The 56,623-nt window shown below is 60.8% G+C and carries 51 protein-coding genes and 4 tRNA genes (1 of these 55 only partly in view); 25 read left to right on the forward strand and 30 right to left on the reverse strand.

The features are described from left to right. Window positions 1–13 precede the first annotated feature (13 nt). A complete protein-coding gene (locus tag J3P92_RS18360) occupies window positions 14–946 on the reverse strand; it encodes a lipid A biosynthesis lauroyl acyltransferase (protein ID WP_420766979.1) in 933 nt (310 codons plus the stop codon). A 118-nt stretch (window positions 947–1,064) separates the two neighbouring features. On the opposite strand from J3P92_RS18360, the gene minC reads away from it, so the two are divergent. The 7 genes from minC (at window position 1,065) to J3P92_RS18395 (ending at window position 6,539) form a co-directional block, all read left to right on the forward strand. Beyond that, window positions 1,065–1,799 (forward strand): septum site-determining protein MinC, encoded by a 735-nt coding sequence (minC, locus tag J3P92_RS18365; RefSeq protein ID WP_420766980.1) that lies wholly within the window; start codon window positions 1,065–1,067, stop codon window positions 1,797–1,799. A gap of 200 nt (window positions 1,800–1,999) precedes the next feature. Then, window positions 2,000–2,812, forward strand: coding sequence for a septum site-determining protein MinD (minD, locus tag J3P92_RS18370; protein WP_025214989.1), 813 nt, complete (start codon window positions 2,000–2,002; stop codon window positions 2,810–2,812). After that, window positions 2,812–3,066, forward strand: a complete 255-nt coding sequence (gene minE, locus J3P92_RS18375) for a cell division topological specificity factor MinE (RefSeq protein WP_039594520.1) — start codon at window positions 2,812–2,814, stop codon at window positions 3,064–3,066. Before minD ends, minE begins: the two co-directional genes overlap by 1 nt. A 99-nt stretch (window positions 3,067–3,165) precedes the next feature. Continuing rightward, window positions 3,166–3,801, forward strand: coding sequence for an RluA family pseudouridine synthase (locus tag J3P92_RS18380; RefSeq protein ID WP_420766981.1), 636 nt, complete (start codon window positions 3,166–3,168; stop codon window positions 3,799–3,801). Between the two features lie 136 nt (window positions 3,802–3,937). Then, window positions 3,938–4,780, forward strand: a complete 843-nt coding sequence (locus J3P92_RS18385; protein WP_434607221.1) for a lipopolysaccharide kinase InaA family protein — start codon at window positions 3,938–3,940, stop codon at window positions 4,778–4,780. Window positions 4,781–4,861: 81 nt separating this feature from the next. Continuing rightward, window positions 4,862–6,151, forward strand: coding sequence for a M18 family aminopeptidase (locus tag J3P92_RS18390; protein ID WP_420766983.1), 1,290 nt, complete (start codon window positions 4,862–4,864; stop codon window positions 6,149–6,151). A 205-nt stretch (window positions 6,152–6,356) separates the two neighbouring features. Further along, window positions 6,357–6,539 (forward strand): hypothetical protein, encoded by a 183-nt coding sequence (locus J3P92_RS18395; protein WP_420766984.1) that lies wholly within the window; start codon window positions 6,357–6,359, stop codon window positions 6,537–6,539. A 7-nt stretch (window positions 6,540–6,546) separates the two neighbouring features. Here the strand turns inward: J3P92_RS18395 and J3P92_RS18400 are convergent, their stop codons facing one another. After that, a complete protein-coding gene (locus J3P92_RS18400) occupies window positions 6,547–7,272 on the reverse strand; it encodes a UTRA domain-containing protein (protein WP_420766985.1) in 726 nt (241 codons plus the stop codon). 349 nt (window positions 7,273–7,621) lie between these two features. Here J3P92_RS18400 and J3P92_RS18405 point away from each other — a divergent pair, with 349 nt between their 5' ends. The 6 genes from J3P92_RS18405 to J3P92_RS18430 all read left to right on the forward strand — a co-directional run bounded on the left by J3P92_RS18405 (window position 7,622) and on the right by J3P92_RS18430 (window position 12,991). Then, window positions 7,622–8,689 (forward strand): ABC transporter substrate-binding protein, encoded by a 1,068-nt coding sequence (locus tag J3P92_RS18405; protein ID WP_420766986.1) that lies wholly within the window; start codon window positions 7,622–7,624, stop codon window positions 8,687–8,689. A 179-nt stretch (window positions 8,690–8,868) separates the two neighbouring features. Next, window positions 8,869–9,675, forward strand: a complete 807-nt coding sequence (locus tag J3P92_RS18410; protein WP_434648630.1) for an alkaline phosphatase family protein — start codon at window positions 8,869–8,871, stop codon at window positions 9,673–9,675. 5 nt (window positions 9,676–9,680) lie between these two features. Beyond that, window positions 9,681–10,517: an ABC transporter permease gene (locus tag J3P92_RS18415; protein WP_420766999.1), complete on the forward strand. Its 837-nt coding sequence runs from the start codon at window positions 9,681–9,683 to the stop codon at window positions 10,515–10,517. Beyond that, window positions 10,504–11,304, forward strand: a complete 801-nt coding sequence (locus J3P92_RS18420) for an ABC transporter permease (protein ID WP_420766988.1) — start codon at window positions 10,504–10,506, stop codon at window positions 11,302–11,304. Before J3P92_RS18415 ends, J3P92_RS18420 begins: the two co-directional genes overlap by 14 nt. Then, entirely contained in the window at window positions 11,301–12,290 is a 990-nt protein-coding gene (locus J3P92_RS18425; RefSeq protein WP_420766989.1) for an ABC transporter ATP-binding protein, read from the forward strand. The genes J3P92_RS18420 and J3P92_RS18425 overlap by 4 nt, the downstream gene beginning before the upstream one ends. Window positions 12,291–12,337: 47 nt before the next feature. Then, on the forward strand, window positions 12,338–12,991 hold the full coding sequence (locus tag J3P92_RS18430; RefSeq protein WP_434607229.1) for an HAD family hydrolase: 654 nt from the start codon (window positions 12,338–12,340) through the stop codon (window positions 12,989–12,991). Between the two features lie 104 nt (window positions 12,992–13,095). Here J3P92_RS18430 and J3P92_RS18435 read toward each other — a convergent pair whose 3' ends face one another. Beyond that, the gene (locus tag J3P92_RS18435) at window positions 13,096–14,058 is read right to left on the reverse strand and encodes a zinc-binding dehydrogenase (protein ID WP_434607232.1); all 963 of its coding nucleotides are present in this window, start codon (window positions 14,056–14,058) and stop codon (window positions 13,096–13,098) included. Between the two features lie 139 nt (window positions 14,059–14,197). Here J3P92_RS18435 and J3P92_RS18440 point away from each other — a divergent pair, with 139 nt between their 5' ends. Both J3P92_RS18440 and J3P92_RS18445 read left to right on the forward strand, forming a co-directional pair. Next, on the forward strand, window positions 14,198–16,276 hold the full coding sequence (locus tag J3P92_RS18440) for a carboxy terminal-processing peptidase (RefSeq protein WP_434564134.1): 2,079 nt from the start codon (window positions 14,198–14,200) through the stop codon (window positions 16,274–16,276). A gap of 130 nt (window positions 16,277–16,406) precedes the next feature. Then, window positions 16,407–18,194: a bifunctional diguanylate cyclase/phosphodiesterase gene (locus J3P92_RS18445; RefSeq protein WP_434648632.1), complete on the forward strand. Its 1,788-nt coding sequence runs from the start codon at window positions 16,407–16,409 to the stop codon at window positions 18,192–18,194. 72 nt (window positions 18,195–18,266) lie between these two features. On the opposite strand, the gene J3P92_RS18450 is transcribed toward J3P92_RS18445, so the two are convergent. From J3P92_RS18450 to J3P92_RS18480, 7 genes are all read right to left on the reverse strand, one after another. After that, window positions 18,267–18,686 carry a hypothetical protein gene (locus J3P92_RS18450; protein ID WP_434648634.1) on the reverse strand — a complete coding sequence of 140 codons (420 nt, stop codon included), beginning with the start codon at window positions 18,684–18,686 and terminating at the stop codon, window positions 18,267–18,269. 8 nt (window positions 18,687–18,694) lie between these two features. Then, on the reverse strand, window positions 18,695–23,461 hold the full coding sequence (locus J3P92_RS18455; RefSeq protein WP_434648636.1) for an RHS repeat-associated core domain-containing protein: 4,767 nt from the start codon (window positions 23,459–23,461) through the stop codon (window positions 18,695–18,697). Window positions 23,462–23,660: 199 nt separating this feature from the next. After that, on the reverse strand, window positions 23,661–24,062 hold the full coding sequence (locus J3P92_RS18460; protein WP_434560141.1) for a sel1 repeat family protein: 402 nt from the start codon (window positions 24,060–24,062) through the stop codon (window positions 23,661–23,663). Beyond that, window positions 24,062–24,433, reverse strand: coding sequence for a hypothetical protein (locus J3P92_RS18465; RefSeq protein WP_003179080.1), 372 nt, complete (start codon window positions 24,431–24,433; stop codon window positions 24,062–24,064). Before J3P92_RS18465 ends, J3P92_RS18460 begins: the two co-directional genes overlap by 1 nt. Then, complete coding sequence (locus J3P92_RS18470) at window positions 24,430–24,771, reverse strand: helix-turn-helix domain-containing protein (protein WP_434560143.1); 342 nt, start codon at window positions 24,769–24,771, stop codon at window positions 24,430–24,432. Before J3P92_RS18470 ends, J3P92_RS18465 begins: the two co-directional genes overlap by 4 nt. 114 nt (window positions 24,772–24,885) lie before the next feature. Then, window positions 24,886–25,341, reverse strand: a complete 456-nt coding sequence (locus J3P92_RS18475; protein WP_420767871.1) for a YkvA family protein — start codon at window positions 25,339–25,341, stop codon at window positions 24,886–24,888. A 294-nt stretch (window positions 25,342–25,635) separates the two neighbouring features. Further along, window positions 25,636–26,349, reverse strand: a complete 714-nt coding sequence (locus J3P92_RS18480) for an FKBP-type peptidyl-prolyl cis-trans isomerase (protein ID WP_030142016.1) — start codon at window positions 26,347–26,349, stop codon at window positions 25,636–25,638. 270 nt (window positions 26,350–26,619) lie between these two features. Here J3P92_RS18480 and J3P92_RS18485 point away from each other — a divergent pair, with 270 nt between their 5' ends. Both J3P92_RS18485 and J3P92_RS18490 read left to right on the forward strand, forming a co-directional pair. Next, window positions 26,620–28,425 (forward strand): di-heme-cytochrome C peroxidase, encoded by a 1,806-nt coding sequence (locus tag J3P92_RS18485; RefSeq protein ID WP_434648638.1) that lies wholly within the window; start codon window positions 26,620–26,622, stop codon window positions 28,423–28,425. 31 nt (window positions 28,426–28,456) lie between these two features. Beyond that, window positions 28,457–29,593, forward strand: coding sequence for a catalase family protein (locus tag J3P92_RS18490; protein WP_434648639.1), 1,137 nt, complete (start codon window positions 28,457–28,459; stop codon window positions 29,591–29,593). A gap of 90 nt (window positions 29,594–29,683) precedes the next feature. Here the strand turns inward: J3P92_RS18490 and J3P92_RS18495 are convergent. The 4 genes from J3P92_RS18495 to J3P92_RS18510 form a co-directional block, all read right to left on the reverse strand. Then, window positions 29,684–29,760 (reverse strand) — tRNA-Asp (locus J3P92_RS18495). A 17-nt stretch (window positions 29,761–29,777) separates the two neighbouring features. Continuing rightward, window positions 29,778–29,853 (reverse strand) — tRNA-Val (locus tag J3P92_RS18500). Between the two features lie 182 nt (window positions 29,854–30,035). Further along, window positions 30,036–30,112: transfer RNA gene (locus tag J3P92_RS18505), tRNA-Asp, on the reverse strand. 19 nt (window positions 30,113–30,131) lie between these two features. Then, window positions 30,132–30,207 (reverse strand) — tRNA-Val (locus J3P92_RS18510). A gap of 160 nt (window positions 30,208–30,367) precedes the next feature. Between J3P92_RS18510 and rdgC the strand changes: the two genes are divergently transcribed. From rdgC to sugE, 3 genes are all read left to right on the forward strand, one after another. Then, window positions 30,368–31,288, forward strand: coding sequence for a recombination-associated protein RdgC (gene rdgC / locus J3P92_RS18515; protein ID WP_434648640.1), 921 nt, complete (start codon window positions 30,368–30,370; stop codon window positions 31,286–31,288). A 141-nt stretch (window positions 31,289–31,429) separates the two neighbouring features. Next, window positions 31,430–32,395: a bile acid:sodium symporter family protein gene (locus tag J3P92_RS18520; RefSeq protein ID WP_420767875.1), complete on the forward strand. Its 966-nt coding sequence runs from the start codon at window positions 31,430–31,432 to the stop codon at window positions 32,393–32,395. A 116-nt stretch (window positions 32,396–32,511) separates the two neighbouring features. Beyond that, window positions 32,512–32,826 (forward strand): quaternary ammonium compound efflux SMR transporter SugE, encoded by a 315-nt coding sequence (gene sugE, locus J3P92_RS18525; protein ID WP_420767876.1) that lies wholly within the window; start codon window positions 32,512–32,514, stop codon window positions 32,824–32,826. A 106-nt stretch (window positions 32,827–32,932) separates the two neighbouring features. Here sugE and J3P92_RS18530 read toward each other — a convergent pair whose 3' ends face one another. From J3P92_RS18530 to J3P92_RS18540, 3 genes are all read right to left on the reverse strand, one after another. Next, window positions 32,933–34,807 (reverse strand): MFS transporter, encoded by a 1,875-nt coding sequence (locus J3P92_RS18530; protein WP_434607249.1) that lies wholly within the window; start codon window positions 34,805–34,807, stop codon window positions 32,933–32,935. 225 nt (window positions 34,808–35,032) lie between these two features. After that, window positions 35,033–36,193 carry a TDT family transporter gene (locus J3P92_RS18535; protein WP_434648641.1) on the reverse strand — a complete coding sequence of 387 codons (1,161 nt, stop codon included), beginning with the start codon at window positions 36,191–36,193 and terminating at the stop codon, window positions 35,033–35,035. A gap of 103 nt (window positions 36,194–36,296) precedes the next feature. Beyond that, a complete protein-coding gene (locus J3P92_RS18540) occupies window positions 36,297–37,490 on the reverse strand; it encodes an MFS transporter (RefSeq protein ID WP_434648642.1) in 1,194 nt (397 codons plus the stop codon). Between the two features lie 103 nt (window positions 37,491–37,593). Between J3P92_RS18540 and J3P92_RS18545 the strand changes: the two genes are divergently transcribed. Together J3P92_RS18545 and J3P92_RS18550 are read left to right on the forward strand one after the other, a co-directional pair. Beyond that, window positions 37,594–38,133, forward strand: a complete 540-nt coding sequence (locus J3P92_RS18545; RefSeq protein ID WP_420767880.1) for a TetR/AcrR family transcriptional regulator — start codon at window positions 37,594–37,596, stop codon at window positions 38,131–38,133. A gap of 244 nt (window positions 38,134–38,377) precedes the next feature. Next, window positions 38,378–41,848 (forward strand): hybrid sensor histidine kinase/response regulator, encoded by a 3,471-nt coding sequence (locus J3P92_RS18550; RefSeq protein WP_434648643.1) that lies wholly within the window; start codon window positions 38,378–38,380, stop codon window positions 41,846–41,848. Window positions 41,849–41,922: 74 nt separating this feature from the next. Here J3P92_RS18550 and rmuC read toward each other — a convergent pair whose 3' ends face one another. Both rmuC and J3P92_RS18560 read right to left on the reverse strand, forming a co-directional pair. After that, window positions 41,923–43,305 (reverse strand): DNA recombination protein RmuC, encoded by a 1,383-nt coding sequence (rmuC, locus tag J3P92_RS18555; RefSeq protein ID WP_434651153.1) that lies wholly within the window; start codon window positions 43,303–43,305, stop codon window positions 41,923–41,925. 175 nt (window positions 43,306–43,480) lie between these two features. After that, a complete protein-coding gene (locus tag J3P92_RS18560) occupies window positions 43,481–43,804 on the reverse strand; it encodes a hypothetical protein (RefSeq protein ID WP_080942569.1) in 324 nt (107 codons plus the stop codon). A 901-nt stretch (window positions 43,805–44,705) separates the two neighbouring features. Between J3P92_RS18560 and J3P92_RS18565 the strand changes: the two genes are divergently transcribed. From J3P92_RS18565 to J3P92_RS18575, 3 genes are all read left to right on the forward strand, one after another. Then, a complete protein-coding gene (locus J3P92_RS18565) occupies window positions 44,706–44,930 on the forward strand; it encodes a hypothetical protein (RefSeq protein WP_249875763.1) in 225 nt (74 codons plus the stop codon). A gap of 274 nt (window positions 44,931–45,204) precedes the next feature. Then, window positions 45,205–45,687 (forward strand): hypothetical protein, encoded by a 483-nt coding sequence (locus J3P92_RS18570; protein ID WP_420767882.1) that lies wholly within the window; start codon window positions 45,205–45,207, stop codon window positions 45,685–45,687. A gap of 144 nt (window positions 45,688–45,831) precedes the next feature. Next, entirely contained in the window at window positions 45,832–47,106 is a 1,275-nt protein-coding gene (locus J3P92_RS18575) for an OmpP1/FadL family transporter (protein ID WP_434560167.1), read from the forward strand. 99 nt (window positions 47,107–47,205) lie between these two features. Here J3P92_RS18575 and J3P92_RS18580 read toward each other — a convergent pair whose 3' ends face one another. The 11 genes from J3P92_RS18580 to bluB form a co-directional block, all read right to left on the reverse strand. Then, window positions 47,206–47,754: a glutathione peroxidase gene (locus J3P92_RS18580; RefSeq protein WP_434648644.1), complete on the reverse strand. Its 549-nt coding sequence runs from the start codon at window positions 47,752–47,754 to the stop codon at window positions 47,206–47,208. Between the two features lie 182 nt (window positions 47,755–47,936). Beyond that, on the reverse strand, window positions 47,937–49,145 hold the full coding sequence (locus tag J3P92_RS18585; protein WP_434648645.1) for an MFS transporter: 1,209 nt from the start codon (window positions 49,143–49,145) through the stop codon (window positions 47,937–47,939). A gap of 52 nt (window positions 49,146–49,197) precedes the next feature. Further along, on the reverse strand, window positions 49,198–49,602 hold the full coding sequence (locus tag J3P92_RS18590; RefSeq protein WP_030142382.1) for a MarR family winged helix-turn-helix transcriptional regulator: 405 nt from the start codon (window positions 49,600–49,602) through the stop codon (window positions 49,198–49,200). A 71-nt stretch (window positions 49,603–49,673) separates the two neighbouring features. Then, window positions 49,674–50,405: an adenosylcobinamide-GDP ribazoletransferase gene (locus tag J3P92_RS18595; RefSeq protein ID WP_434607264.1), complete on the reverse strand. Its 732-nt coding sequence runs from the start codon at window positions 50,403–50,405 to the stop codon at window positions 49,674–49,676. Window positions 50,406–50,407: 2 nt separating this feature from the next. Further along, window positions 50,408–50,983, reverse strand: coding sequence for an alpha-ribazole phosphatase family protein (gene cobC / locus J3P92_RS18600; protein WP_434648646.1), 576 nt, complete (start codon window positions 50,981–50,983; stop codon window positions 50,408–50,410). After that, a complete protein-coding gene (cobT, locus tag J3P92_RS18605; RefSeq protein ID WP_434648647.1) occupies window positions 50,980–52,035 on the reverse strand; it encodes a nicotinate-nucleotide--dimethylbenzimidazole phosphoribosyltransferase in 1,056 nt (351 codons plus the stop codon). Before cobT ends, cobC begins: the two co-directional genes overlap by 4 nt. Beyond that, a complete protein-coding gene (gene cobU / locus J3P92_RS18610; protein ID WP_420767519.1) occupies window positions 52,032–52,553 on the reverse strand; it encodes a bifunctional adenosylcobinamide kinase/adenosylcobinamide-phosphate guanylyltransferase in 522 nt (173 codons plus the stop codon). The genes cobT and cobU overlap by 4 nt, the downstream gene beginning before the upstream one ends. 132 nt (window positions 52,554–52,685) lie before the next feature. Then, entirely contained in the window at window positions 52,686–54,137 is a 1,452-nt protein-coding gene (locus J3P92_RS18615; protein WP_434648648.1) for a cobyric acid synthase, read from the reverse strand. Then, complete coding sequence (cobD, locus tag J3P92_RS18620; RefSeq protein ID WP_434648649.1) at window positions 54,134–55,126, reverse strand: threonine-phosphate decarboxylase CobD; 993 nt, start codon at window positions 55,124–55,126, stop codon at window positions 54,134–54,136. The genes J3P92_RS18615 and cobD overlap by 4 nt, the downstream gene beginning before the upstream one ends. Beyond that, window positions 55,119–56,027, reverse strand: coding sequence for an adenosylcobinamide-phosphate synthase CbiB (gene cbiB, locus J3P92_RS18625; RefSeq protein ID WP_434648650.1), 909 nt, complete (start codon window positions 56,025–56,027; stop codon window positions 55,119–55,121). Before cbiB ends, cobD begins: the two co-directional genes overlap by 8 nt. After that, window positions 56,024–56,623, reverse strand: partial view of a 5,6-dimethylbenzimidazole synthase gene (gene bluB, locus J3P92_RS18630; protein ID WP_434607278.1) — the 3' portion only. The gene runs 51 nt beyond the window's last position; 600 of the gene's 651 nt are visible here — the last part of the coding sequence; its start codon lies beyond the right edge, outside the window — the gene reads right to left on this strand; the stop codon is at window positions 56,024–56,026. The genes cbiB and bluB overlap by 4 nt, the downstream gene beginning before the upstream one ends.

The following is a 56,623-nucleotide window of genomic DNA, read 5'->3' on the forward strand; positions in this document are numbered from 1 at the left end:
ATTAGGCTACATTTCAACCGCGTTTTTCGTACAACTTCGGCTCACCCGGCGGACGGGTCTTGAAGCGCCGATGGGCCCAGAGATATTGCCCGGGGCATTGGCTGACCGATTTTTCTACCCACTGGTTGATGCGAATGCAATCGGCTTCCTCGGTCTCCCCCGGAAAATCCTCCAGCGGCGCCTGGATCACCAGTCGATAGCCGCTGCCATCAGCCAGGCGCTCCTGGACGAACGGCACGACCAGTGCCTTGCCCAAGCGCGCAAATTTGCTGGTGGCGGTGACCGTCGCCGCCTGGATGCCGAATAATGGCACGAATACACTTTGCTTGGCGCCGTAGTCCTGGTCCGGTGCATACCAGATCGCCCGGCCCGCGCGCAGCAATTTGAGCATGCCGCGCACATCATCGCGTTCCACCGCGAGGGAATCGAGGTTGTGCCGTTCGCGACCGCGGCGCTGGATATAGTCGAACAACGGGTTCTTGTGCTCGCGGTACATGCCATCGATGGTGTGCTGTTGGCCCAACAACGCCGCGCCGATTTCCAGCGTGGTGAAATGCAGCGCCATCAGGATCACACCCCGGCCCTCGCGCTGGGCCTGCTTGAGATGTTCCAACCCTTCGACATGGGCCAGCTTCGCCAGGCGCGAACGCGACCACCACCAGCTCATGGCCATTTCGAAGAACGCGATGCCGGTGGAGGCGAAGTTTTCCTTGAGCAAGCGCTTGCGCTCAGCGGCGGACTTCTCGGGAAAACACAGTTCCAGGTTGCGACTGGCGATGCGCCGCCGGTCGCCGGCCACCCGGTACATCAGCGCGCCCAGCGCCCGGCCGATCCGCAGCAGCAACGGATACGGCAACTGAACGATCAGCCACAACAGCCCCAGGCCGCACCACAGCAGCCAGAAACGCGGATGAAAAAATGCAGCTCGAAGACGCGGGCGATCCATTACAGCTTCCACAAAGACTTGGGCCGCGCATTCTACATTGTTCGACCCGGGTTGCGGCTGACGGGCGATCTCGTTATAAGTCTCGGCACTTTTAGTGACAAGTCGTTGTACGCCGACCATGAGCCAAACCGAACCGCTAGACCAAGATCCCGTGTTCCAGCTGAAGGGCAGCATGCTCGCCATTACGGTGCTGGAACTGGCCCGTAACGACCTGGAAGGTCTTGACCGGCAGTTGGCGGCGAAAGTCGCCCAGGCCCCGAATTTTTTCAGCAATGCCCCCCTGGTACTGGCACTGGACAAGCTGCCTGCCGGCGAAGGTTCAGTGGACTTGCCTGGCCTGATGCGCGTCTGCCGCCAACATGGCCTGCGCACGCTGGCGATCCGCGCCAGCCGCATCGAAGACATCGCCGCCGCCATCGCCATTGACATCCCGGTGCTACCGCCTTCCGGTGCTCGTGAGCGGGTGCTGGAACTGAGCCCGGCCGAACCGAAGAAACCCGAGAAACCAGCAGAGCCCACCGTCAAGCCAACCCGTGTGATCACCACGCCGGTACGCGGCGGACAGCAGATTTATGCTCAGGGTGGCGATCTGGTCGTCGTGTCCTCGGTCAGTCCGGGCGCGGAACTTCTGGCCGATGGCAACATCCATGTATACGGCCCGATGCGCGGCCGTGCGCTGGCCGGTGTCAAGGGCGACACCAAGGCAAGGATCTTCTGTCAGCAGTTGAGCGCCGAACTGGTCTCCATCGCCGGGCATTACAAGGTTTCCGAGGATTTGCGTCGCGACCCGTTGTGGGGGGCTGGCGTCCAGGTCAGCCTGTCGGGCGACGTGTTGAACATCATTCGGCTTTAACGGATACTGCCGCATTTTCCAAGCATCTCTAAAACGTAGCGAAAACAGCTTAACGACGTAGGAAAAAGGATCAGGCAGTGTTTACCAGAAGTAGACCCGGCCCAATGTCCTATTCCAGCCAAGCCTGTGCAGTTGCAGCAGTTTTCCAGAGATGTTTTTCAGGGGCTGACAAAGTCCTTTTTCCTTAGGGGTGAAACACCTTGGCCAAGATTCTCGTGGTTACATCCGGCAAGGGTGGTGTGGGTAAGACCACCACCAGCGCCGCTATCGGTACCGGCCTCGCCTTGCGCGGCCACAAAACAGTCATCGTCGACTTCGACGTCGGCCTGCGTAACCTCGACCTGATCATGGGTTGCGAGCGTCGCGTGGTCTATGACTTCGTCAACGTGGTCAATGGCGAAGCGAACCTGCAACAAGCCCTGATCAAGGACAAGCGCCTTGAGAACCTGTACGTGCTGGCCGCGAGCCAGACCCGCGACAAAGACGCGCTGACCCAGGAAGGCGTGGAAAAGGTGCTGATGCAGCTCAAGGAAGACTTCGAATTCGTGGTCTGCGACTCCCCGGCCGGTATCGAAAAAGGTGCCCACCTGGCCATGTACTTCGCTGACGAAGCGATCGTCGTGACCAACCCGGAAGTGTCGTCGGTGCGTGACTCCGACCGCATGCTGGGCCTTCTGGCGAGCAAGTCCCGTCGCGCCGAGCAGGGCGAAGAGCCGATCAAGGAACACTTGCTTCTGACCCGCTACAACCCTCAGCGCGTCAGCGACGGCGAAATGCTCGGCGTCGAGGACGTCAAGGAAATCCTGGCGGTCACCCTGCTGGGCGTGATTCCAGAATCCCAAGCGGTACTCAAGGCCTCGAACTCCGGCGTGCCGGTCATTCTTGACGACCAGAGCGACGCTGGCCAGGCGTACAGCGATGCAGTCGATCGTCTACTGGGCAAAACCGTCGAACATCGATTCCTCGACGTCACGAAGAAAGGTTTCTTCGAGCGCCTGTTTGGAGGTAGGTAATGAACCTTTTTGACTTCTTTCGTGCCAACAAAAAGCCAAGTACCGCCTCGGTCGCGAAAGAGCGTCTACAGATCATCGTGGCGCACGAACGCGGCCAGCGCAGCACCCCTGATTACCTGCCGGCCTTGCAGAAGGAACTGGTGGAAGTGATCCGCAAGTACGTCAACATCGGCAACGATGACGTGCATGTGGCGCTCGAAAGCCAGGGCAGCTGCTCGATTCTGGAACTCAATATCACCCTGCCGGATCGCTGATCGACCCTGCGGGAGCCACGGCGGCTCGGGCCCTCTCCTCTCCCCCTGGGATTGGAGAAGGGCCCGAGCCGCCGTTGCCGTTTGTTACGAGACTGTTTAATGCCCCTGTCCAACATCCGCATCCTCCACCAGGACGCCGCCGTACTCGTGGTCGACAAGCCGACCCTGCTCCTGTCCGTGCCTGGCCGGGCGGACGACAATAAAGATTGCCTGATCACTCGCCTGCAGGAAAACGGCTATCCGGAAGCGCGAATCGTGCACCGGCTCGACTGGGAAACCTCCGGCATCATCCTGCTGGCCCGCGATCCGGATACCCATCGCGAACTGTCCCGCCAGTTTCATGACCGCGAAACCGAAAAAGCCTACACCGCGTTGTGCTGGGGCCAGCCCGAGCTGGACAGTGGCAGCATCGATCTGCCCTTGCGCTACGACCCACCGACCAAGCCCCGTCACGTCGTGGACCATGAGCACGGCAAGCATGCCCTGACGTTCTGGCGTGTACTCGAACGTTGCGGCGACTGGTGTCGGGTCGAACTGACGCCCATCACCGGACGCTCACATCAGTTGCGCGTGCACATGCTGTCCATCGGTCATCCGTTGCTGGGCGACGGACTCTATGCCCATCCGCAGGCATTGGCGGCCTGGCCGCGCCTGTGCCTGCACGCCAGCATGCTCAGCTTTACCCATCCGCAAAGCGGCGAGCGCTTGCGTTTCGAGTGCCCGGCACCGTTCTGAACAAGGGATCAAACGAAGTCGGGCCTTCTGGCGATACGCGCCAGAGGCCTCGACCGGGACACCGTGTGTAGGAAAAGTCTTCACATTCAATGGAATATGCTTAAGATGGTGGCATTTAGCCAAGGCCAGGACGCCCGTGCCAGATTCTCCACCGCTTCAGCAAGACTACCGTTATACCTTCCGCTTCTTGAATACGGATTTACATCTACGGGACGAACCTTGTCATCGCACCGAGCAAGCGCTGCGCCAGCTCATCATCAATCGCCGCAAGCGCGCGGTGACCAGGGCGACGGCAATCATTGCGGGCAGCAAACAGGCTTTGTTTGCCAAGGTCCAGCGCCTGGGCAGTTGGCGGAGCAAAGTACGCGTCACATTGGGCACCCCCCAGCGCAACGGGCGCTTTGACTGGCCACTGGAAGAGCTGCAGAACACGCTGCTGGCCCAGCATCGCGGCGTCCGGATGCCGACGCTCCAGGGGTTTGGCTACACCAGGAGTGGATTAGGCCTGGCCCAGGATTACTTCCTGATCACCGAGTTGCTGGAGGATTACACCGACGGCGCAAAATGGCTGGCGGAACATCCCGGACAGATTGAAACATTCACCCACAAAGCCTTCGAACTGCTGGATTCCCTGACAAGCAGGAACATAAGCCACATGGATTTCTGGGCTGGCAATCTCATGCACCCGGCTGATCCACAACGTCCGCTGATGGCGATCGATTTCGAGAACTGTTTTTCCCGGCCGACGCCGTTTCACAGCGAAACACTCGGCTTCCAGCTCGGGTTCCTGTACCACCGTGAAATCTACCGGTACATCACCGAAGCACGGTACGACAGCCTGGTCGAGGAATACCTCGATCGCAAGCCAACGGTCTCGATGGAAAACTTCAACAAGGTGTATCAGGTCAGCAAGCACTGCCACCTGGGCCGCAAGGAGCGCCGAGAAGTGTTCCTGCAAGGCCGGCTCCTGCTTGACTGAGCCATTCGGGGTGCGGCATTGGCCCTGCTATGTCGCTGCCCGATGGGGTAAACTCGCGCCCATTGCTGTCTGGAGTTATTTATGCGCGCAGAGTTGAACCAGGGCCTGATCGACTTCCTCAAGGCCTCCCCTACCCCGTTCCATGCTACCGCCAGCCTTGCCCAGCGCCTGGAGGCGGCGGGTTACCAGCGTCTCGATGAGCGCGAAACCTGGGCCACCGAGGCCAACGGTCGCTATTACGTCACGCGCAACGATTCCTCGATCATCGCTTTCAAACTGGGCCGCAACTCTGCGCTACACGACGGCATCCGTCTGGTCGGCGCCCACACCGACAGTCCTTGCCTGCGGGTCAAGCCCCAGCCGGAACTGCAACGTCAGGGGTTCTGGCAACTGGGCGTGGAAGTGTACGGCGGCGCATTGCTGGCGCCGTGGTTCGACCGCGACTTGTCGCTGGCCGGCCGCGTGACCTTCCGCCGTGACGGCAAGGTCGAGAGTCAGCTGATCGATTTCAAGGCGCCGATCGCCACGATTCCAAACCTGGCCATTCATCTCAACCGTGAAGCCAACCAAGGCTGGGCGATCAATCCGCAGAACGAGCTGCCGCCGATCCTCGCCCAGTTTGCTGGCGACGAACGCGTCGACTTCCGCGCCGTGCTCACTGACCAGTTGGCCCGGGAACACGGCTTGAACGCCGACGTGGTGCTCGATTACGAGCTGAGCTTCTATGACACCCAAAGCGCAGCGGTCATCGGTTTGCATGGTGATTTCATCACTGGCGCGCGACTGGACAACCTGCTCTCCTGCTATGCCGGCCTGCAAGCCTTGCTGACCGCCGACACCGAAGAAACCTGCGTGCTGGTGTGCAACGACCACGAAGAGGTCGGTTCTACTTCGGCGTGTGGCGCGGACGGCCCGATGCTCGAACAGACCCTGCGCCGTCTGCTGCCCGACGGTGAAGATTTCGTACGCACCATTCAGAAATCCCTGCTGGTCTCCGCAGACAACGCCCACGGCGTACACCCCAACTATGCCGACAAGCACGACGCCAATCATGGCCCCAAGCTCAACGCTGGCCCGGTGATCAAGGTCAACACCAACCAGCGCTACGCCACCAACAGCGAAACCGCCGGCTTCTTCCGCCACCTGTGCATGGCCGAAGAAGTACCGGTGCAGAGTTTCGTGGTGCGCAGCGACATGGGTTGCGGCTCGACCATCGGCCCGATCACCGCCAGTCAGCTGGGTGTGCGCACCGTGGACATTGGCCTGCCGACCTTTGCCATGCATTCGATCCGCGAACTGTGCGGTAGCCAAGACCTGGCGCACCTGGTGAAAGTGCTGAGCGCGTTCTACGCTTCTCGCGAGTTGCCATAAAACCTTCGTGGCGAGGGAGCTTGTTCCCGCTGGGTGGCGCAGCCACCCCAAACCGGTTTTGCCAGTGCTGCGCACTGGAGCGGGAGCAAGCTCCCTCGCCACAAGGGTATCCAGCGAAAGGTCTGGATAACTCATGACACACCTCACCACACCCCAAGCAAACCCGAACTAGACTGACCTTATCCCTCCCGACAAGGCCGTCGCAATGATCTCCATGTCCTCGTTCAACGCCATGCTCGTGCCCATCATCGCCGGCATGATCCTGCTGGCCATTGGCTTCAACTTCCGAGACAAAAATGTCGGGGTGTTCGCCATGTGGATCGGCATGTTGCTGATCCTTATCACAGTGCTGTTCAGGATTATGGCGAAGCTCAACGAGTCCTCCTGAATACGCCTCAGGCGGGTTGTTCCGGCACGTCCACGCCAACGTGGATCGCGTCGTGCCGCCAGAATTCCAAGTCACAATCGATCAGCCGTTGGTGCTGGTCATAGTTGACCCGAGCAATCCGCAGCCCGGGGCTGCCGACCGACACTTTCAGCGCTGCCGCGGCCTCGGGTTGCAACGAGGTAGGCACGATGTCGAATTTCACCCGGCCGTAATGCAAGTCGTAATGGCGGGCGTACAGCTCGGTCATGGACTGGTTGAGATCGAACGCGAGAATGTCCGGAAAGTACGACGGGTTCAGATAATGCTCCACATAAAGCACCAGTCGTTCATCGATACGCCGGGTGCGACAGATCTGGATGACGCTGGACAGCGCCGGCAGTTGAAGCCAGGCGCAGATTGCCGCCGAGGCGGGTTGCAAGCGGGCCGATATGACTTCGGTGCGCGGCACGCGGCCTTGAGCGGCAACCATCGCGTGGAAATGGCTGCGCTGCATCAGGTTGTAGGCCAGCCGCGGTGGCGAAACGAACCAGCCCCGACGTTCCTCGCGGTAAATCTGCCCTTGGGCTTCCAACTGCAACAATGCCTCGCGCACGGTAATCCGAGTGGTGCCGAACAATTCGCTGAGTTTGCGCTCGGCTGGCAATTTGTTGCCGGCCGCCAGCAAGCCGTGGTCGATCTGCTCTTGCAGGACTTGTCCGATGGATGTCACCGCTTTGGTTGCCTCAACGCGCATCAACGTTACCTATCTGGACTAGACCAGCACTGTTTCGGGGCGGGATCTTTGCCGCTTCGATCCGTATCGCATGCCTGCAAGCCTAGGCGCTGAGCATGACTGAGAGATGACACAACCGCTGAACGGTCTATTTGCTGGCTTGCAATTAAACGGCCAAGTCCTTGCAGATCAGTTGTTTACTCATGGTCTACGCTTATGACGCAGCGATCCTCCGTGAGCCCGACGATTGCTGGCGCGCTTGCAGTCGACATCAAAATGTCATGGGAGACACCTACATTGGCTCAGGTATTGCTGACCTAGACCAACACAACCGCAATCGCAGCGTTGAAAACGCCCATAGGAGCTTCGGATGAAACAGCTTTTCCTGGCATCACTGTTAGGCTCGACCATCGCCATGTGCACAGCCGCCATGGCCGCTGATACCGATCTGAAAACACTGGAAGCCGCTGCGAAAGCGGAAGGCGCCGTAAACAGCGTCGGCATGCCCGATGACTGGGCGAACTGGAAAGGCACCTGGGACGACCTGGCCAAGCTCTATGGCTTGAAGCACATCGACACCGACATGAGCTCCGCCCAGGAAATCGCCAAATTCGCGGCCGAGAAAGACAACGCCAGCGCCGACATCGGCGACGTCGGTGCCGCTTTCGGCCCGATTGCGGTCAAGCAGGGCGTGGTCCAGCCCTACAAGCCAAGCACCTGGGAGCAAGTGCCGGACTGGGCCAAGGATAAGGACGGCAACTGGGCCCTGGCCTACACCGGCACCATTGCCTTCATCGTCAACAAGAAGCTGCTGCATGGCTCCGACGTCCCGACCAAATGGGCCGACCTGAAAACCGGTAAATACAAAGTCTCGATTGGTGACGTGAGCACCGCTGCCCAGGCGGCGAACGGTGTGCTGGCCGCGGCCCTGGCAAACGGTGGCGACGAGAAGAACATCAAGCCCGCGCTGTTGATGTTCGCCGAGATTGCCAAGCAAGGGCGCCTGTCCATGGCCAACCCGACCATCGCCACGATGGAAAAAGGTGAGGTCGAAGTCGGGGTGGTCTGGGATTTCAACGGCCTGAGCTACAAGGCCAAGATGGCCAACCCGGATGACTACGTCGTGTTGATCCCGTCCGACGGCTCGGTGATCTCCGGCTACACCACCATCATCAACAAATACGCCAAGCACCCGAACGCCGCCAAGCTGACCCGCGAATACATCTTCAGCGACGCCGGCCAGATCAACCTCGCCAAGGGCAACGCCCGCCCGATTCGCGCCGAGCACCTGAAACTGCCGGAAGAGGTCCAGGCCAAGCTGCTGCCGAACGAGCAGTACAAAGGCGTGACCCCGATCAAGGATGCGGATGCGTGGGAGAAGACCTCCAAGGCACTGCCGCAGCAGTGGAACGAAGAAGTCATCGTCGAGATGAAGTGAGGCGCTAGCTTCCACTCCCGGATCACCGCTGATCCATTGTGGGAGCGAGCTTGCTCGCGATGAGGGAGTGTCAGTCGACATGAATATTGGCTGACACACCGCAATCGCGAGCAGGCTCGCTCCCACATTGGACGCTTGGTGAACCGGGTTTTTTGGTTCTTGCCCGGAGTCCCGGTCCCATGAAGCACAACGTCATCCTGGTGGTGCTCGACGGTCTCAACTACGAGGTCGCCCGGCATGCCATGGGACATTTGCAGGCGTATGTCGGCGCAGGACGCGCGGCGCTCTACAAACTGGAATGTGAATTGCCCGCACTGTCCCGCCCGCTCTATGAATGCATACTAACCGGCGTCGTGCCTATCGACAGCGGGATCGTGCACAACAACGTCTCGCGCCTGTCGAACCAGCGCAGCATTTTCCATTACGCCACCGAGGCCGGCCTGAGCACGGCCGCCGCTGCCTACCATTGGGTCAGCGAGCTCTATAACGTTTCGCCCTTCGTCGCCGGTCGCGACCGCCATACACATAACCCCGACCTGCCGATCCAATACGGCCATTTCTACTGGAACGACCACTACCCCGATTCCCACCTGTTCGCTGATGCCGAACACCTGCGGCAGCGCTACTTGCCGAATTTTCTGTTGGTGCATCCGATGAACATCGACGATGCCGGCCACAAGCACGGCCTCGACACTGCGCAATACCGCAACAGTGCCCGCTCGGCCGACATCAACATGGCCGTCTACCTGCAAGCCTGGCTCGACGCCGGTTACCAAGTGCTGGTGACGTCCGACCATGGCATGAACAACGATCGCTCCCACAACGGGCTGCTGGCGGAAGAACGGGAAGTGCCGCTCTTTGTCCTCGGGGATGGTTTCAGCCTGAACGCCGACGCGGCTCCCCTGCAAACCGAACTGTGCGGCACGATTTGCCAATTGCTTGGCATCGCCCACGACAAACCCTTTTGCCAGGAGTTGCTCAAGTGAACGCCATGACGCGCGGCAAATGGCTGGCAGCGTTGTGCCTGGTGCCCTTCGCGATATTCTTCATCGTCTTCCAGATCGCCCCGCTGCTCTGGGTGCTGGTCAACAGCCTGGAATCGGAAGAGTTCGGCTGGGGCCTGGCCAACTTCAGCAAGATCTTCAGTTCGAAGTTTTATCGGCAAGCGATCCAGCACAGCCTGGAAATCAGCTTCTGGTCCAGCGTGTTCGGCATCGTTATCGCCGTGCTCGGCAGCTACTCCCTGCGTCGAGTGGATTCGCGGCTGCGCAACTTCGTCAACGCATTCGCCAACATGACCAGCAACTTCGCCGGCGTGCCCCTGGCGTTCGCCTTCATCATCTTGCTGGGGTTCAACGGCAGTATCACGATCATGCTCAAGCAGGCGGGCATCATCGAGGATTTCAACCTGTACTCGAAAACCGGGTTGATCATTCTCTATACCTATTTCCAGATTCCCCTGGGCGTACTGCTGCTTTACCCGGCGTTCGACGCGCTGCGTGAAGACTGGCGTGAGTCCGCCGCCCTGTTGGGCGCCAGCGGCTGGCAGTTCTGGCGGCACATCGGCTTGCCGGTGCTGACCCCGGCGCTGCTGGGCACGTTCGTGATCCTGCTGGCGAACGCTCTCGGCGCCTACGCGACGGTCTATGCATTGACCACCGGCAACTTCAACGTCCTGCCGATTCGCATCGCCGCCATGGTCTCCGGCGACATTTCCCTTGACCCGAACATGGCCAGTGCATTGGCCGTGGTGCTGGTGGCGCTGATGACTCTGGTAACCATCGTCCATCAATTGCTGCTCAAGAGGAGCTACCATGTCTCGCGCTGAATCGGGCTCCGTCGGGCTCTATCATCGAGCGGTGGTGTACCTGCTGTTCGCCATTCTGTTGCTGCCCCTGGTCGGGACACTGGTCTACTCCATCGCTAGCAGCTGGTCGGCCACCGTGTTACCCAGCGGCTTTACCTTCAAATGGTACGTGCAGTTGTGGAGCGATCCGCGCTTTCTCCATGCTTTCGGCCAATCGCTGGTCGTCTGTGTGGGGGCGCTGGTGCTCTCGGTGGTGCTGATCCTGCCGCTGCTGTTCGTGGTGCATTACCACTTTCCCAAGCTCGATGCGCTGATGAACATCCTCATCCTGCTCCCCTTCGCGGTGCCGCCGGTGGTGTCGTCGGTGGGGCTGTTGCAACTCTATGGTTCCGGCCCTCTGGCGATGGTTGGCACGCCGTGGATCCTGATCGGCTGCTATTTCACCGTCGCCCTGCCGTTCATGTACCGAGCAATCACCAACAACCTGCAAGCCATCAACCTGCGTGACCTGATGGACGCTGCCCAACTGCTCGGCGCCAGTACTTTCCAGGCCGCGCTGCTGGTGGTGCTGCCGAACCTGCGCAAGGGCCTGATGGTGGCGCTGTTGCTGTCCTTCTCGTTCCTGTTCGGGGAGTTCGTGTTCGCCAACATCCTCGTCGGCACCCGCTATGAAACCCTGCAGGTGTACCTGAACAACATGCGCAACAGCAGCGGCCACTTCACCAGTGCGCTGGTGATTTCCTACTTTTTCTTCGTACTGGTCCTGACCTGGGCGGCCAACATCTTGAACAAGGACAAAAGCCAATGAGCTACGTCAGCGTCCAACACCTGCAAAAAAGCTACGCCGGCACGCCGGTGTTCAGCGACATCAACTGCGAAATCCAGAAGGGCGAATTCGTCACCCTTCTCGGCCCCTCGGGCTGCGGCAAGTCCACTTTGTTGCGCTGCATTGCCGGCCTGACGGCGGTGGATGACGGCAAGATCCTGCTGGACGGCCAGGACATCGTCCCGTTGAGCCCGCAGAAGCGTGGGATCGGCATGGTCTTCCAGAGCTACGCCTTGTTCCCGAACATGACCGTGGAACAGAACGTCGCCTTCGGCCTGCGCATGCAAAAGGTTGATGCCTCGGACAGCCGTCAGCGTGTACTGGAGATCCTGCGTCTGGTGGAGCTGCATGATTTTGCAGCGCGCTATCCCCACCAGCTTTCAGGAGGCCAATGCCAGCGTGTCGCCCTTGCCCGCTCCCTGGTGACCCGGCCGCGCCTGTTGCTGCTGGACGAACCCCTCTCGGCCCTCGACGCACGGATTCGCAAACACCTGCGTGAACAGATCCGACAGATCCAGCGCGAACTGGGCTTGACCACGATCTTCGTCACACACGATCAGGAAGAAGCCCTGACCATGTCTGACCGGATTTTCCTAATGAACCAGGGAAAGATCGTACAGAGCGGCGATGCCGAGACCCTTTACACTGCGCCAGTCGATGTCTTTGCCGCCGGCTTCATCGGCAACTACAACCTGCTGGACGCCGACAGCGCCACGAAGCTGCTGCAACGCCCAGTGAACGGCCGCATCGCCATTCGCCCGGAAGCCATCGAACTGAGTCGCAATGGAGAGCCCGATGCACTGATCCGCAGCCACAGCCTGCTGGGCAACGTCATCCGCTACCGGGTCGAGGCCCGTGGCGTGGAGCTGGTGGTCGATGTGCTCAACCGTTCGGCCGCCGACCTGCATCCTGACGGTGCGCGGTTGGCACTTTCCATCGATCCGTCGGCGCTGTGTGAGGTAGCCTGACGGCCTTGTTGATTTTTGAAGCTGATCTTGAGAAGGAAAACGCGCTGATGGCCCTGGCAATTTTTGATCTGGACGAAACCCTGATCCACGGCGACTGCGCCACCCTCTGGAGCGAACAGATGGGGCGCCTGGGTTGGGTCGATCCCGAGTCGTTCATGCGTCGCAACAACGAGCTGATGGATGCCTACAGCCACGGCAAATTGCGCATGGAAGAGTACATGGACTTCAGCCTGGAACCGATGATCGGCCGCACGCCCGAAGAGATCGAGCACCTGGTGACACCGTGGGTGGAAGATTTCATCGAGCCGATCATCTTCAGCGACGCCACCAAGGCCATCGCCGAACACCGCAAGGCCGGCGACCGGATCCTGGTGATCTCGGCTTCGGGCACGCACCTGGTCAAGCCGATTGCCGAGCGCCTGGGCATTGATGAGATCCTGGCGATCGACCTTGAAGTGGCCCATGGGGTGTACAGCGGCAAGACCGTGGGCACCCTGACCTACCGCGAGGGCAAGATTTCCCGCTTGCTGGATTGGCTGGATGCCGAGGAAGAGAACCTCGAAGGCGCCAGTTTTTACTCCGATTCGCGCAATGACCTGCCGTTGCTGCTGCGGGTGGATTACCCGCATGTGGTGAATCCGGACCCGGTATTGAAAGCTCACGCTGAGTTGGCTGGCTGGCCGATTCATACCTGGAAGTGAAGCGGATCAACTCCAGAACACCTGAAGCGTTTATGGCTTTTTGTGGCTTTGTGGCTTTGTGGCTTTGTGGCGAGGGAGCTTGCTCCCTCGCCACAGGGGACCGATCAGCTCAAGCTCTCGTCGATCACCAACACCAACTTCCCGGACACCTGATTGGTCGCCAGCTCCGCAAACGCCGCCTCGGCATCGGTGATTGCAAACGTCCTGGCCAGCTGCGGACTCAGGCGTTTATCGGTAAACAGCGGCCATACGTTCTGCCCCAATTCGCTGATCAAGTCAGCCTTGAACTGATCGTTGCGACTGCGCAGGGTCGAACCCAGCAGTTGGATGCGCTTGCCCAGCACCTGGGCCAGGTCGAGTTCGGTCGTGCGGCCGCCCATGAGGCCGATCAGCACCCAGCGGCCGTCAACTGACAAAAGTTTCACGTTGAGGCCGGCGTAGTTCGCGCCGACCGGATCGAGAATGACGTCGAAGGGCGCGAAGTCGTTCAGGCTGTTGATATCGTCGGTACGAACCACGCCGCCCTGGGCCCCCAATGCTTCGCAATAGGCCAGGCGATCCGCCGAACCGACGCTGACCCAGCACGGGTTGCCAAACGCCTTGCAGAGCTGGATCGCCGCCGAACCGACGCCACTGGCGCCGGCATGCAGCAACACTTTTTCGCCTGGCCGCAGGCCGGCAAGCTGGAACAGATTCAGCCACGCGGTGCCGTAGACCTCAGGCAGCGCGGCCGCTTCGGCCATCGACAGGCCTTCCGGCACGGGCAAGACATGGCGGCCATCGACCACTACTTCTTCGGCCATTCCCCCGCCAGCCAGCAACGCGCAGACCCGGTCACCGACCTGCCAGGAGGAGCCCGGCCCGACTTCACTGATCACTCCCGAACATTCCAGCCCCAACACCTGGCTCGCGCCGGGTGGCGGTGGATAATGCCCGGCTTTTTGCAGCAAATCGGCCCGATTCAGGCCGGCGGCAGCCACGCGGATGCGAACTTGGCCCGCATCGCAGGCCGGACTTGGCTCATCTGCCCATACCACTTGGCCTTCAACGCCTTGCAATGCTTTCACGGTGCCTCCATAGTGAGTCTCGACTGGGCCCGCTGCTATAACGCCGGGCTTTCTTGCATTATGCGCCCGGGCCACATGGAACCGGCGACTTCAAAGACGGCCTAATATGCGTTATCAATTGTCCCTGCGTCGAATCAGCATGAAGCACTTGTTCCCCAGTACTGCACTTGCCCTCTTCATTGGCCTCGGCGTTTCGACGCTTTCGAGCACTGCGCTCGCGGCCAACAGCTGGGACAAGCTTCAGCCCGATCGCGACGAGGTGATCGCCAGCCTTAACGTCGTTGAGTTGCTCAAGCGTCATCACTACAGCAAGCCGCCGCTTGATGACGCGCGCTCTGTCATCATCTATGACAGCTACCTGAAGCTGCTTGATCCGTCGCGCAGCTATTTCCTGGCCAGTGACATTGCCGAATTCGACAAGTGGAAGACTCAATTCGACGACTTCCTCAAAAGCGGCGACCTGAACGCCGGGTTCATTATCTACAAGCGCTACCTGGACCGCGTCAAGGCGCGCCTGGATTACGCCCTTGCCGAATTGAACAAGGGTGTCGACAAAATCGATTTCAATGCCAAGGAAACCTTGCTGGTCGACCGCAAGGACGCGCCTTGGCTCAAAAGCACGGCCGAACTCGACGACCTTTGGCGCAAACGCGTCAAGGACGAAGTGCTGCGCATGAAGATCGCCGGAAAGGATCCCAAGCAGATCCAGGAAACCCTGACCAAGCGCTACAAGAACCAATTGGCGCGTCTGGACCAGACCCGGGCCGAGGATATCTTCCAGGCCTACATCAATACCTTTGCAATGTCCTACGACCCGCACACCAATTATCTGTCGCCGGATAACGCGGAGAACTTCGACATCAACATGAGCTTGTCCCTGGAAGGCATCGGCGCGGTCCTGCAAAGCGACAACGACCAGGTCAAAATCGTGCGCCTGGTGCCGGCGGGCCCGGCGGACAAGACCAAGCAGGTCGGTCCGGCGGACAAGATCATTGGTGTCGCCCAAGGCAACAAGGAAATGGTCGACGTGGTCGGCTGGCGCCTGGATGAAGTGGTCAAGCTGATCCGTGGCCCCAAAGGCTCGGTGGTCCGCCTGGAGGTCATTCCGGCCAGCAATGCGCCAAATGACCAGACCAGCAAAGTCGTGTCCATCACCCGTGAAGCAGTGAAGCTGGAAGAACAGGCCGCGAAGAAATCGGTCCTGAAACTCAAGCAGGACGGCAAGGACTACAAGCTCGGCATCATCGAGATCCCGGCGTTCTACCTGGACTTCAAGGCTTTCCGCGCCGGAGATCCGGACTACAAGAGCACCACGCGCGACGTCAAGAAGCTGCTGACCGAACTGCAAAAGGAAAAGGTCGACGGCGTCGTCATCGATTTGCGCAACAACGGCGGCGGCTCGCTGCAAGAAGCCACCGAATTGACCAGCCTGTTCATCGACAAAGGCCCGACCGTGCTCGTGCGCAATGCCGATGGCCGGGTCGATGTGCTGGAAGATGAGAACCCGGGCGCCTTCTACAAAGGCCCGATGGCCTTGCTGGTCAATCGACTGTCCGCTTCGGCCTCGGAGATTTTCGCCGGTGCCATGCAGGACTACCACCGCGCCTTGATCATCGGCGGCCAGACTTTCGGCAAGGGCACCGTGCAGACCATCCAGCCGTTGAACCACGGCGAACTGAAACTGACCCTGGCGAAGTTCTACCGTGTTTCCGGCCAGAGCACTCAGCATCAGGGCGTGCTGCCTGATATCGATTACCCGTCGATCATCGACACCAAGGAAATCGGTGAAAGCGCCCTGCCCGAAGCCATGCCGTGGGACACCATCCGTCCCGCGATCAAGCCGGCCGTGGACCCATTCAAGCCATTCCTGGCCCAGCTCAAGTCCGAACATGACACCCGCACCGCCCAGGACGCAGAATTCGTGTTCATTCGCGACAAGCTGGCCTTGGCGCAAAAATTGATGACCGAAAAAACGGTCACACTCAACGAAGCCGACCGCCGCGCACAGCACGCCGACATCGAGGCCAAGCAACTGGCGATGGAAAACCTGCGTCGCAAGGCCAAGGGCGAAGAGCCGCTCAAAGAGCTGAAGAAAGAAGACGAAGACCTGATCACCGAGCCGGAAAAGACCAAGCCGGAAGATGATGCCTACCTGAGTGAAACCGGGCGAATCCTTTTGGATTACCTGAAACTCAACACGGCGGTCGCCAAGCACTGAGATGATGGCCATTTAATGGTGATGCTCGTCGGAGTGTCATCAAACTGACATCAGTCTGTCGTGAAATACAGGACCGGGCGCGCCCCAGCAGGGGTTGCGCCCCGTCCTTTTTTTATCGCCAGAGACTGCCATGACCACGATAGAACAGCTGGGTGCCTTGAGCTCGATCCTGAGTCAAAGCGGTTTGCACAGTCTGTTCCAACCCATCGTGTGCCTCTCCGAACGACGCATCCTGGGTTACGAAGCGTTGACTCGCGGCCCGTCCAACAGCCCCTTGCACTCCCCTGTCGCATTGCTGTCGGTGGCTCGCCAGGCCGGGCGACTCAGCGAACTGGAGCTGGCCTGCCGTCGCAGCGCCTGCCAGCGCTTCAATGAGCAAAAACTGCCGGGCAAGCTGTTTCTCAACGTCTCGCCCGAATCCCTGCTTGAATCGGCACACCAGACCGGTCGTACGTTGCAGTTGTTGCAGGACTTCGGCATCCCGCCCAGCCAGGTCGTCATCGAACTGACCGAACAAACCCCGATCGATGATTTCCAGCTCCTGCAAACCGCTCTGCATCATTATCGGGCGATGGGTTTTTCCATTGCGCTGGACGACCTTGGCGCCGGTTATTCAAGCCTGCGGCTCTGGTCGGAACTGCGCCCCGATTACGTGAAGATCGACCGGCACTTCATCGATGGCATTCACCAGGACGCGCTCAAGCGAGAATTCGTGGGTTCCATCCTGAAAATCGCCCAGGCATCACGGGCCCAAGTGATCGCCGAAGGAATAGAACTGCCGGAAGAACTGGCCGTGCTGATCGAGATGGGCGTTGATCTGGTCCAGGGTTATCTGCTTGCCCGGCCCCAGGAACACCCGTGCCAGGATGCCAAAGCGCTGATGCCCCGGCAGGACAGCGGGGTGGTGCCCCTGGGCGATGAAGTGAGCGACCTCGGCGCCCTGCTCAACGAACAACCGGCGGTGGCCCACGATACCCCGACGGCGGCAGTCCTGGATGCGTTCCGCCGCCAGGCCAACCTCAACTCCCTGGCAGTGTTGGATGACCGTGGCCAGCCGTGCGGCATCGTCCATCGCCATTCGCTCTCGGACGCGCTGCTCAAACCCTTCGCCACCGACCTCTTCGCGCGCAAGCCCATCAGCCGCCTGATGAGCGACGACTTCCTCGCGGTGGAACTCAACCAATCCTTGCAACAAGTCAGCCGCCTGATCACCAGCCGCGCCCGACAACGCATCGAAGAAGATTTCATCATCACCCTCAATGGCAGCTACATGGGATTGGGGCGCGTGATCGACGTGCTCAAGCTCATCACCGAACTGAAGATCCAACAGGCCCGCTACGCCAACCCGCTGACCTTGCTGCCCGGCAACGTGCCGATCCAACAATGCCTTACCCGCTTGCTGCAGCAGCGTCAGGAGTCGGTAATCTGCTACGTCGACATCGACAGCTTCAAACCCTTCAACGACATCTACGGCTACGGTCGCGGGGACGAAGTCCTACTGTGCCTGGCGCAATGCCTGAACGAACGCATCGACCCCAGCCGCGACTTCGTCGGCCACATCGGCGGCGACGACTTCCTACTGGTCCTCGGCCCGGATGATTGGCGCAAACGCCTGACCCAATTATTGAAAGACTTCCAGAACCACTGCCGCCGCTTCTACCGGCCCGAGCACTTGGAGGCTGGTTGTTTTACTGCGTTGAACCGACAGGGGGTGCGGCAGGAATTTGCGTTGCTGTCGCTGTCGATTGGGGTGGTGCACCTGCGCTCGGAGGCTTGTGCTGGGCTGGATGCCAGTCAGCTGGCCGAACTCGCTTCCCAGGCTAAGCACCATGCCAAGGAGATTGTTGGGGGGAGTTTGTATTTGATAGATGGCGGGGTTGAACGGGTGACCGAGGTGGAGTTGGGGTTGTTGGTTTGATGGCGGATTACCTGCCCTGGCGATGGCCCCTGTCCGAACATTAGATGAGACAGCAGGAGCCTCCCCATAAATTTAGATGTAATGCCAAGTAGATTGATCTTCAGCTCCAGCCCTATAGAGGTCCTCCTTCCACACCTCACCCGCCAACCTATATATTTCCTCGAAAAACAAGCGAGGATTTTCCATCTCATCCCATCCATCGGGGAGGGACGAGCACTCTTGAGAGTCATGTTCCAAAAGAACTTGAAAATTATATTCCCTGTCCAAGAGCGCAACCTCCAAGCATTTATAAAGCAGATATTTTTCCCTATATGACCGCCTCCCTTTTAAGGCATATTCAACAATTAATTTTTCTCTATCGGCTGGCTCGTTTGGGTCAAACTGTTCCAGCTCACTACCTAGTGTCTCTTCTCTATCATAAATATCAAAGCAGCCCAAAAAGTAAGAAGGCGTTGGCGTGTATGGGAGCCCAGTCCCTGGGTATATAAACATTTTTTCACCTACTTTATTGGAAACATTGTAAATGGCACATCGGTATGAGGATCTACTTTCATTTCAAACCGATTCATATCTACAAGTTTAGGGTTTGACGGATCACTTTTATTGGGCATATACCCCTGCCCAGCTCCAGGAAGCTCCATCCTGATGATATTGTTATTGTTTTTATCTTTCCCTGTAAAGCGTGAAAGGCCATTTTTCTCGCGACCCATCGCTAGGCTATAAGCTTTCAGTTGCATTTCCCAACTGGCAAATCTTGAACTTGGATTTCCCATTTTATTTTTAGGTGTTTTTCCGCTAAGTGGATCTGTGCCATCAACCGCTCGTTGTTTCCATTTTTGGTCGGTAACAGCAGGGCTATGTTTACTAACCATATGCATGCCTTGCTCCCGATCTAGACGCCTGACTTCTTTTTCGGCCAACTTATCAGCGGTTGGCTTGGGTAGTGTAGGCTCCCCTTCATCCACCCCAACCTTATCTGTCGGCTCCTCAACCCCAACCGCCGGCTTACACCCACCGCTCCCAGGACAATCCACCAACCCCAACGGATCCACCCACCCCGTCGGGTTCAGGGTGTACCGGTACCCATTCAACCCACCCGCCAGCTTGCTCGGATCCAGCGTCAAATACCGCCCCGTCTCCGGATTGTAGTACCGGTGCCGGTTGTAATGCAGGCCGCTTTCCCGGTCGTGGTATTGCCCCTGAAAGCGCAGCGGTTGTTCCAGTCGTTTGCCGTCGCCGTGGCGCAGTTCGGTGAGTTTGCCGTAGCCGTTGTAGCGCGCGGCCCAGACGACTTCGCCTTGGTGGCTGGTCAGTTCCTGAGGGGTGCCGAGGTGGTCGAGGTGGTAGTAGAACGGCGTGGCTTTTTCCGGGCCTGCGCCTTCGAGCAGGGCCAGGGGGCGGAAGGTGCCGGGTTCATAGACGTAGCTCTGGTAGTGACGGTCGCTGCTTTCAGCGATGACCTGGTCGCCCTGCCAGATGAATTCCGTGGTGAGACCGTCCACGGTCTTCTCGATGCGTCGGCCGAAGGCGTCGTAGCGGTAGGAGGTTTCGCTCCCGTCGGGGGTGGTGACGCCGATGAGCCGATGTTGGCTGTCGTAGCGGTATTGCGTGACGAAGCACTGGGCATGGCCGCGGCGTTCGCGGACCAGGTTGCCGTAGGCGTCGTAGTCATAGTGACGATCACCCTCCATCAGCAGGCGGTTGCCCTTGAGGGTGGTCGGGCCGGGACGGTCGTTGAACAACACATTGCCGGCCGGGTCGTGGGAAAAGTGTTCCGGGGGTTGGCTGTGGGCGTAGTCGATGCGCACCAGGCGATCCAGCGCGTCGTACTGGTAGCCGCGTCGGTTTCGCGTGTCGGAAAGCGCGGCGAGGTTGCCGTTGGCGCTGTAGGAATAGTCACGCCAGAACAGTTGTTTTTGCTGGCTTTGCCACACGGTCTGGGCCTTGAGGCGACCCTGTTCGTCGTAGCTGTAGTCGCTGAGCAACTGGCCCTGCTGGCGCTGGCGTTCGCGGCCGCCCTTGAAGCGGTGTTCGGTCAGGCACGTGCCGTTGAGGTCGATGGCGATCAGCGCCCCGCCTCGCAGGTGGCGGTAATCCAGGGTGCTGCGATCGGGCAGGCGGCAATGGACCAACCGGCCGACATTGTCGTAGCGATAATGCAGGCTCGCCCAACCCTGGTGTTCGGCGACGAGGCGGTCCTGGTTGTCGTATTCGTAGGCCAGCGGCCAATGGCCATCCCCAACGCTGATCAACCGCCCGAGGGCGTCGTAGCCGTACTCGACCGTGGCACCGTCGGGCAAGGTCTTGCGCAGCAGGCGGCCGGCGGTGTCGCGTTGGTAGGCGGTGATCCGCTGGCTGCCGTCGGCGCCGAATTCGGTCTTTTCCAGCAGGTGGCCGTTGAGGTCGTAGGCGTAGCCGGTGCGCTGGCCGTCGAAGCCGGTTTCCTGTCGGATCAGTCCGTTGGGCGTGTAGTCCAGCTGATATTTTTCGCCGGATTCGTTCTCGATTTCGGTCAGCAACAGCCGCGCCGAGTCGTAGCGGTACTTCAGTTCGCTGCCGTCGGGGTTGAGGCGGCGGCTGACCAGGTGCAGATCGTCGGCGTATTCGTAGCGGGTGATGCGCCCCAGTTCGTCCCGCTCCGCGGTGACCTTGCCGTAGGCGTTGTAGCTCCATGCACGGGTCGCGCCGGTGGGCAGGGTGGTCTGTAGCAAGCGGCCCACGGCGTCCCATTGGTAATGGGTGACGGCGCCGCGTTCGTCTTGACGGGTCAGCAGACGGCCCAGGGCGTCGTAGGAAAAAACTCGCTGGCCGTCGTCCGGCAGGATTTCTTCCGTCAGTTGGCCCAACGGGTTTCGCACAAAATGATGGGCACCGCCGTCCGGGTAGCTGATGGTATTCAGTTGCCCCTGGTCGTCGTAGTGATACCAGGTGCTTTGGCGAGCCGGGTCGACGACTTCGATGATGTCGCCCTGGGCATTGCGCCAGTAGGTCCACACGGCCTTGCCGCGAGTCCGGGCGTGTAGGAAACCGTTTCGGTATTCGTAGGACGTGGGCTCGCCTTCCGGCGGAATCAGCGCCACCAGCCGTCCGACTTCGTCGTAGCGGTATTCGGTGACGGCGCCCAGCGGGTCTTGCTCGGCGATCAGCCGGCCCTGTTCGTCATAAGCCTTGAGGTGTTCGCCGCCGGCGGGATCGACCTGGCGCACCAGCCGCGCGTGGTCGTCGTGGACATACACGTCCTGGCTGCCATCGATATGCCGGACCGTGACGCTGCCGTCGTCGCCCCAGGTGTAGCGGCTGTCCATCTGCGCGAACGACGCCCAATGCCGGACACAGCGCGCCGCCGGGCCGAGGCCTTGCCACTCCCAGTAGAAACTCGCGCCCCCGGCCAGTTGCCGCTGGAGGATGACGTGCTGGTCGTCGTAGTCGTAGCGCTCGCTCTCGCCGGCGGCGTTGGTCGCTTCGATGAGGCGCGAACGCGCATCGTAGCGGTAGGTCACCAGGGTCTGTTCAGTGCGCCAGGCTTCGTCAAGGGTCAGCGCCGGGTGGAAGCTCTGATAGTCGATGGCGACCAGGTGCCGATGTTCGTAGCGCAAACGCAAACAGCGGCCGGCACCGTTGTCCAGACGGCTGATGTCGCCGTAGATGTTGCGTTGGACGGTCAGGCGGTTGTCGTACCGATCGCTCAGGGCCGTCAGATGACCGTCGCGAAAATGTAGGAAAGGAGCGTCTTCGCCGGGCTGGGCGACGATCAATTCGTCCGGCTCGTTGCTCAGATAAACCGCCGCGCGGGCCAGGCTGTTGTGGATGGCTGGGCGTTGCAGGCTGGGCCGGGGAAACGTGGTGCGGCGGTTTTCCTGGTCGATCCAGGTCACCTGCTCGCCGTCGATCAACAGGCGATGGGCCAGGGCATGGGTCCATCCGCGGCCGAGCCCGATGTCCAGGTCGGCGGCGCTGGTGCGGTAGAGGCGGGTGAAGACGAAGGGCAAGCGTCCGTCGAGGGTGCCGTCTTCGAGGGTGAGCAGCTCTTCGCCGGTGACCATGGACACCGGGCAACCGTCGGTGCGGGTCTGGGCGGCGCTGTCGGCGGGGTCGCCGTTGGGGTTTTTCGACTGCGTGGGGGCGTCGTCGTGGTGTTCTTGCTTTTTCAGCGTGGTGTTGCGCTGCGCATCCCAGCGCAACTGCATGCGCCCCTTCTTTACGCCGGCGGCAATGCCCCGCGCGGCCACAGCCTTGTAGCGGTCAACGTAGCCCATGAAGCCGTTCACCAGCTCGAAAATGGCACTGATAAAACGCTTCACGGCATCCAGCAGACGAGCACCGTGCCGGCCCAGGCGCATCGAGAGATAAGCAATGCCCGCGCCTGCCCCGACGAAGGTCAGCACCACGCCGATCAACAGGTCGATGACCAACTGCACGACCACTGTGGATAACACCGTCGCCGTGTCGCCCGCCAGTTCACTGGGGGGCAGCATGTCCAGCCAGAGACTGGCGGTGCGCACCAACAAGCACAGCGCCGCTTCGTCGCTGGCGAGCAATTGCAGCTTCGCCATGACCAGCGGCGCCGACTCGGCAAGCTGGGCCAGCTCGGCTGCGCTGCTGCCCAACCGTCCGCCGAACCGGGAGGGATCCTTGAGGATGTCCGACAGCAAACTGATGCTGTCCCACACGCCTTCGATCGCCGCCCAACCGCCGGCGAGCAAGCCATTGCCCACCGCTGCCGCCGAAGTCGCCAATGACTGCTGGGCCCACTGCGGCTTGAAGCCCTGCCACTCGCCGCGAAGCCAGTCCGTCAGATCATTCGTCAGGCCGTCGTAGGAAGAAAACAGCTCATCGATTCGCTTGGGGGACACTTCGCCCTGGACACGCACCCGGTAAGACCGCCCCGCCTCGCCCTTGAAGCGACCCACGCCCTGAGCATCCAGCGTGACCGGCGTGGCCTCGCCCGTGTCCACCGCCACCACATCCACCACGATATCGCCCAGCGGGATGTCGTACACGGACTCGAGCTTGCTCTCGATCGTCATGATCCCGCCTTGCGGGCACTGGGCGACGACGGATAAAAAGTCCCTGTCCCGGACGTCGACTGCCGTAGTGCTTTGGCCGAAACGAATCAGTCGTTCCATGCCCATCAGCGAAGGCAGGTCGGCCGCTTGGCTGACGCGATCCGCAGCCCGGCTATACCAACGATCAAACTGCTCGCGATAAAGCGAAAGGGTGTCCTGGAAGCTGTCGAGTTCAGCCTCGATGCGGCGCGCCTGATCCATCAGCGCATGGCTCGATCAAGAACCGGCAGGAGAAAACGATCGGGCATGGGCAAGCGTCTCGCAAGAAATCGGAGCGCGAGACTTTGCCGGGGACGGCTTGGGAAATAAGTCAGATAAGGAGGCGGAGCGCGTAGGACAATTCTTTGATTAGCCCCGCAGGGCAATCCCCCTCAGAACGGGGGAATAAAGACTGAGGAAACTAAGGTTCCTGGCCCTTGAGCGACTTGAGCTTTATTTCAGCCAGTGGGTGCCCAGCCTTTGCGGCCAAGGTCCACCAGCGAGCCGCTTCCACCGGATCCGGCGCGCCAGTGGTGCTGCCGGCAAGGCTGATGACACCGAGCTGGTATGCGGCTTTGCCATCGCCGGCCAGTGCGGCGAGGCGCAGCAAGCGAATGCCCTCTTCCCGGGCGCCCAGCCCTTGGCCACGAAATGTCAGGATGTGCCCGTAGAAACTCTGGGCGCCAACGTCGCCCAGGTTCGCCATGCGTGCGAACTGACCTTCGAGCCAGGCCCAGCCACGCGGCTGTCGAACGAACCATGGCCAATGAAACAACCGGCGCGCGAGCCAATAACCAGCCCGGGCCTTGATACGCCAGAGCACTAGGCTTCCGCCGATTCGGGATATTCGTACTCGAACACCCGGACCACTTCCGAAGCATGCCAGGACGCGGCGGCTACGCCGTCGGAAGGACCGGAAAAGCGCCCAAGACGCTCGACGCATTCGAAAAATCCAGTACGCGGCAGCCGGCTGGCGCCTTGGCTGATGACCAGCGAACTGCGCAGCGGTTGTTCGGCGCGGGCGTCCAGCGCGGCCAGGTGTTCAAGCGCTGCGGTCAAGGTCTGCATGGCCGGGCTGGGGAGTTGCAAGCGTTCCAGCAAGGCGCGATAGGTCAACAAATGGCGCTGGCGCCGCGCCTGGTCCAACTCACCCAACAACCCGTCCCAATGTTGCCGACTGATGCGTACACTCACGATTCATCCCTCCAACCCGGCACCGTCAGTTCCCAGGCCAGACTGCGCTTGATAGCGGCGTCGGGCTGACGCTCACCACTCTCGATCATGGCCAGATAAGACGGGCTGATGCCTACCGTGCGGGCCAACGCCTCGATGGCGATGCCCTTCCCTTCGCGCAGACTGCGCAATTGATCCAGACCAGGGAGAACCTGGCCGGGTGCCGCCGCAGGCTGGACGTCTGCCTCGCGCGGCGGAGCTTGTTTAATGCCTGCTGCCTTCAATAACGACTGGTATTGATCCCACGGTAAAACCGCGTACTCGGGCTCTCCGTCGCGTGTGATTACTTGAATATCCATGACTACCCCGTAGGACAACAACACTTAGCGAGTCAGCTTTTTTCCTAGGAAGTGTAATCCTAAATACCGGCTAAGGTCGCGGGGGCGATGATCTTCTGAAGGGATAGGGCTGGATCAGATCTTTTTCGGGCGTTGGAGCTGAAGTTGTTCCGGGGTATCGGGAAGTCTTTCCACCAACGCGAGCTTCTCGGGTGACTGCCGGTCTCGCCAGGCACGGAAGGCGCTCAGTTCGTCGTCGAGCGTCTTCATGATCCACGCCAGCACGGCGATGTCGTCGAACATGCCGAGCATGGGCAGCAAGTCCGGAATCGCGTCCAAGGGACTCAGGAAGTACATGAGCCCGGCCACTATCGAAAGCAACGACTTGGCGCTGACTGCCCGGTATTCACCACGCCAGTAAGCCAGGCACAACGCCTGAAGCAAGCGCAGGTCGTCCTTGAGCTTGCCTAGCCGCCCTCCTTCACGCGCGCCCTTGCTGGCGACGGCAAACAGTAATGTCGGCAATCGGCCGCGGGCCAAAAGCCGTCCCGCCAGGGGCAGAAATCTCGTGAAATTCCACGGCGCCTTCATTTCTTCTCCCACTGAAATGTTATCCACACAAATTGTGGATAACCTTGTGAACAGAGCTGCATTTCACCGCTGAAGCCCACGGTTCATAAGGGCTCGGCTTAGATCGGGCGTTTTTTACTCACATAAAAAAACCCAATATTTCATTGACTTGATTGGCCGACTGGGTCTAGCACGACGCCTGTATTGCCTATGACTGTGGTCGCTGCCGGGCGTTCGGTTTTTTTGCTCATTTGCCGAAAGCCGAATGCAACAACGCCCCGCATGAGCGAGGCGTTGTCTTTATAGCAGACGCGATTACTTGGCTGCGTCTTCTTTTGCCGGGTCCTTGATGGCCAGCAGCTCCAGGTCGAACACCAGGACCGAGTTGGCAGGGATCGCCGGGCTCGGGCTCTGGGCGCCGTACGCCAAGTCACTTGGGATGTACAGCTTGTACTTCTCACCGACGTGCATCAATTGCAGGCCTTCGACCCAACCTGGGATCACACCGCTGACAGGCAGGTCAATCGGGCTACCACGCTCCACGGAACTGTCGAAGACAGTACCGTTGGTCAGCTTGCCGGTGTAGTGAACGGTCACTACGTCGGTCGGCTTGGGCTGAGCGCCGTCGGCTTTCTTGACGACTTCATACTGCAGGCCCGAAGCGGTGGTGGTCACGCCGGCCTTCTTGCCATTTTCTTCGAGGAATTTCTTGCCAGCCGCAGCCGACTCTTCGCTCATCTTGGCCATGCGCTCTTCGGCACGTTTTTGCAGTGCGGCAAAGGCCTCGACCAACTCTTCGTCTTTCAGCTTCTGTTCTTTCTTGCCGACGGCATCTTCGATGCCCTGGGCCACTGCTTTGGAGTCCAGGTCATCCATACCTTCCTGAGCCAGGCTCTTGCCCATGTTCAGGCCGATACCGTAGGAAGCTTTCTGCGCCGGGGTTTTCAGCTCTACGCTGGTCTGCGAGTCGCAACCCGCCAGTACCAGGCCAACCAGGGCAACCGCCGCCGCCAACCGATGCTGTTTCATGCTATTTCCTTGTTCATGCGCCTAAAGGGCAATCGAGTAAAGCCGCGAGCTTATCAGGCGGCCACGACCAATGGCTACCGGCATGTGAGCCGCAAAGTGATGATAAGTTCAGGCCGGCAAACGCTTTTTAATCCTGGGCAGATGAAGCATCTGTCATCTATTACGAACCGGGACAAATAGCCGCCCCGCCGCCAGCCCACGGTAATGGCCACTTGCCGGCCAAGCGGCACTGAGGCATAAGGGCATATCAAAAAAAACAAGGACGTTACCGTGCGCCTCCTCTCTCGCATTCTTTTGCTGATCCTCACACTGCTTGTCGTCGCCGCGGCCGTGGTGCTTTATTACGTCGCCAACCCGCGCCTGCCCGCCTATACACCTGTCGAACAGGTGCATTACCTGGAGCAATGGAGCCCCGCCGAGCGCCAAACCTACTACTTCACGCCCCAGGGCACCCAGGTCAAAGGCCTGCGCTATGACTGGTTCACCGCCTTGGAACTTCCTTTTTCGCAACAGCGCTTCGCTTCGCCGGAGTACCTGGCGCGCTTCGGTTTCCTCGTCGATCCGGCGCAGAAGGCCACGCCGGAAAACCCCGGCAACCTGCCGGTAGGCTTCACGCGGCACCAAAATGCCAGCAGCAGCGAGCAATATCTGGACATCACCTGCGCGGCCTGCCACACCGGCGAATTGCGCTTCAAGGGCCAAGCGATACGGATCGACGGCGGTTCAGCCCAGCACGTGTTGCCATCGACTGTTCCGACACTGCGCGGAGGTAGTTTCGGACAGGCATTGGTCGCGAGTCTCGCCTCGACTTACTACAACCCATGGAAATTCGAACGCTTCGCCCGCCAGGTATTGGGCAACGACTACGACGCCCGCCATGAAGAGTTGCGCAAGGCGTTCAAGGTGTCCCTGAACACTTTTCTGCGCACGGCCTGGAACGACACCCACCGCGGCCTCTACCCTACCGAGGAAGGCCCTGGCCGTACCGACGCCTTCGGCCGTATCGCCAATGCAAGCTTTGGCGATGCCATCTCGGCAGAAAACTACCGGGTCGCCAACGCGCCGGTGGATTACCCGCAATTATGGGAAATGTGGACATTCGACTGGGTGCAATGGAACGGCTCGGCCCAGCAACCGATGGCCCGCAATGTCGGCGAAGCGTTGGGCGTCGGTGCCACGTTGAGCTTCTTCGACGCCCAGGGCAAACCGCTACAGGGCGACGCACGCTATCCATCCAGCGTACGCGTGCGCGACCTGAACAAAATCGAAGAAACCCTGCAACTGCTCAAGCCCCCAGCGTGGCCGGAAGCATTGCTGGGCTCGATCGACAAGCCCTTGGCCGCAAAAGGCCGGGCGCTGTTTACCGAAAACTGTGCCGGCTGCCATGTGCCCAAGGTTATCCAGGGCCCCGACAGACCGGTCCAGCAATTGCACATGCTGCCGGTGAAAGTGATCGGCACCGACCCCGGCACTGCGAACAATATCGCCGACCACCGTTTCAATCTGACCAGTCTGCAATGGGATCCGGCCGAACTGGCGAAGCTGGATGTACAACTGCACCCGACCCCGACAGAGCCACTGGACCTTAGCCGGGTCTCGGTCGCCAAGGGCCTGGCCTATGTCACGGCATTCGTCGAAAACCGCGCCTATCGCGACGCCGGCGTCACGCCAGCCGAGCGCCCGGCCCTGGATGGTTTTGGCCTGCCCATCGGCGTGCGTGAACTGCGCGCCTACAAAGCGCGACCGCTGGCGGGCGTCTGGGCCACCCCGCCCTTCCTGCACAACGGCTCCGTGCCAACCCTCTATCAATTGTTGTCGCCCCAGGCTGAGCGGGCCACCACCTTCTATAAAGGCAGCTTCGAGTACGATCCGCGACACCTGGGCTATCGCACGGAGGCCTTTGCCAATGGATTTCTCTTCGATACGCGGGTCACTGGCAATCACAACAGCGGCCATGAGTTCCGCGCGGGCGAGCGAGGCAATGGCGTTATCGGTCGCTTGCTGCAACCGCAAGAGCGCTGGGCCTTGCTGGAGTATTTAAAAGTGCTCGGCGGGCCACTGGAGTCGCAACTGTAATGACGAACCCCACAGGTAAAAGGATGTTTGCATGCTGATCACGCTCTGGCTGCGCCTCGGCGCCTTTTTGGGCAAGACGCTTCTATGGCTGCTGGGCATCGGGCTGCTCGGCTGGGCCCTGGCTGCCGCTTGGTTCGCCTGGCAACACAGCGGACCGGTCCCGGACAAGGAACAGATACCGCCCGCCGAAAGCGCCATGACCCAGGACATCATCCAGACCGCCATCCGCATCGTCGACCAGCACCGCGAAGGTACCCGCTACCTGCGCGATGCCCATGCCAAAGCCCACGGTTGCGTCATGGCCGAAGTCCAGGTGCCCAGTGACCTGCCTGCGCCATTGCGCCAGGGTGTGTTCGCTGAACCGGGCAAGACTTGGCAGGCAACGATCCGCCTCTCCAATGGCAACGCTTATCCCCAGTTCGATAGCCTGCGCGATGCGCGGGGAATGGCGATCAAACTGCGGGACGTGCCCGGCAAGCAACTGCTGGCTGATCGGCAATCACAGGGCGAGCAGGATTTCGTGATGTTCAATCATCCGAATTTCTTCGTCAGTGATGTCGCCGAGTACCGTCAGAATGTGGCCGCGCAAGCCGATGGAAAAAAGGCAATGGCGTTCTTTCCAAGCCTGGACCCACGCACTTGGCAGATCCGCCATCTGTTTATCGCCCTGGCGACACTTTCGCCGCCTCCGGCAAGCCCGACCCAGACCACCTACTTTTCGGTTTCGCCTTACAAATTCGGCGAAGCCAATGCCAAGTTTCGCGTCGCGCCGGATCCGGACAGTTGCCCAGGCTACACCTTGCCGCCCCAAAACCAGGATCTGCCGAATTTCTTGCGTAGCGCGCTGAATCAGCAGTTATCCACCGATCGCGTGCCGGCCTGTTTTGTCTTGCAGATCCAGCGCCAGGACCCGAGCAAATACATGCCGATCGAAGACACCAGTATTGAATGGAAGGAAAGCGATGCGCCGTTCGAAACGGTGGCGCGGATCAAGGTTCCGGCACAGGATTTCGATACGCCCAAGCTGAACCTGGCGTGTGACAACCAGTCTTTCAACCCTTGGTTTGGCATCGAGGCCCATCGACCCATTGGTGGGATCAACCGTTTGCGCAAGGCAGTGTACGAGGCGGTCAGCGATTACCGCCACAGCCGGAACGCTGAGCAGTAGCAAGGGGCCAAATGACAGGCAACAAAAAGCCCGCTCAATGAGCGGGCTTTTTGGTTAGCACTTGGCGTTCAGTGTTCCAAGTGCCGAATATGGCGCAGCGGACGGGACTCGAACCCGCGACCCCCGGCGTGACAGGCCGGTATTCTAACCGACTGAACTACCGCTGCGCGTAACATTGAAAGTTTGGTGGGTGATGACGGGATCGAACCGCCGACATTCTGCTTGTAAGGCAGACGCTCTCCCAGCTGAGCTAATCACCCTTCACTTTCGATGCGGGGCGCATTCTCTCACAGTTTTTTATAACGTGCTGATTTAATTGATAATTCAGCAAAAAAAAAAAAAATGTGATTCACACGCACCGCGGGAACTGCAAACAGCAAAAAGCCCGCGTTAGCGGGCTTTTTGTGGTGACCTGGCGTTCAGTGTTCCAGGTAACCGAATATGGCGCAGCGGACGGGACTCGAACCCGCGACCCCCGGCGTGACAGGCCGGTATTCTAACCGACTGAACTACCGCTGCGCGTAACACTGGAAGCGAATGGTGGGTGATGACGGGATCGAACCGCCGACATTCTGCTTGTAAGGCAGACGCTCTCCCGGCTGAGCTAATCACCCTTCACTTTCGGTGTGGCGCGCATTCTACGGAGCACTCCCCGACCTGGCAAGCACTTTTTAAATTAATTTTTTCAGGTCTTCCAAAGGCTTAGCGAAGGGTTGGCCTATGACGCCGCGAAGAGAATAATGCCCCCCTTTGTATAAAGGAGAGACTCACCCCATGTGGTTCAAGAACCTGCTTATCTATCGCCTGACCCAAGATCTGCCTTTTGATGCCGAGGCGTTGGAAACTGCACTGGCGAGCAAACTGGCGCGCCCCTGTGCAAGCCAGGAGTTGACCACTTACGGTTTCGTCGCGCCATTTGGCAAAGGCGAAGACGCACCCCTGGTGCACGTCAGCCAGGACTTCCTGTTGATCGCCGCACGCAAGGAAGAACGCATCCTGCCGGGCAGCGTCGTGCGCGACGCGGTCAAGGAAAAGGTCGAAGAGATCGAAGCCGAGCAAATGCGCAAGGTCTATAAAAAGGAACGGGACCAGATCAAGGATGAAATCATCCAGGCGTTCCTGCCTCGTGCGTTTATCCGACGCTCGTCTACCTTTGCCGCCATCGCGCCAAAACAGGGCCTGATTCTGGTCAACTCCGCCAGCCCGAAACGTGCCGAAGACCTGCTCTCCACCCTGCGCGAAGTCATCGGCTCACTGCCGGTACGCCCACTCACAGTGAAGACAGCGCCTACCGCGATCATGACCGACTGGGTCAAGACGCAGAAAGCTGCGGATGATTTCTACGTTCTGGACGAATGTGAGCTGCGCGATACCCATGAAGACGGTGGCATCGTCCGTTGCAAGCGCCAGGACCTGACCAGTGACGAGATCCAACTGCACTTGAACACCGGCAAGGTGGTGACGCAGCTGTCGCTGGCCTGGCAGGACAAGCTGTCCTTCGTGCTCGACGACAAGATGGTGGTCAAGCGCCTCAAGTTCGAAGACCTGTTGCAGGACCAGGCGGAGCAGGATGGCGGCGATGAAGCCCTCGGCCAACTGGATGCCAGCTTTACCCTCATGATGCTGACGTTCGGCGAATTCCTGCCGGCGTTGGTTGAAGCGCTGGGTGGGGAAGCGATTCCGCAGGGGATCTAAGAAGTAACGATTGCCCTGTGGGAGCGAGCCTGCTCGCGATAGCGGTATGACAGCCACCGAGGTGTTGACTGACACGCCGCTATCGCGAGCAAGCTCGCTCCCACATTAGTATTTGGTGTTCTTAATAATAAGGATCAGGTCATGCGTGCGTTGGCTGCGTTAAGCCGCTTTGTCGGCAATACATTCGCTTATTGGGTGCTGTTCTTTGCGGTGCTGGCGTTCATGCAACCGCAATGGTTCGTCGATTTGAAAGTCGCCATCGTGCCACTGCTGGGACTGGTGATGTTCGGCATGGGCCTGGCACTCAAGCTCGAAGACTTCGCCGAGGTGGCTCGTCGTCCAGGACGCGTGGCCCTGGGCGTGATTGCCCAGTTCGTGATCATGCCGGGCACCGCGTGGCTGCTCTGCCAAGCGTTCAGCCTGCCGCCGGAAATTGCCGTCGGGGTCATTCTGGTGGGTTGCTGCCCGAGTGGAACCTCGTCCAACGTCATGACCTGGCTCGCACGCGGTGACCTGGCGCTGGCCGTGGCGATTTCTGCCATCACCACCCTGCTTGCCCCTTTGCTGACCCCGGCGCTGATCTGGCTGCTGGCGTCGGCCTGGTTGCCGGTGTCGTTCTCCGCCTTGTTCTGGTCGATCCTGCAAATCGTGTTGCTACCCATTGCCTTGGGCATCGTTGCCCAGCGCTTGTTGGGTGCGCGGGTACGTCACGCCGTAGAAGTCCTGCCGCTGGTATCGGTGGTCAGTATCGTGATCATCGTCGCCGCCGTGGTGGCGGCCAGCCAGGCGAAAATCGCCGAATCCGGCCTGTTGATCATGGCTATCGTCATCCTGCATAACAGCTTCGGTTATCTGCTGGGGTATTTCACCGGTCGGCTGTTTGGATTGCCACTGGCCCAGCGCAAAACCTTGTCCCTGGAAGTAGGCATGCAGAACTCCGGCCTAGGCGCGGCATTGGCCAGTGCGCACTTCTCGCCGCTGGCGGCGGTGCCCAGCGCTTTGTTCAGCGTCTGGCACAACATCTCCGGCGCCCTGCTCTCGACCTGGTTCCGTCGCATGAGCGAAAAGCAGGACAGAGAAGAGCTCTCCCGGCAGACGGCGGACTGATAGGCGGACTTGACCGAACAGTCAGCATTGGGCATTCTGGCGCCCGATGCGGGGACGACCCTGCGCGCCATAGCGTTTTTGTCCGGGGACGACCCCATCCATCGATGAGGTGTGTGATGTCCTGGATCATTCTGTTTTTTGCCGGCCTGTTCGAAGTCGGCTGGGCTGTCGGCCTTAAATACACCGACGGCTTCAGCCGCCCGCTTCCTACCGCATTGACCATCGCGGCCATGGCGATCAGCCTTGGCCTGCTGGGCCTTGCCATGAAGGAACTGCCGCTGGGCACGGCCTACGCAATCTGGACCGGGGTCGGTGCCGTAGGCACGGTGATCGCCGGGATCATTCTGTTTGGTGAATCGATGGCACTGATCCGATTGGCCAGCGTCGCGTTGATCATTGCCGGGCTGATCGGGCTCAAGGCCAGCGCTTAAGCCTCCACCGCCTTCGCGAGCACGCTCGCTCCCACAGTCGACCGAGTGAATGCGGTCCATTGTGGGAGCGAGCCTGCTCGCGAAGAGGCCCGCAAAATAACAGCTATTACCTGACAGCCCCACGCAACTCGCCCACCAACGCCTGCAACTTCGCAGGCTCAGCCGACTCGACCGCTACCGCCGTCCCCGCCACCAAGGTCACGCGGGACCAGAACCGACGGAACATCCCTTTACCTGGGTCGCGACTGAAGAAACTCCCCCACAACCCCTGCAACGCCAGCGGAATCACCGGCACCGGCGTTTCCTGAAGGATGCGCGTCAAGCCGCTCCTGAATTCATTGATCTCACCGTCGGCGGTCAACTTTCCTTCAGGGAAGATGCACACCAACTCGCCGTTTTCCAAATATTGGGCGATGCGGCTGAAGGCCTTTTCGTAGATATGAATATCTTCCTGGCGTCCGGCAATCGGAATCGTCCCAGCGGTTCGAAAGATAAAGTTCAGGACCGGCAGGTTGTAGATCTTGTAGTACATCACGAAGCGAATCGGCCGACGCACCGCACCGCCAATCAACAAGGCATCGACAAACGACACGTGATTGCACACCAGCAGCGCGGCACCCTCATCGGGAATCGCCTCCAGGTTGCGATGCTCCACACGGTACATGGAATGGCTGAGCAGCCAGATCATGAAGCGCATGCTGAACTCGGGGACGATCTTGAAGATGTAGGCGTTGACGCCAATGTTCAGCAGCGACACCACTAAAAACAGCTGTGGGATCGACAGCTTGGCCAGGCTCAGCAGGACGATGGAAACGATCGCCGAGACCACCATGAACAAGGCGTTGAGAATATTGTTGGCGGCGATCACCCGCGCCCGCTCGTTTTCAACGGTACGCGACTGGATCAGCGCATACAGCGGCACGATGTAGAAGCCGCCAAAGATACCCAGGCCGAGGATATCGATCAGGACCAGCCAGGCGTGGCCAAACCCGAGAATCTGCAGCCAGCCATGGCCGTCGGCGCTGTCGGGGATTCCACCGGAGTGCCACCACAGCAGCAGGCCGAACACCGTCAGCCCGAACGAACCGAACGGCACCAGGCCGATTTCCACTTTGCGCCCTGACAGTCTTTCGCAGAGCATCGAACCCAGGGCAATCCCTACTGAAAAAACCGTGAGAATCAGGGTCACCACGGTTTCGTCGCCGTGCATCCATTCCTTGGCGTACGCGGGAATCTGCGTCAGGTAGATCGCCCCGACGAACCAGAACCAAGAGTTGCCGACAATGGAGCGGGACACCGCCGGAGTCTGCCCGAGGCCCAGCTTCAAGGTCGCCCACGATTGGCTGATAATATTCCAGTTCAAACGCATCTGCGGCGAGGCCGCCGCCGCCCGTGGGATGCCGCGACTGGCGAGGTAACCGGCCACGGCAATGCCGACAATGGCCACCGACACCACCGGCGCGTAGTGCGCCGAAGACATCATGATCCCCGCACCGATGGTTCCCGCCAGGATGGCCAGGAATGTACCCATTTCCACCAGGCCATTGCCACCGACCAGTTCGTCTTCGCGCAGGGCTTGCGGCAGGATCGAATATTTCACCGGCCCGAACAATGCCGAGTGGGTGCCCATGGCGAACAGCGCCACCAGCATCAGCCACAGGTGATCGAACAGGAAACCCACCGCGCCGACCGCCATGATCGCGATTTCGCCCAGTTTGATCAGGCGGATCAAGGCGTCCTTGGCGAACTTCTCCCCAAACTGCCCCGCCAGCGCCGAGAACAGGAAGAACGGCAGAATGAACAGCAGCGCGCAAAGGTTGACCCAGATCGAGCGGTCGCCCTCGATGGCCAGTTTGTAGAGGATGGCGAGGATCAATGATTGCTTGAAGACGTTGTCGTTGAACGCGCCAAGGGACTGCGTAACGAAGAACGGCAGGAAGCGCCGCGTGCGAAGCAAGGTGAACTGTGAAGGGTGACTCATCTTCCATGTTCCTGAGTGGCGTGGACGCTTATTGGAATGACGCTTTTTCGGTCCAGGCCACACATTACCTGTCTTTGGCGATTATTTCCCCAGCACTGCGAGTGTCCTGTTTCGCAAATACGTTTCTTTTTGGCGAGTGGCTGTTGTCGTCAGGCAAGGTGTAGCAAAGAGTCATAGCCGGTTATGGCGAGGAGCGGCAACGCTGCATGACGACAACAGACGCAGTCAAGAAGGAGCAGTATTTGAGGTACAGGACACTAGGCACGGCGACACAAACAACTCGCCATGCCAGGCGCCGACCAGCGTGCGCCAGCTGACGATCAGCCACATCACCACCAGCAGCGCCACCAGCCCGCAGCCGAACACGCTGAAGAAATCCAGGTCCAGAAGGCTTGCCAGCTTCAGCGTCGTCAGCGCATACACGCCCAAGGGAAAGGTGAAGCCCCACCAGCCGAGGTTGAACGGGATGCCTTCGCGCAAATAGCGCGCGGTGATCAATAGCGCCATCAACATCCACCAGAATCCGAAGCCCCACAGGGTGATACCGGCGACCAACCCCAGGCCCGATGCAACCTCGCCCACGCCCGGCAGGCCATTGGCGGCAAGAATCACCGGCGCATCGCCGCCCAGCACCAACATGCCCAGTGCGCCGGTGCCGATGGGGCCGAGGGCCAGCCAGCTCGAAGCGGCCATGTTCTCGTGGGGCAGTTTGTGCAAGGCCATGCGCAACAGCAGGATGGTCAGAATGCTGAACGCCACCGGTAGGGAAAATGCCCAGAGTATGTAGCTGGTGACCAATATGATCAGTTGCGAATGCACGTCAGCCAAGTGCGGCGCCAGCAGGCCACCGCTGACGGCGGCGACTTCGGCGGCCACCACGGGCAACAGCCACACGGCGGTCATCTGGTCGATGCGGTGTTCCTGGCGGGTGAACATCAGGAACGGAATCAGCACACCGCAGGCCAGCGACATCGCCACGTCAGTCCACCACAACGCCTCGACCAGCGACAACACGCCCTCGCCCCAGCGCGGTACGCCGAACACCAGGAGACCGTTGATGATCGTTGCCAGCCCCATCGGGATCGTGCCGAAGAACATCGACACGGTTGAATGCCCGAAAATCCGCCGGGCCTCGTCGAAGAACAGCACCCAGCGAGCAGTGTAGAGCCCGGTGAACAGGGCAAACAGGACGATATTGAACAGCCACAATCCTTGCGCAATCGCATATACGCCAGGGTTGGCCCCAGGCAGTTGCGCCAGGGCCAACGCCAGCACACCGGTGCCCATGGTCGCGGCAAACCAGTTCGGCGTGAATTGGCGGACGACTTCCAATGGCCCCGGCAAATGGCTCAGCGGTCGAAAACGGTTTTCAGCAAAGCAGGTCATGATCACTCCTCTCCTCGGATGAGGTGGAGCTATGCTAGAACCGGATCGAATATCTATATAACGGGTAATTTCTCTATATCTATTCTGTTCTATAGATAACCAATCAGGGCCGAAGCCCGTCCGCCAGCGGCCGTGCGGGTTCACGCAACAAACCCACCAGCGCGCCGGCGGCCATGACAATCAACACCGCGCCGTAGCCGTCCGTGGTCGGAATCAGGCCGAAAATACGGGTCAGATTCCCCGCCAGCAACGATGGCAGGCTGAAGGCCAGATAGCTGAGCACATAGAACGCCGACATCAAGCCAGCCCGCTCGTGGGGCAAGGCCAAGGGCATGATGCTGCGCAGCGCGCCGATGAATCCCGCGCCGAAACCGCTGCCGGTCACCAGCGTGCCGATGAAAAACAACGGCAGGCTGGCCGCGTGTACGGCAATCAACACCAGGGCCAGGCCAAGCACCAGCAGCGTCGCGCCAAGACGCAGCATCATTTGCGCGGCGCGGTTACGCAACATGTAGATCGACAATGCGCCGCTGAGTGTCAGCACGGCCACCAGCGAGCCGCCGATCAGGTTCGATGTCGAACCGGTGGCGGCGCGAACCAGGGACGGCGCCAGGGACAGATAGAAACCACCGACCGCCCAGGCCGCCAGGTCCAGCGGCAGGATCAGCCACAACGCGCGCCGGGCCTGGACCGGCACATGCAAGGTGGGGCGCAACGACCGCCAGGCCCCGGGCTGCGGGCTAACGCTTTCGGCCAGGCGCCAGAGATAAACCGCCTGGACCAGAAACAACGCCAGCAGCAGCCAATAAGTCAGTTGCAACGGCATCGGCGCAAATTCTGCCAGCAGGCCACACCCCATCGCGCCACACGCCATGCCCAGCAGGGGCGCAACGCTGGTGACTAGGGGGCCTTGCTGGCGATCGAAGTCGAGCAACGCGGCGCCCAGCACACTGGTGGCCATGCCGGTGGCGAAGCCTTGTATCAGTCGCGCGCCCATCAACCAGCCCACACTGTCGGCATTGATGAATAGCAGCATCGCTAGCATGTTGAGCAATAATGCCGCGAAGATCACCGGTCTGCGACCGAGGTAATCGGACAACGAGCCGACGACCAGCAAGGCCGCCAACAGACTGAACGCATACACACCGAAGATCAGCGTGAGGATCGCCGGAGAGAACTGCAGATGTTCCTGGTAGAGGTGATACAACGGCGTCGGCGCGCTGGAGGCCGCCAGAAAACCGAGCAAGGTGATCGCCAGGAAGATGAGACTGGCGCGGGTCGAAGCTGGACGAGACATGGGCACGCTCCACGAGGAGATTCATAAAAGCTAATTTTTTGCTTTTGCGGAGTGTGCTACCGGCATGCGCTTAAAGCAAATTCTTTGTGTTAAGGTCCGATGTATGGCTATTAAAGAAGGTTTACGCCCCGGCGGCAGAAGTGCCCGGGTTCAGGAGTCGATTCACTCGGCGGTACGCGCCCTGCTCCAGGAGCAGGACCGCGCCACCTTGACCGTGCCGCAAATCGCCGCGCGCGCCGGGGTCACGCCGTCCACCATCTACCGGCGCTGGGGCGATCTGCCGGCGCTGTTGGCCGATGTTGCCATCGCGCGCATGCGCCCGGACAGCGAGCCAGCCAACACTGGCAGCCTGCGCGGCGACTTGCGCGCCTGGGCCGAGCAATACCTCGACGAGATGAGTTCAGAACCTGGCCGCAATATGATGCGTGACATCCAGGCTTGCGCCACGCCGGGGTATTGCGTGGGCATTATCAGCGGCCAGTTGCAGATCATCCTGGATCGTTATCCCGACGAGCCGAACCCGGGTATCGAGCGACTGGTGAATGTGATCGTTGCGCCGACGGTGTTTCGAATCCTCTTTGCCACCGCGCCGCTGGAGGTCGAGGAATTGTATCGGTTGGTGGATATGGCGTTGGATCAGTGAAAATGCCATCGCGAGCAAGCTCGCTCCCACATTGGATTTCGGTGTGCCACAAATCTTGTATTCGATAAATAGCCATTGTGGGAGCGAGCTTGCTCGCGATGAGGCCGGCAACATCGCTGCATAAAAAAATCCCACCCGCGACACCCCGCCACGCCTCGACCTTGGTCGACACTGACGAACCCGAGCGGGCGTGCGAGACTGTCTTGCCGGGCCCAAGCCCGGGCGTATTTGTCTGGGAGTTTCCATGTCGCTGTCCAGCGGGCTGATCGCCGTTGTCGCCCTGGCCTATATGGCCATCATGTTTGCCATCGCCTTTTACGGCGACCGACGCAGCACACCGCTGCCACCACGTGTGCGCGCGTGGGTCTACAGCCTGTCGCTGGCGGTGTATTGCACCAGCTGGACGTTTTTCGGCGCCGTGGGCCAGGCCGCCGAACAGCTCTGGTCATTCCTGCCGATCTACCTCGGGCCGATCCTGCTGCTGGTACTGGCGCCGTGGGTCTTGCAGAAGATGGTGATGATCAGCAAGCAGGAGAACATCACCTCCATCGCCGACTTCATCGCCGCCCGCTACGGCAAATCACAATCACTGGCAGTGGCGGTCGCCCTGATCTGCCTGGTCGGCGTGCTGCCTTACATTGCCTTGCAGCTAAAGGGCATCGTGCTCGGCGTGAACCTGTTGATCGGCGCCGGTGCCGACGCCATGGGCACCCGAGCGCAGGATACTGCGTTGATCGTCTCGCTGATCCTGGCGCTGTTCACCATCGTCTTCGGCACTCGCAACCTCGACGCCACCGAGCACCACCGCGGCATGGTGTTGGCGATTGCCTTTGAATCGCTGGTCAAGCTGTTCGCCTTCCTGGCGGTTGGCGCGTTCGTCACGTTTGGCCTTTATGACGGCTTCGACGACCTGTTCAACCAGGCGATGCTCGCGCCACGGTTGGAGCAGTATTGGAAGGAGACCATCAACTGGCCGTCCATGGTGGTGCAAACCGGCGTGGCGATGATGGCGATCATCTGCCTGCCACGGCAGTTCCACGTCACCGTGGTGGAGAACATCGAACCCCAGGACCTGCGCCTGGCCAAATGGGTGTTCCCAGCCTACCTGGCCCTGGCCGCCCTGTTCGTGGTGCCGATCGCCCTCGCCGGGCAAATGATGTTGCCCAGCTCGGTACTGCCGGATTCGTTCGTCATCAGCCTGCCACTCGCCCAGGCCCATCCGGCGCTGGCGGTGCTGGCCTTCATCGGCGGCGCCTCGGCCGCCACCGGCATGGTCATCGTGGCGAGTGTCGCCCTGTCGACCATGGTCTCCAACGACATGCTGCTGCCATGGCTATTGCGCCGCAACAACGCCGAGCGGCCTTTCGAAGTGTTCCGCCAATGGATGCTGTCGGTACGCCGGGTGAGCATCGTTGCGATTCTCCTATTGGCTTATGTCAGCTACCGGCTGCTGGGTTCGACCGCGAGCCTGGCCACCATCGGCCAGATCGCCTTCGCCGCCGTGACGCAACTGGCACCCGCCATGATCGGCGCGCTGTACTGGAAACAGGCGAATCGACGCGGCGTGTTCGCCGGCCTCGCCATGGGCATATTCCTGTGGTTCTACACGCTGGTGCTGCCGATCGCCGCCCATAGCCTGGGCTGGTCACTGAGCAGCTTCCCCGGCCTGGCCTGGCTGCATGGCAATCCGCTGGATTTGCCGATTACGCCGCTGACCCAAGGTGTCGTCCTGTCCCTGGCGGGCAATTTCATATTGTTCGCCTGGGTTTCGGTCCTGTCGCGCACGCGCGTGTCGGAGCATTGGCAGGCTGGACGCTTCATCGGTCAGGAGATCAGCGCCCGACCCAATCCTCGCTCGATGCTGGCGGTCCAGATCGAGGATCTGTTGCAGCTGGCGGCCCGCTTCGTCGGCGAAGAACGGGCGCGCCAGAGCTTCATTCGCTTTGCCTATCGCCAAGGCAAAGGCTTCAACCCGAGCCAGAACGCCGACAGCGAATGGATCGCCCATACCGAGCGGCTGCTGGCCGGTGTACTCGGCGCGTCGTCGACGCGAGCCGTGGTGAAAGCGGCCATCGAAGGCCGCGAGATGCAACTGGAAGACGTCGTGCGGATCGCCGACGAAGCGTCCGAAGTGCTGCAATTCAACCGAGCGCTGCTGCAAGGCGCCATCGAAAACATCACCCAGGGCATCAGCGTGGTCGACCAGTCCCTCAGGCTCGTGGCCTGGAACCGTCGATACCTGGAACTGTTCAACTACCCCGACGGCTTGATCAGCGTCGGTCGGCCGATCGCCGACATCATCCGTTACAACGCCGAGCGCGGCCTTTGTGGCCCGGGCGAGGCCGAAGTCCATGTCGCCCGGCGCCTGCACTGGATGCGCCAGGGCCGCGCGCACACCTCGGAACGCCTGTTCCCCAACGGCCGTGTGATCGAGCTGATCGGCAACCCGATGCCCGGCGGCGGTTTCGTCATGAGTTTCACGGACATCACTGCTTACCGCGAAGCCGAACAGGCCTTGACCGAAGCCAACGAAGGGCTGGAACAGCGGGTGGCCGAACGCACCCGCGAACTGTCGCAACTCAACCTCGCGCTGACCGAAGCCAAGAGCACGGCCGAAGCCGCGTACCAGTCCAAGACCCGCTTTCTGGCCGCTGTCAGCCATGACTTGATGCAGCCTCTCAACGCCGCGCGCCTGTTCTCCGCCGCGCTTTCCCATCAGCACGACGGCTTGCCGAGCGAAGCCCGGCAGTTGGTGCAACATCTGGACAGCTCGTTGCGCTCGGCCGAGGACTTGATCACGGACCTGCTGGACATCTCCCGATTGGAAAACGGCAAGATCAACCCCGACCGCAAGCCGTTTGTCCTCAATGATCTATTCGATACCCTCGGCGCCGAGTTCACCGTGCTGGCTCGAGAGCAAGGCTTGAAATTCCGGGTTCGCGGCTCGCGGCTGCGAGTCGACAGCGACATCAAGCTGCTGCGCCGCGTGCTGCAGAACTTCCTCACCAATGCCTTCCGCTACGCCAAGGGCCCGGTGCTGCTAGGCGTGCGCCGGGGCAACGGCGAGCTGTGTCTGGAGGTCTGGGACCGCGGGCCGGGGATCGCCGAAGACAAGCTGCAGGTCATCTTCGAAGAATTCAAACGCCTGGACAGCCATCAGACCCGGGCCGAAAAAGGGCTCGGCCTCGGCCTGGCAATTGCCGATGGACTGTGTCGCGTGCTCGGCCATACCTTGCGCGTGCGTTCCTGGCCAGGGCGCGGCAGCGTGTTCAGCGTCAGCGTGCCATTGGCCAGTAGCCAAGCCGTCGAGCCCACTGTCGTGATCGAAGCCAACGGCCATTTGCCCAGCGGCGCACAGGTGCTGTGTGTCGATAACGAAGACAGCATCCTGATCGGCATGAACAGCCTGCTGACCCGCTGGGGGTGCCGCGTATGGACGGCGCGTAATCGTGAAGAATGCGAGCGCTGGCTCGCCCAGGGCGGCCGGCCGCAACTGGCGCTGGTGGATTTTCACCTGGACGACGGCGAAACCGGGACCGAACTGATGGCCTGGTTGCGCACGCGCATGGGCGAGCCGGTGCCCGGAGTGGTGATCAGTGCCGATGGCCGGCCCGAGACCGTGGCCCAGGTGCATGCGGCGGGATTGGATTACTTGGCCAAGCCGGTGAAGCCGGCGGCGTTGAGGGCGTTGTTGAGCCGGCACTTGCCGTTGTAATAGGGGAAAAAGTAAACCCCTGTGGCGAGGGAGCAAGCTCTCTCGCCACAGGGGTCCGGTGCAAGCCTTGTAGGCTACTGACCCCGGCTTTCTTCGCCGGTCTCCTCTGGCAACCCATCCACGTCCGCCATCGCCCGTTCAAGCAACTCCGTAGGCAAGCTCTTGCTCGCCCTGGCGCCGAGCAGTTTCAACTGCTCGCTGCGGCTGACCAAGTTGCCGCGCCCTTCCGTCAGCTTATTGCGTGCGGCGCTGTAGGCTTTGTCCAACTGCTGCAAGCGACTGCCGATTTCGTCCAGGTCCTGGATAAACAGGACGAACTTGTCATACAGCCACCCCGCCCGTTCGGCGATTTCCCGGGCGTTCTGGCTCTGGCGCTCTTGCTTCCACAAGCTGTCGATCACCCGCAGCGTCGCCAGCAGCGTGGTCGGGCTGACGATCACGATGTTGCGGTCGAAAGCTTCCTGGAACAGGTTCGGCTCGGCTTGCAAGGCTGCGGAAAATGCCGCTTCGATCGGCACGAACAGCAAGACGAAATCCAGGCTGTGCAGACCGTCCAGACGCTTGTAGTCCTTGCCGGCCAAGCCTTTGACGTGGGCTCGCAATGACACGACGTGCTGCTTGAGAGCCAACTGGCCGATGGCATTGTCTTCGGCCGCCACATATTGCTGGTAGGCCGTGAGGCTGACCTTCGAATCGACCACCACCTGCTTGTCGCCGGGCAGATAAATCAATACGTCCGGCTGGAACCGTTCGCCATCCGGCCCCTTGAGACTGACCTGGGTCTGGTATTCGCGGCCCTTCTCCAAGCCGGCATGTTCCAGGACCCGCTCGAGGATCAACTCGCCCCAGTTGCCCTGGGTCTTCTGGCCCTTGAGCGCACGAGTCAGGTTGGTGGCTTCATCGCTCAGGCGCAGGTTCAGCTGTTGCAGGCGCTCCAGTTCCTTGCCCAGGGAAAATCGCTCCCGGGCCTCGGCCTGGTAGCTTTCCTCGACGCGTTTTTCAAAGGACTGGATGCGTTCCTTCAGTGGGTCGAGCAACTGACCCAGGCGCTGCTGGCTGGTTTCGGCGAAACGCTGTTCACGCTCGTCGAAGATTTTTCCCGCGAGCTCGGCGAACTGGGCCCGCAATGCGTCCCGCGAGCCTTGAAGATCGTCCAGGCGCTGCTGATGGCTCTCTTGCTGCTCGCGCAATTCGGCCTGCAACGAAGCAGCCTGGGCATCCAGGCGTCGCAATTCAGCTTCCTTATTGGCACGCTCCAGGTTCCAGGCATGCGACGCGTCCCTTGCGTTGTCACGCTCGATCTGCAGCAGTTCGACCTCGCGACACGCAGCCGCAAGCTCGGCTTGCCTGGCGGCATTGGCCTGGCCCAAGTCACTGATTTCGTCGCGGCAGGCATCGAGCTGGGCATTCAACCCATCGTGTGCCATGTGGGCGGTCGCCAGGCGTTCTTCCATCAACGCCAGCTCGGTCTGTGCCGCGCTTGCCTGGCGTTGCAGGTGCCAGGCCAATGCCAACAGCGGCACCGCAGCGCCTGCCAGGCCAAGCAACAGGCTGGTCAAATCCATCGCCATGACAATTCCCGCGCAAGAGATAAAGCCCGAAGGTTAACCAAGCAACCCGGCGTTGCCCAGCTCAGTCTTCGATCTCGCCCAATGCCTGGCGGGCACGATGATCGCCGGCCCGCGCGGCCTGGCGCAGCAGGTCCTGGCCAATACGCCGGTCCCGTGCATTGCCGCATTCGCGGCACATCAGCTGACCGAGGCGACTTTGTGCGGCCACCACGCCTTCGCGCGCCGGTTGTTTGAGTAGGCGTCCAGCCAGGTGCTTGACGCTGGGACGCTCTCCCAGGCTCGGGCTGTCCAGCAGCCACTCGGCAACTCGCATCGATATGCGCTTGGGAGGGGTAACACCTGAGGGTACGGAGGTAACAGGATTTGATACTGAGCGAAACTTCATAACGCACTACGGGACAGATCGGAAGGCGCGCCACTCTACTCCTTTTTTCGTACGGGTAAAGTCGAAAAAAACCGGCACGCCCGTTCTAGAGCAAGCGCTTGGGACAATCCACAGAAGCTGTGGATAACTCAGTGGACAACCTACCCTGAACTCGCCGCAAGCCCTATGGAACGGGGCCTGCGCTCAAACTGTCGATTTTTTCACCAGTAAAAAAAAGCGATGTTTTTCATTGACTTAAATTTTGGATACAGGCACCCGCCCCGGATTGTTCAAAGATGACAATACGGTGACAGCGGCCCATAGGAGTGTGTACAAGTAACAGCTCAAGTGGTTATATCGCTGCGCTTTTTTGACGCATCTGGCGCTCAAGACCCTGTGGAAAAGCCCCGATCCCAGACTTTTACACGCTGCGCGCTTTCGCGCCCCAGCGGCAGCACCGGCATTTTTCTGACCAACGGCCTTCCCTAAAGCGGCTTGATTCGATAGTATCCGCGGCGTTAGTACCAAGCTGAAAGTCAATTCCGGGTCGGAAACATCTCAGCGGTCAGCTATCCCCACGGGAAGCCTGCCGAAAAAGAGACCGCCCCCCTCGATGGTTTCCAGGTAATGCTCGCGCTGCGCACTTCGAACGAATCCGAAGCTGCCGCCAGGCTCATTATTCTGACCGAACCAACCTGCAAATTGATCAGGATCTTCACCCCGGGCCCAGAACCTTTGCCCTCGATGTGTTGCCTGCCCTCCTAAGTACCTACCTGCCAGCCCAAGCGCGCCCTTTTATAGCGCTCAAACTGGCTGCTTTGTTCCAGTCGGGTTCTTCGTTCGACCAATGGTGGTCGACGTTACTGGAACGTTTTAACGTTGCACGGTTCTTAATCGTGTCATTTGTAGGAACACCCATAACATGTCTAATCAAATCCAGACACAGGATGCCATCCGCACCCTAACCAACGCCTTTGCTCCAATGAACTGCCTGATCATGGCCGCTCGCAAAGGCTGCTTCAGCTTCACGCTGGTCAACGAACACGGCATCGCCCGTCACAGCGAACGCTTGTATCCAGACCAGTACTCCAGCGCAGAACCGCTGCAGGCGGTCATCGAGCGTACCCGTCAGGCGCTCGTTGCCTGACACGCCAGGACACTGAAGCATCCAAGGCCCCGCCCAAAACGCGGGGCTTTTTATTGCCCGGCATTTCTCGATAAAGCGCAACGGCTTAAGTACAAACAGCTATAACGGTCATAACCGTTCGATGAACATGGTTTAAAAACAGGCCTTTACAGCGCAGATATGACACTACACTTCAACTCGAGCGGCATGATCCGCTTCGGCGGAGCCTGATCCGATCCACCCGCTGCCAAGCCCACACCGTCAGGCTCCGCCCATTTCCCGTTTCGAGGATTTTATGGGTATCGCTGCCAGCGAACTGTGTCGTTATGTGATCCGCCCGACGCTCCTTTACCTGGGGAGCCACAGCACAACGGCGGAAAACCTGTTGCTGGGGATCGCCGCCAGTCAATCAGGCCTGGGCGCCGCGTTGCACGATCGTCGTGGGCACGGCTTGTACCGCATCACTGAACCGCGCCATCAAGCCCTGTGGGACGATTACCTGGCGTTGGATCCGGAACGAGCCAGCCTGGTGCGAGGCCTGGCGAGCCAGCATGCTTTCCTGAGCGGCCCTCATCAGGAATTGACCGTCAATTTGCGCTACGCCACGGCCATCGCTTGGTTGCTGGTTGAAGAACACGCCACCCCGCTTCCCGATTCAAACGATTTGCTCGCCATGGCCCGCATCTGGCGCCAGGTTTTTCATCCCACTGGTCGCCTGCGGGACTTCACCTGCGCGTGGCAAAACTGTGTTTCACCCTTGAACCAGGTCGCTTGCTGAATGGAAAAAAGGAAACTTCCTACAACTGCGACGATTTTGGTCGGATTGTCCTACAAAACCCCTCTAAATCAAGCCATACAAGCTATAGCGCTTGGGCAAAAATGTTGGTAATTTTCGCCCCGGTGATCACCTGGAGTTCTAACAATGAAAAAAATGATGCTCAAAACCACCCTTGGCCTTGCCGTTACCTTGGCATCCACCCAAATTTTCGCCAGTGGCTTTGCCTTGAACGAACAAAGCATCAGTGGCATGGGCACTGGCTTCGCGGGTCGTTCTTCTTCTGCCGATGATGCAAGCACCGTGTTTGGCAACCCTGCTGGCATGTCCCGCCTCAAGCGCCAACAAGTCACCGGCGGCTTCGCCGTCATCGACGCATCCACCGACATCAACGATGCCAGCGGCACCCAGTCCGGTACGAACGATGGCGACATGGTCCCGTTCACCGGCGTTCCGATGGGCTACTACGTCAAGCCAATCGACGATCAATGGGCATTCGGCCTGGGCGTCTACGCCCCCTTCGGCCTGATCACCGACTACGAAAGCAGCTTCCAGGGCCGCAACTTCGGCAGCAAGAGCGAAGTGAAGGTCGTGACCTTCCAGCCAACCATCAGCTACGCCTTCAATGACAAGGTGTCGATCGGTTTTGGCCCGACTATCAACCGGATTTCGGGTTCGCTGGAGTCGGCGTTGACCACGCCATTCTCGCCTAATGATGGCAACGTCCAGATCAAGGGCGACGATATTGGCTACGGCTACAACATCGGTTTGCTGGTGCAAGCCACTGACACCACCCGTGTCGGCCTGACTTACCACTCGAAGGTCAAATACAAGCTTGAGGGCCACACCGAAGTGAGCCCGGGTGCTGGTACGCCAGGCTTCCTGTTGAGCGGTGACCGATACGACGCATCGCTGGACATCACGACCCCTGAGTCCGTGGACTTCTCGGTAACCCAGGAAATCAACGATGCCTGGACTGTCTATGCCGGTAGCACCTGGACTCGCTGGAGCCGCCTGAAAGACATCACCGTGAACAACGACATCACCGGCGGCGGCGCATTGAACCCAACCCTCTTCGGCACCATCACCGAAGAACAGAACTGGCACGACACCTGGGCCTACGCCATCGGTACCTCCTACCAGTTGAACAAGCAATGGGTACTGCGCACCGGCCTGTCCTTCGACCAGTCGCCGACCAACAACGCCGACCGTTCGCCTCGCATTCCTACCGGCGACCGGACCATCTTCAGCCTGGGTGCCGGCTGGAGCCCAACCGACGACCTGACCATCGACGTGGCCTATTCCTATCTCAAGGAAGAAAAAGTCAACGTCAACAGAGCCAACGCCCTGGGCCAGGCCTACAACGCTGAATACGAAAACAGCGCCAACGGCTTCGGCGTCGGCGCAACCTACCGCTTCTGATGATCCACGGCGAGCAGGCATAAACAGCCAGTCGCCACCTGAAGCGAAAAAAAAGCCCCGCTCTCTGTAAAGAAAGCGGGGCTTTTTCGTGGTTGAGGATCAGGGTTTGGAAGCGATAGCCGTCTCCACCGCCTTGATGAAATCAGGATCGTCGGGTTTTATCCGACTGGAAAAGCTGCCAGCCACCTTGCCCTGGCGATCCACGACGTATTTGTAGAAATTCCATTTCGGCGCGCTGGACTGTTCGGCCAGGTGCTTGAACAAGGGAATGGCATCCGCGCCCCGTACCGGTTGCGGTTCGGTCATGGTAAAGGTCACGCCATAGTTGACGTAGCAAACCTTGGCGGTCTCCGCGCCGTCCTTGGATTCCTGCTTGAAGTCGTTGGACGGCACGCCCAGCACTTCCAACCCTTCACTTTTATAGCGCTGATTAAGCGCCTCGAGCCCTTTGAATTGTGGAGCGAACCCACAGAAGCTGGCCGTGTTGACCACCACCAAGGGTTTGCCAGCGAAACGCTGGCACAAATCGACGGTTTCCTTGGCCCGCAGCTTGGGCAGCGAACCCTCCAAGAGTGACGGGCATTCAGCCGCCCATACATGCCCGGTCATAGCCAGCAACAGGGTGGGAACAGCAAACCAACGCATCATGTCGGATTTTCCTTGTAAGCCTGTCAGACCACGACGTTACTCCGCGCGCCCGATGCCGTCCACACGTCAGCAGCTGCCCATGCCCAGCTGCATCAAAGCCAACCCGCCCTGGCGCCAGCCCCACCAGGCGACCGCCAGCAGCGCGGCGGCGCCGGCTGCGATCAACCATGGGCCGACGCGGCTCATGCCGCACCCGCCTGGGCTTGCAGGCGGGCAACCGGGCGCTCACGCACCGGCCAGTTCAACGCAGCCGCGAGCAGGCTGAGCAAAATCGACACCTGCCAGATCAAGTCGTAGCTGCCCGTGCGGTCGTACACGACGCCGCCCAGCCAACCACCGAGGAACGAGCCCAACTGGTGGAACAGGAACACGATCCCACCCAGCATCGAGAGATTTCGTACACCGAACAACGTGGCGACCGTCCCGTTGGTTAATGGCACCGTCGATAACCAGAGAAAACCCATCGCCATGCCGAACAGATAAGCCGTGGTCGTCGTCACTGGCAACCACAGGAACAGGCCGATCACCACCGCCCGCACCAGGTACAGGCCAGTCAGCAGGCGCGGCTTGGACATGCGCCCGCCCAGCCAGCCGGCGGTGTAGGTGCCGAAGATATTGAACAGACCGACCAGTGCCAACACGGTGGTGCCGACGCTGGCCGGCAGGTGCTGGTCCACCAGATAGGCCGGCAGATGCACGCCGATGAACACCACCTGGAAACCGCAGACAAAAAAACCGACCGCCAACAGCCAGAAACCGGAATGACTGCACGCCTCGCGCAACGCTTCGGACAAGGTCTGCTCGTTGCCGCTCAGGGGTGCCGGTGCATCCTTGAGCATACTGACCAAGGGCACGATCAACGCCACCAGCAGGCCCAGCGCCAACAGCGCCGCGGACCAGCCGAGCCAACCAATCAGCCCCAGCGTGCCCGGCAACATCGCGAACTGGCCAAACGAGCCGGCCGCACTGGCGATACCCATGCCCAGGCTGCGTTTCTCTGGCGGCACGGCCCGCCCAACCACACCAAGGATTACCGAGAACGAAGTGCCGGACAGGCCGATGCCGATCAACAGGCCGGCGCTCAACGACAGCGACCAGGACGAGTCGGCCATGCCCATGAAGACCAGGCCGACCGCATACAGGACACCACCGATCAGCACCACTTTTGCCGCACCGAAGCGATCCGCCAGGGCGCCCGTGAAAGGCTGCGCCAGGCCCCAGATCAGGTTCTGCAAAGCGATGGCGAAGGCAAACACCTCCCGGCCCCAGGCGAATTCGTCGCTCATCGGCGCCAGGAACAACCCGAAGCCATGCCGCACGCCCAGGGACAACGCCAGGATCAACGCACTGCCCACCAGGACCCAACCACAGGTACGCCACATCGATGTCATTCTTATTCTCCGGTCGCGGGTATATACCCACTTATCATCGGACGAACCGGCGTCACGCCAACTCATCCAGCAAGGCCAGCAAGGTCGCGCGCTTTTCGGCACCGAGCTTGTCGATCAATTTCTGTTGTGCCGCTTCCCAGGCCGGCAATGCCGCCGCCAACCGGGCATTTCCCGCCTCGGTGAGCACAACGATGCGGTTGCGCAAATCGTCGCCCTCAGCCAACTTCACCAACCCCTCGCCTTCCAGCACCCGTAGGTTGCGCCCTAGGGTGCTGCGGTCCAGGCCCATGGCCTCGGCCAGGGACGAAATGCTCGGCTGGTCCAGGCGCGCCAGGTTATTGAGCAAAGAATACTGGGCAACGTTGATCCCGAAGCCATCGAGAGCGCCGTCGTAGTACCTGCTGACGCCACGCGCGGCGCGACGCAGGTTGATGCACAGACACTGGGAAGGAAGCATGATGCGTGTATATACCCGCGACTAAATGAATGCAAATTTAAATGAGGCCCTGACCGCTGACAAGCCGGGATTCAGCTCAACGCCAACGCCACCAGAACCGCCATTTCCAGCAATTCCAGCAAGGCGCCCGCCGTGTCGCCGGTGCATCCCTGCAGCCTGCGCAGCATGATGTGGCGCAAACCGATAAATACCAGCACGGCGACCGCCAACGTCCACAGCCCCGCCCATCCCATCACCAGCACGCACCCCAGCGCTCCGGCCCACAACACCTGCCAGCCCGAGCGGCGCGGCAAATGATCGGCCAACGCTTGGCCCAGCCCACCGGCACGCACATACGGCGTGGTGAGGAACAACCCCAGCAAGGCGCTACGCCCCAGCACCGGCACAACGAGCAAGGCCAACGCATCCTCCTGCTCGATCAGCGCCACCAGCGCGGTCCATTTGAGCAGCAACACCAGCACCAGCGTGACCACGGCGATCGGCCCGCTGCGTGGATCCTTCATTATCAGCAACGTACGCTCACGATCGCCGAAACCGCCGAGCCAGGCATCGGCGCTGTCGGCCAGGCCGTCCAGGTGCAGCCCGCCGCTGAGCAGCACCCACGCCATCAGTAGCAGCGCGGCATGCAGCATCACCGGCGCGCCCGCCAACAGTGCATCGAGCAACCACAGCAAACCGCCGAACAACAGCCCCACCACGGGATAGAACAACAGCGAACGCCCCAACTCGCGGGGCTCAGGCATGCCCGGCAAGCGAATCGGCAAGCTGCTGAGAAATTGCAGGGCGATCCAGAAGGGCAACATGCTCAGCCAGCCTCTCTAAGCACGGGGCCGGAGGACACCGCCAGGGAAAACAGCGCACCATGGCCGACTTCGACATTCATTAATTGCTCGCGTGGCAACCCCCGGGCCTGGGCCAGTAGCAAGCGCATCACGCCGCCATGACTGACCAGCAACACGCGCTGACCGGCATATGCGAGGTGCAAGCGCTCGACCGCCGCCAGCACCCGCGCCGAAAACGCCAATACCGGCTCACCCCCGGGAGGTGTGAAGGCGTAAGGATCGGCCCAAAAGCGACCGAGGGCCTCGGCGTCGGTCTCCATCAATGCCGCCGCGCTGCGACCTTCCCAGGCGCCGAAATGCAACTCTTGCAAGTCTTTGTCCGCCTGCACCGGAACGCCAAGCCGGGCGCCAAGTTGTTCGGCGAAACGGGCGCATCGCTGCAATGGCGAGCACACCAGGCGATCCCACGGCCCGCCTTGGGCGACCGCCTCGTGCATCTGCTCCCAGCCCCTGGCCGTCAGGGCGTCGTCGAGGCTGCCGCGCAAGCCGCCGCCCAGCTCGGTTTCACCGTGACGCAGCAGGTCCAGGCGCAAGATCATGCCGGGCGATCCGCCACGGCCGCTTCGGCAAACGTCGCCATCTGCCCGTGAAGGTCACAGGCCAGGCGCAACAACGGCACCGCCAGCGCCGCGCCACTGCCCTCGCCCAGGCGCAAGCCCAAGTCCAGCAGCGGTTCGGCGCCGAGGGTTTCCAACACGTGCCGGTGACCCGGCTCGGCACCGCGATGACCGAACAGCAGCCATGGGCAACATCCGGGATTGAGCCGCACCGCCACCAGCGCCGCTACGCTGCAGATAAACCCATCCACCAGCACGGCGACGCCCTGCTGAGCGCAGGCCAGGTACGCACCGACCAACGCCGCGATTTCGAAACCGCCGAGGTTGAACAATGTCTGCAACGGGTCGCCGCTCGCACCACCGTGCAACGCCAGGGCCCGCTCGATCACCTGGGCCTTGCGGCTGATACCTGCCGCGTCCAAGCCCGTGCCCGGCCCGACCAGGTGCGTCACCGGGCAGTCGAGCAAGGCACAGGCCAGGGCACTGGCGGCAGTGGTATTACCGATGCCCATCTCGCCGCCGATGAACAATTGCGTTCCAGCCGCGACCGCGCGCGCCACGCTATCGCGTCCGGCTTGCAGGGCCTGTTCGCCTTGCGCCAGGGTCATCGCCGGCCCCCGGACGAAATTCGCCGTGCCAGGACCCAGGTTCAAATGGCGCACGCCGTGCAAATCCAGCGAAGGCGTTACAGTGCCCAGGTCGATCACTTCCAGGGACGCGCCCAATTGCCGCGTCAGAACGCTGATGGCCGCGCCGCCGTTGACGAAGTTGAGCAACATCTGCCCGGTGACTTCCTGGGGATACGCCGAGACACCTTCGGCCACGACGCCATGATCACCGGCGAAAATCGCAACCCACAACCGGTCGAGGTTCGGTTTGACCTGCCCTTGCAGGCCCGCCAGTTGCACCGCCACCGATTCCAGCCGCCCCAGGGAGCCGGCCGGTTTGGTCAGCTGTTGCTGACGGGCCGCGGCCTGCTCCAGCGCTTGGGTATCGACGGGCTTGCACGGGTCCAGCCACCACCGGTGATTCATAACGCAGTTCCTTTAAGGGTCAGGGGCAAGCCGGCGACGGTCAACACGACGCGCTGACAACGTTCGGCCAGGGCTTGATGCAGCCAACCGGCTTCATCGACATAACGACGGGTCAACTCCCCCAGCGGCACGACGCCCATGCCGGTCTCGTTGCTGACGAATATGACCTCGCCAGGAAGCGCACTGATGCAATCCAGCAGCGCTTCACGCTCGGCGACCAGCCGGTCGGCGTCATCAAGCATCAGCAGGTTGGTGAGCCAGAGCGTCAGGCAATCCACCAACAGGCATTGATCATGTGCGGCGTTTTCTTCCAGCACCCGCGCCAGCGCCAACGGTTCCTCCACCAGCGCCCATTCGGCGGGGCGCCGGGCGCGGTGCTGGGCGACACGCTCGTTCATTTCGCCGTCCAGGGGTTGACTGGTGGCGATGTAAGTCACCGGCAAGCCTGTGCTCGCGGCGAGTTTTTCGGCCAGGCGACTCTTGCCCGAGCGGGCGCCGCCGAGGATCAGTTGGAGCATGTTCATACCCTTTCAAAATAGGCGGTGTGGGTGCCGACCCCTTCGCGAGCAGGCTCGCTCCCACAGGATCTCTGTGCGCCGCAAGACCAATGTGGGAGCGAGCCTGCTCGCGATGACGCCAGCCCAGCCACCCTAGATCCCACAGAGCTCACGCAGCAGCCCGGTGTCCAGATGCCGCTCCACCAAATCCGCCAACCGCTCGATATCTCGCTCGCGCAAGCCGTGGTAATCCACCGTCTGTACGTCCTCCAGACCCGACCAACGCAGCAATGCACTGCTGGCTGCCGGCGACTCAAAGAGCCCATGCAGATAAGTACCAAAAATCTGTCCATCGCGGCTCTGGGCGCCATCGCAACGGCCATCGTCCAAGCGTACCGCCGCATGTTCCAGGGCCGCGCCGACGGTGACGCCCGCGTGGATTTCATAGCCGCTGACCTCGGCGTCTTCCAGGTTCAGTCGCCCGCGGACGTTGCGCAGTTGCTTTTCGCGCTCCAGGGTCGTTTCGAAATCCAACAAGCCCAACCCGGCGCTGGAACCCGCCACGCCTTCCAGCCCGAGCGGATCGTGGACCTGCTGACCGAGCATCTGCAAACCGCCGCAGATACCCAATAACTTGCCGCCGTAGCGCAAGTGGCGCTGGATGGCCGTTTCCCAGCCATTAGCCCGCAGGTAGGCCAAATCGCTGCGCACGCTTTTGGACCCGGGCAGGATAATCAGGTCGGCAGGCGGGATGGCCTGGCCAGGGCCGATGAATTGCAGGTCGACCTGCGGATGCAGGCGTAGCGGGTCGAAATCGGTGTGGTTGCTGATGCGCGGCAGCACCGGCACCACCACCTTGAGCACCTGTTCAGCCTTGTCGGCCTGGCGCTGGTCGAGGCCATCCTCGGCCTCCAGGTGCAGGTCCATTACATACGGCAACACGCCGATCACCGGTTTGCCAGTGCGCGTTTCCAACCAATCCAGCCCCGGCTGCAGCAAGGCGATATCACCGCGAAAACGATTGATGATGAAACCCTTTACCCGCGCCTGCTCGCTGGGCGAAAGCAACTCCAGTGTGCCGACCAGATGGGCGAATACCCCGCCACGATTGATGTCGGCAATCAGCAGCACCGGGCAGTCCACCGCCTCGGCAAAGCCCATATTGGCGATGTCTCCGGCCCGCAGGTTGATCTCCGCCGGCGATCCCGCGCCTTCCACCATGACGACCGGGTATGTCGCGCTCAAGCGCGCGTGGGAGGCCAGTACCGCTTGCATCGCGATGGCTTTGTAATCGTGATAGGCCACCGCGTTCATGGTGGTCACGGCACGGCCATGGATGATGACCTGGGCGCCCGTATCGCTGTTGGGCTTGAGCAGCACCGGATTCATGTCGGTATGGGGCTCGAGGCCACAGGCCTGTGCCTGAACAGCCTGGGCCCGGCCGATTTCGCCACCGTCGGCGGTCACCGCGCTGTTGAGCGCCATGTTCTGCGGCTTGAACGGCACCACCTTCACACCCTGGCGCGTAACCCAACGGCAGAGCGCCGTGACCAAGGTACTTTTGCCGGCATCGGAGGTGGTGCCCTGCACCATCAAGGTTGTCATCGAATGTCCTTGGCGTAGGCCTCGAAAGCCTGCTCGAGGCGCAGGAACCCGGCATCATCGGCGGGCAACCCGAAACGCAGGCTGCTGGTGTGGATGAACAGGCGCAGCAGAATGCCGCGATGGGCCATGAATTCATACAGGGCCTGGGCGTGCGGGGTGACCAGCCACTGGAACAATGCGCAGCCGCCCTGGGGCTTGAAGCCGAAGCGTTGCAGCGTCGATGCCAGGCGTTGGCTGGTTTCTTCGCAGCGCTGTCGTTGACGAACCTGGGCCTCGGTATCCAGAAGACACGCCTCGCCCAGGACCCGGGTCGGCCCGCTCACCGCCCAGGGTCCGACTTGCTCGGCGAGCAGCTTGAGCAAACGCCGCTCCGCCAGGACAAACCCCAGGCGAACCCCGGCCAGGCCAAAGAACTTGCCAAACGATCGCAATACAATCAGCCCGACCTGATGGGCGTGGGCGCTGAGGCTCAGATGCGGTGTCATGTCCATGAACGCTTCATCCACCACCAGCCAGCCACCGCGCTGGGCCAACCGTGCGTGCCAATTCAGCAAGCGTTCGGGGCTCAGGCTCAGGCCCGTGGGGTTGTTCGGATTGACCACCACCAGCACGTCGAGGCTGTCGAGGAAAAAATCGACTTCCGTCTCCAGCACTTCGCGCACGATGTACCCGCTGCGGCGCCAGGCTTCGGCGTGCTCGGCGTAACAGGGCGACAAAACACCCACCTTGCCGGCCCGGCGCAGGCGCGGCAACAGCTGGATGGCCATCTGCGAACCGGCCACCGGCAACACGTGCGTCGCTTCGTAATAATCGCAGGCGGCCTGCTCCAATCCATCGTCGGCCTCGGGCAGGCGCGCCCAGGCCCGCAGCGGGATCGGCGGAACGTCGAACGGCCAGGGCGCCAGGCCGCTGGACAGGTCGAGCCAGTCGGCCTCGGCAATGCCATATTGCCGGGAGGCCTTGCGCAGTCGTCCACCATGCTCAAGCATAAAACTCGGCTCCGAGGCAGAGAATCAGCAGCCACAACCATACGCCGCGTTGCACCAATTGCCAGCCGCGATCAATGGAATCGGCACTGGCCGGCACGCCTTCGCCCAAGGGCGGACGTTGATGCAGCTCGCCGTGGTAGATCGCCGCGCCGCCCAGCTCCACGCCCAGCGCTCCGGCGCCGGCGGCCATCACCGGCCCGGCATTGGGGCTGTCCCAGGTTGGCCCCTGGGTGCGCCAACATCTGAACGCCAGTCGGGTCTTGCCGAGCAACGCGTAGGTCAGGGCCACCAGGCGCGCGGGAATATAGTTGAGCATGTCGTCGATCTTTGCCGCCGCCCAGCCAAAACGTTCGAAGCGCTCGTTGCGATAACCCCACATGGCGTCGAGGGTATTGCTCAACCGATACAACACCACGCCAGGCGCGCCAGCCACCGCGAACCAGAACAAGGCGGCGAACACCGCGTCGCTGCCGTTTTCCAACACCGACTCGGTGGCGGCGCGGGCCACGGCGTTTTCATCCAACTCGGCGGTTTCGCGGCTGACCAGATAACTCACCCGCTGGCGTGCCTCGTCCAGATCGCCACTGCGCAACGCCCGGGCCACTGGCTCGACATGTTCACCAAGGCTGCGCAAGCCGAGGGCGCAATACAACGCGAGAATGTCCACCAGCCACCCTACCAGGGGCGCCCAGGACAAGGCTGTGGCCAGCAACGTCAAGGGCAGCACGGCGATGATCCACGCCGTGACACCGTGACTGCGCCAGCCCCGTCCACCGGAGTTGAAACGCTGTTCGATACGATTGGCAAGACGGCCGAACGCGACCAGAGGATGCCAGCGCCGGGGCTCGCCCAGCAACGCATCCAGCGCCACCGCGGCGGCACTGAGCAACGCTACGCTCATGGACGCACTCCCCAGCGATTTTCATAAATCAGTTCCTCGAGCGGCCGCGGTTTCGCCCAGCCTTCCAAGGCGAGCATGGGCGCTGGGTAAAAGCCCTCGACCGGCCCCAGGCACAGAATCGCCAGGGGCTTTGCGCCCTCCGGCAGGCCCAACAGATCGGCCATGGCCTGGGGCTCGAACAACGACACCCAGCCCATCCCCAGCCCTTCGACGCGGGCCGCCAGCCACAGATTCTGGATCGCGCAGGACAGCGAGGCCAAGTCCATTTCCGGCAAGGTCCGGCGACCGAAAATGTGCCGCTCGCGGTCGTCCATCAACGCGGCCACCAGCACTTCGGCGCAGTCGTGGATACCTTCCACCTTGAGCTTCATGAATTCATCACTACGCTCGCCCAGGGCTTCAGCGGTGCGAATGCGCTCTTCTTCCACCAGGTTCTGGATTTCGCCGCGCAAGGCGCGATCGCTGATGCGCAGAAACCGCCACGGCTGCATCAGCCCGACGCTAGGCGCCTGGTGCGCGGCTTCGAGCAGGCGGCGCAGCAATTGCGGCTCGACGCTGCCGCCGATGAAATGACGCATGTCTCGGCGTTCGGCAAT

The sequence above is a fragment of the Pseudomonas sp. D3-27 genome (assembly GCF_051132165.1).
GTDB lineage: Bacteria > Pseudomonadota > Gammaproteobacteria > Pseudomonadales > Pseudomonadaceae > Aquipseudomonas.

What these genes read in the sequence shown, in the direction of transcription:
- J3P92_RS18400 (WP_420766985.1), bottom strand. Translation starts at nt 7,272, where the DNA reads ATGCGCGTTGAGGCAACCAAAGCGGTGACATCCATCGGACAAGTCCTG.
- J3P92_RS18390 (WP_420766983.1), top strand. Translation starts at nt 4,862, where the DNA reads ATGCGCGCAGAGTTGAACCAGGGCCTGATCGACTTCCTCAAGGCCTCC.
- J3P92_RS18580 (WP_434648644.1), bottom strand. Translation starts at nt 47,754, where the DNA reads ATGATGCGTTGGTTTGCTGTTCCCACCCTGTTGCTGGCTATGACCGGG.
- J3P92_RS18540 (WP_434648642.1), bottom strand. Translation starts at nt 37,490, where the DNA reads ATGTCTCGTCCAGCTTCGACCCGCGCCAGTCTCATCTTCCTGGCGATC.
- cobD (WP_434648649.1), bottom strand. Translation starts at nt 55,126, where the DNA reads ATGCTTGAGCATGGTGGACGACTGCGCAAGGCCTCCCGGCAATATGGC.
- minE (WP_039594520.1), top strand. Translation starts at nt 2,812, where the DNA reads ATGAACCTTTTTGACTTCTTTCGTGCCAACAAAAAGCCAAGTACCGCC.
- J3P92_RS18455 (WP_434648636.1), bottom strand. Translation starts at nt 23,461, where the DNA reads ATGGATCAGGCGCGCCGCATCGAGGCTGAACTCGACAGCTTCCAGGAC.
- J3P92_RS18550 (WP_434648643.1), top strand. Translation starts at nt 38,378, where the DNA reads ATGTCGCTGTCCAGCGGGCTGATCGCCGTTGTCGCCCTGGCCTATATG.
- J3P92_RS18445 (WP_434648632.1), top strand. Translation starts at nt 16,407, where the DNA reads ATGACCACGATAGAACAGCTGGGTGCCTTGAGCTCGATCCTGAGTCAA.
- J3P92_RS18575 (WP_434560167.1), top strand. Translation starts at nt 45,832, where the DNA reads ATGAAAAAAATGATGCTCAAAACCACCCTTGGCCTTGCCGTTACCTTG.
- J3P92_RS18380 (WP_420766981.1), top strand. Translation starts at nt 3,166, where the DNA reads ATGCCCCTGTCCAACATCCGCATCCTCCACCAGGACGCCGCCGTACTC.
- cobU (WP_420767519.1), bottom strand. Translation starts at nt 52,553, where the DNA reads ATGCTCCAACTGATCCTCGGCGGCGCCCGCTCGGGCAAGAGTCGCCTG.
- J3P92_RS18470 (WP_434560143.1), bottom strand. Translation starts at nt 24,771, where the DNA reads ATGGATATTCAAGTAATCACACGCGACGGAGAGCCCGAGTACGCGGTT.
- J3P92_RS18410 (WP_434648630.1), top strand. Translation starts at nt 8,869, where the DNA reads ATGAAGCACAACGTCATCCTGGTGGTGCTCGACGGTCTCAACTACGAG.
- J3P92_RS18615 (WP_434648648.1), bottom strand. Translation starts at nt 54,137, where the DNA reads ATGACAACCTTGATGGTGCAGGGCACCACCTCCGATGCCGGCAAAAGT.
- J3P92_RS18405 (WP_420766986.1), top strand. Translation starts at nt 7,622, where the DNA reads ATGAAACAGCTTTTCCTGGCATCACTGTTAGGCTCGACCATCGCCATG.
- J3P92_RS18420 (WP_420766988.1), top strand. Translation starts at nt 10,504, where the DNA reads ATGTCTCGCGCTGAATCGGGCTCCGTCGGGCTCTATCATCGAGCGGTG.
- J3P92_RS18450 (WP_434648634.1), bottom strand. Translation starts at nt 18,686, where the DNA reads ATGTTTATATACCCAGGGACTGGGCTCCCATACACGCCAACGCCTTCT.
- cobC (WP_434648646.1), bottom strand. Translation starts at nt 50,983, where the DNA reads ATGATCTTGCGCCTGGACCTGCTGCGTCACGGTGAAACCGAGCTGGGC.
- J3P92_RS18560 (WP_080942569.1), bottom strand. Translation starts at nt 43,804, where the DNA reads ATGAAGTTTCGCTCAGTATCAAATCCTGTTACCTCCGTACCCTCAGGT.
- J3P92_RS18415 (WP_420766999.1), top strand. Translation starts at nt 9,681, where the DNA reads ATGACGCGCGGCAAATGGCTGGCAGCGTTGTGCCTGGTGCCCTTCGCG.
- J3P92_RS18565 (WP_249875763.1), top strand. Translation starts at nt 44,706, where the DNA reads ATGTCTAATCAAATCCAGACACAGGATGCCATCCGCACCCTAACCAAC.
- J3P92_RS18570 (WP_420767882.1), top strand. Translation starts at nt 45,205, where the DNA reads ATGGGTATCGCTGCCAGCGAACTGTGTCGTTATGTGATCCGCCCGACG.
- J3P92_RS18490 (WP_434648639.1), top strand. Translation starts at nt 28,457, where the DNA reads ATGCTGATCACGCTCTGGCTGCGCCTCGGCGCCTTTTTGGGCAAGACG.
- cobT (WP_434648647.1), bottom strand. Translation starts at nt 52,035, where the DNA reads ATGAATCACCGGTGGTGGCTGGACCCGTGCAAGCCCGTCGATACCCAA.
- rdgC (WP_434648640.1), top strand. Translation starts at nt 30,368, where the DNA reads ATGTGGTTCAAGAACCTGCTTATCTATCGCCTGACCCAAGATCTGCCT.
- sugE (WP_420767876.1), top strand. Translation starts at nt 32,512, where the DNA reads ATGTCCTGGATCATTCTGTTTTTTGCCGGCCTGTTCGAAGTCGGCTGG.
- minC (WP_420766980.1), top strand. Translation starts at nt 1,065, where the DNA reads ATGAGCCAAACCGAACCGCTAGACCAAGATCCCGTGTTCCAGCTGAAG.
- J3P92_RS18535 (WP_434648641.1), bottom strand. Translation starts at nt 36,193, where the DNA reads ATGACCTGCTTTGCTGAAAACCGTTTTCGACCGCTGAGCCATTTGCCG.
- J3P92_RS18425 (WP_420766989.1), top strand. Translation starts at nt 11,301, where the DNA reads ATGAGCTACGTCAGCGTCCAACACCTGCAAAAAAGCTACGCCGGCACG.
- J3P92_RS18530 (WP_434607249.1), bottom strand. Translation starts at nt 34,807, where the DNA reads ATGAGTCACCCTTCACAGTTCACCTTGCTTCGCACGCGGCGCTTCCTG.
- J3P92_RS18395 (WP_420766984.1), top strand. Translation starts at nt 6,357, where the DNA reads ATGATCTCCATGTCCTCGTTCAACGCCATGCTCGTGCCCATCATCGCC.
- J3P92_RS18585 (WP_434648645.1), bottom strand. Translation starts at nt 49,145, where the DNA reads ATGACATCGATGTGGCGTACCTGTGGTTGGGTCCTGGTGGGCAGTGCG.
- J3P92_RS18590 (WP_030142382.1), bottom strand. Translation starts at nt 49,602, where the DNA reads ATGCTTCCTTCCCAGTGTCTGTGCATCAACCTGCGTCGCGCCGCGCGT.
- J3P92_RS18595 (WP_434607264.1), bottom strand. Translation starts at nt 50,405, where the DNA reads ATGTTGCCCTTCTGGATCGCCCTGCAATTTCTCAGCAGCTTGCCGATT.
- J3P92_RS18475 (WP_420767871.1), bottom strand. Translation starts at nt 25,341, where the DNA reads ATGAAGGCGCCGTGGAATTTCACGAGATTTCTGCCCCTGGCGGGACGG.
- J3P92_RS18430 (WP_434607229.1), top strand. Translation starts at nt 12,338, where the DNA reads ATGGCCCTGGCAATTTTTGATCTGGACGAAACCCTGATCCACGGCGAC.
- cbiB (WP_434648650.1), bottom strand. Translation starts at nt 56,027, where the DNA reads ATGAGCGTAGCGTTGCTCAGTGCCGCCGCGGTGGCGCTGGATGCGTTG.
- J3P92_RS18520 (WP_420767875.1), top strand. Translation starts at nt 31,430, where the DNA reads ATGCGTGCGTTGGCTGCGTTAAGCCGCTTTGTCGGCAATACATTCGCT.
- J3P92_RS18440 (WP_434564134.1), top strand. Translation starts at nt 14,198, where the DNA reads ATGAAGCACTTGTTCCCCAGTACTGCACTTGCCCTCTTCATTGGCCTC.
- J3P92_RS18480 (WP_030142016.1), bottom strand. Translation starts at nt 26,349, where the DNA reads ATGAAACAGCATCGGTTGGCGGCGGCGGTTGCCCTGGTTGGCCTGGTA.
- J3P92_RS18545 (WP_420767880.1), top strand. Translation starts at nt 37,594, where the DNA reads ATGGCTATTAAAGAAGGTTTACGCCCCGGCGGCAGAAGTGCCCGGGTT.
- J3P92_RS18360 (WP_420766979.1), bottom strand. Translation starts at nt 946, where the DNA reads ATGGATCGCCCGCGTCTTCGAGCTGCATTTTTTCATCCGCGTTTCTGG.